We start from the raw sequence: 57,671 nt of genomic DNA, 5'->3' as shown, positions 1-57,671 counted from the left end.
CTGATATCACTCCCGTAAAACCATACTTTTCTACTGTGTATCAATCATCCTGTCTGGCATTGTATGAAAAAACCTCGATGGGTGATGTGAGATTTACCAAGTTTCCTTTTACTGTTGATCAGTAAATGGTATTTTAGATCTGAATTTTTATTTTACGATGTAAAGAGACTATAGTGACAAAAAACAGAACCAGGCTATCGGTGCCGGAATATGTAGCCGGAGTCCTGAGCGGGAACAGGATGGTCCTTAGTAGAGCGATCACCTTAGTAGAAAGCACATTATCATCTGATCAGGATCTTGCAGAGCAGGTAGTCAACGGAATCATGGGTGCTACAGGTAAGGCTATCCGTATCGGAATTACAGGAGTGCCCGGAGTAGGTAAAAGCACTTTTATAGAAAGCTTTGGTCAATTAATCGTCCAAAAGGGACACAGACTCGCGGTGTTGGCAGTGGATCCCAGTAGCCAGCGGACCAAAGGAAGCATATTGGGGGATAAGACCAGGATGGAGACCTTGGCTTCAGACCAAAGGGCCTATATCCGTCCTTCTCCTGCAGGCAGTACCTTGGGTGGAGTGGGGGCAAAGACGCGGGAGGCCATGTTACTCTGTGAAGCAGCTGGCTTTGATGTGATATTTATAGAAACGGTGGGAGTAGGCCAGTCTGAAGTAATGGTAAAAGGTATGGTAGATTTTTTTTTACTTTTAATGCTCGCGGGAGCAGGTGATGAGCTTCAGGGCATTAAAAAAGGTATCATAGAAATAGCAGATGCTATTGCCATAAACAAAGCGGACGGTGATAATATCAGTATGGCCCATAAAGCTAAAAGAGAATACAGCAATGCCCTGCATTTATTTCCCCTGAACAAAAATGGATGGATGCCACAGGTGAAGATATGTTCTGCAGTTGATAAAACCGGCTTGGATGAAATATGGGACATGATCCTTTCTTTTAAAGAAAAAATGGAAGACAATGGATCTTTTGCCGAGAACAGGTCAGATCAGCGCATTACATGGCTTCACGAACATATTGCTTATTTACTTGAACACAGATTTTATAATAACAGTACCGTTAAAAAATCTTTGTCAGAGCACCTATCGGATGTAAGGTCAGGTAATCTTAGCTCAATTTCTGTGGCAAGATCCTTGGTAGATGTTTTTATTAAAGACATTGAGAATGGGTAGAGGTACACTTCTTTTACTTTATTTACCTTATATTTTAATACAGATGGCTTGTCAGGCACCAAAAGAAACCGATTTTCCGAGAATGGGGTTTAATTTGGCTGTGTTTGAGAAGAATAATTGCTATGGGGAAAGATGCGCCAATGTATCCTTTTCTTACCCAGAATTTGATAGCTCACATCCCTATTCTCAGCAGATAAATACCCACATAGAAGAGCAGTTGAAAATGTATCTCCAGTTTGGAGTTTTTCATGATTATGAAACATTGGATGCAGCAGTAGATGATTTTTTTGAGGTATTTGAACTTGAAGAAGATACTGTCTTATGGTCTGTGGATGTAGAAGCTCGGGTTTCCTATATGACTGAAAGGCTAATAAGCATAGAATTCAAAAATTTATCACATACGGGTGGTAATCATCCAAACGAGCATTTAATGTTCTTAAATTTTGATCTGGATCAGCAAAGCCTCATGGTCAGAGAAGACGTGGTATTAGACCATGGTAAATTGATAGAAAAGGCAGACCGAGCATTTAAAAATTATCACCAAGTCAGCATGACTAAAAGTTTGCAAGAAGATGGCAGGTTTTTTTTGGAAGAAGGGACCATATTCCTGCCATTCTCTATAGGGTATAGGGGGAGTAATCTGGTGCTGTATTATAATCATTATGAAATCTCTCCATATGATATGGGTCCTACAGAACTTTTATTTCCTCTATCTGAGCTAAAGAATATCGTCCTGATAAAATGAACTAATAAGACCTCATTTTGAATTTCTTGCGCTGTTCATTGACAGCATTTCTAAAAGCCGTGTCGGTTTCCATCAAGTCATTTACCGTCTGCACGGCGTGGATGACTGTACTGTGATCCCGTCCACCAAAGTGATAGCCTATTGACTTCAGAGAATGGTTAGTAAATTCTTTAGAGAAGTACATGGCTACCTGTCTGGCAGTGACTATTTCTTTTTTACGCGTCTTTGCCTTCAGGTCTTCCAGCTTTATGCCATAGTAGTCAGAAACCGTTTTTTGGATAAAATCTATGCCTACTTCAGTTTCAATATCTTTGACGATATTTTTCATGATGTTTTTAGCCAGTCCAAGGTCTATTTCTACCCTGTTTAGGCTAGCATGGGCTATCAGCGAAATCAGCACCCCTTCCAATTCCCTTACATTAGTATCTACTGTATAAGCAAGGTATTCGATCACATCATCAGGGATGTAGATCCCTTCTGTTTGCATCTTACGCCTGATGATCACTACCCTGGTCTCAAAATCAGGCATATGGAGATCAGCAGTAAGTCCCCATTTGAATCTGGATAGCAGACGTTCCTCTAATCCTTTGAGATCCCTAGGCGGGCAATCGGAAGTCATGATGATCTGCTTTTTGCTCTGATGAAGGTGGTTGAATATGTGGAAGAACATTTCCTGTGTCCGATCCTTACCTGCTAAAAATTGAATGTCATCAATGATAAGCACATCTACCTGCATATAAAAGTTGGTAAAACTCTTTACATTCCCATCTTTTATGGAATCCATAAATTGGTTTACAAATTTCTCCGAGGATACATACAGTACGAATTTATCTTCCGGTCCATCTTTGATTTCATTACCTATTGCTTGGACAAGATGTGTTTTTCCTAACCCCACACCACCATATACCATCAGTGGGTTAAAAGAAGTAACGCCTGGCTTAGTAGCTACAGCATAGCCAGCTGATCTGGCCAGTCGGTTACAGTCTCCCTCTATATAGGAATTAAAAGTATAAGTAGGGTTTAGATTAGACTGCAGGAGCTGGTCACTGTTTAGTGACTGCATATCAAAGGGGCTTCGGCTTTCTTTTTCTGCCAGCATTGCAGCTTTTTTCTTAGAAACAGCGGCCGCATTGCCCTGCGGATAACTTACTACATAGGGTTGGTTCTGAGAGTTGCCCCTATCGACCACCACAGCATATTCCAGTTTACCATTAGCCCCCAGGGTGGTTTTAATAGCAAGTTTTAATACTTCTACATAGTTATCTTCCAGCCACTCAAAAAAGAATTGGCTTGGAACTTGGATGGTAAGCGCTGATCCATCCAGCCTTACCGGATTAATAGGCTTAAACCAAGTAGAAAAACTCTGCTCATTGACATGCTCTTCGATGATACGTAAGCATTCATTCCAAACCGCTTTAGCCTCTGAGCTCATTGATGATTTATATTACTAGAAAGTCTTTTAGAAAGTAATCCTCTCCTTGAGGGGGATCAAATTTGAGAAAAATATATTTAAATAAAAAATCAATTTAATCTTGACTTTTCATATTATAGCTAGGGGTTCAGAATTAGCATAACTTATTTCGTTTTTCTTTCCAAATGCAAAATCTATCTTCCCTAATTTTAATCCGGACCATCCTACTTGATTTATTAATGTTTTATGTCCGTCCTTATTTATAATTTCTTCGGGATGATCCAGGAAGGTATGGGTGTGCCCCCCTATGATCAAATCAATTCCATTTACCTGGGCGGCCAGCTTGCGGTCGTCTATTTTTTGAGATTGGTAGGAATAGCCCAGGTGAGATAAGCATATGATCAGGTCACATTTCTTGTTTTTTAATTGCTGCACCATTTCTCTGGAGACGGCTATTGGGTCTAAGTATTTGGTATTTCCGTAATTTTCTTTGGCTACCAATCCTTCCAATTCTATGCCTAACCCAAATACTCCAATTTTGATCCCGCCCTTATTGAAGATTTTATAGGCGGAAAATTGATTATGCAATAATGTATCTGAGAAATCGTAGTTGGAGGAAATAAAGTTAAAAGATGCATTGGGGAGTTGCCCCAAAAGTCCGTCCATCCCATTGTCAAAGTCATGGTTTCCCAGCGTAGCAGCATCGTATTTCATTTTGCTCATCAGTTTAAACTCCAGTTCACCTCCATAAAAATTAAAATAAGGTGTCCCCTGGAATATATCACCTGCATCCAATAGTAATACATTTGGCTCTTTTGCCCTGATTTCAGAAATAAGTGTAGCCCGACGGGCCATGCCCCCCATATTGGCAAAAGTGCCGCCGTCATCAGGAAATGGTTCTATTCTCGAATGCATATCATTTGTATGTAGAATAGTTATTTTCTTAGACGACGCTGCTAATAGCGACTGAGGCATTAAGCTGCCGCTCAAAGCCATTCCTGTACCTGAAATTAAGGTTTTCTTTAAAAATGCTCTTCTGCTGTCCATGCTCATTTATATATTTGCCTGCCTTCTATAGCCGCATCCACTTTTTTGCCCTCTGTCGTTAGCGCTTTGATTTTGTCCAAAAGCATTTCTCTCATGAGGATATTGGACGATTTTACCCGTGGTAAGTCTACCAGAAAGTCCATCCTATCTCCTCCATTGGCTAGATAATCATTTATAGCGACCAGATACTTCCTACTGTGATCCAGTGCCTCACCGTTTACGGTCAATATATTAAGGTTATTTTCTTTTGCTTCAAGGTGTAAACCTGTAAGCCCAAGGTTTTTGCCCTTTACAGCATATTCCCCCAGTCTTTTGACATCCTCGGCATTTAATTCAAGGATATAGATGAAATTTTCGAATGGTGCCAATTCAAATATATTGCCTACAGTAATATCTCCTTTTGGCAGAGAATTTCTCAGCCCTCCATTATTGACTACCGATATGTCAACAGGCAAATTAAATTTTTCCTGGGAAAATTCTTTTTGAAGATCAGCCACTAAATTTCCCAATGCGGTTTCTCCTTTGCCACCCTTAGTAAGTTCTTTTTCGGATCTGGCGATGACTTTATTCATTTCAGCGTCCAACCTTACTTTATAGGGAGCTATGATTTCCTCAAAATCTTTATCGATAGTGGTAAGGGGATCAATGGAAAGTAATTCAAAACTACTACTTTTATGTAATTGTGGGGAGCATGCTGAGAATAATATTATGGCTATCCCCCATATAGCCATTTTTATTTTTGGGACCTTTCTCGAATGGTTCTTCATCTGTTGTAATATTGATTGCAATATAATGGTTTTTGACCCACCAAAAGCTTATTTTTGACCTAAGGGCTTTATTTACAAATATGGGCAATAATTCTCTTTTGATGATAATTAATCCAAAATGACAGAAAATTTATTTAATGAATTTCCGCACGCTTCCAAGCAAGAATGGATTGAACTGGCCACAAAAGATCTTAATGGTCAGGATTTTGAGCGGAGGCTGATTACAAAAAACGTGGAAGGATTTTCTGATTATCCTTTCTATACAGCAGAGGACATTGCTGCTTTTTCTTGGTTACAGTCATATAACAACATGTCTAGCAAGCCTTCAGATCTACCGGGCATGCCTCCCCGTATATGGCACAATGCCGTCATTATTTCCGTCACTGATCTAAAAACTGCTGTAGAGGAAATCCAGTTTGTATTGGATAACGGGGCTGATGCCATAGTATTGGAATTAGAGGGTAAAGTAGATTTTCACGCTTTACTTAAAAATGTGCTACCCCAATATATCCAGATTTGGATAAAACCTACCCGATATGAACCAACGGTTTTAGAAGATTTTTTCTCATGGTATCGCCATAAAGACATAAAAAACACGGCGCTTTATGGCGGATTTCTATGGGATTTTTTCTCCCAGGCTTTAACTTATCCGTTAGAGTATGAAGCTATTATTCATGATATCCATCATATACACGACATTTCCAGGATTTATCCCAATTTTAAGGGACTCTGCCTAGATGCTTCAGTATATCACCATGCAGGTGGACATGCTGTGCAGGATGTGGGATATAGCTTGGCCTTGGCAGTGGATATATTGGACAGCATGACTGCCAGGGGTATAGCCGCTGTAGATTTTTTCAAAAACTTTTTTGTAAAATCTGCTGTAGGGACGCATTATTTTATGGAATTGGCTAAAATAAAAACGCTGAGGATAGCCTTCCATCAGTTATCAAAGATATATGAAGTAGATATAGCACCAGCGGATATTTTCATTTTCGCTGAGACCAGTATGTGGTCTAAATCTGCCCTGGATCCTTATAATAACATCATCCGGAATACCTCTGAAGCTATGGCAGCGATCATAGGAGGATGCAATACCCTTCTTGTACATCCCCATGATAGTGCCTACCATCAGCCGGATACTTTTTCTAAAAGGATGGCGAGAAATGTCAGCAGCATATTAAAAGAGGAAAGCTATTTTGATAAAGTCATAGATCCAAGTGCAGGCTCTTATTATGTTTCATCCCTGATAAACAACCTTTATCAGGACGCTTTGCAACTATTGAAAGACACTGAGACCTTGGGTGGATGGTGGGCTGCTTACCAGAAACACATCTTACAGGAAACTATTAGGCAAGTAAGGAAAACAAAGCATGGCTATCTCTCTACCCGCAAAATAATACAGGTAGGCGTAAACCAATATGTAAATGCCTCCGAGGATACAGCGCTGGAATTTATAATGCCCAAAGAAGAGGAATACCAATTATATCCCCACACCTTGAGTGATCCTTATATTGAAATGAAAATTAATATGGAAGTTTTTTTTAGAAACTTTCCACAGTATAAACAAATAAGATTACTGGCTTTAAGTCCAGGGGCAAGACCAAGAACTGAATTTGCTAAAAATTTCTTTGAAACGGCAGGCTTTGTTGTAAATGAATCAAAGGGAGATTTCAATGTTTTAGGTAAAACAGCCCTATCTATAGGGGAACACATCTTGGTTCTATGTGGTACTGATGAAGACTATGAAAAACAAGCTGTCCAAGTGACCAAAACCATGCAAAATAGTGGGAAATTACTGATACTGGCCGGCTATCCAGATGATTTGGTTACTGCTTTGATAGAATCCGGACTTAGGACTTTTATTCATTTAAAAACAAATGTGACCGAAACTATCTTACAGCTCACAGAAGATTTAAAATGCCTATGAGACCAGATATAGATAAGCTTTTTTCACCAAGTGTATCCACGTATACCCCACCTTCGGTAGAGGGCAATTGGGCTACAGGGGAAAAAATAGATGTAAAACCTATATATAGCCAGAAGGATATCCAGGATATCGGCCATATAGGATATATTGCGGGTAAAGCTCCCTTTCTCAGAGGGCCTTATAGCACCATGTATGTCATGAGGCCATGGACGATCAGGCAGTATGCAGGTTTTTCTACCGCTGAGGAATCCAATGCCTTTTATAGAAGAAACCTGGCTGCAGGTCAGAAGGGATTATCGGTAGCTTTTGACCTGGCCACACATAGGGGCTACGATTCCGATCACCCCAGGGTACAGGGGGATGTAGGCAAGGCTGGTGTGGCCATAGACTCCGTACTAGACATGAAGATACTCTTTGACCAGATCCCGCTGGATAAGATGTCCGTTTCTATGACGATGAACGGTGCGGTGATCCCTATCCTGGCTTTTTATATAGTAGCTGCAGAAGAGCAGGGAGTGAAGCCTGAAGCGCTCAGCGGCACTATCCAGAATGATATCCTCAAGGAGTTTATGGTGCGGAACACTTATATCTATCCACCTCTTCCTTCTATGCGGATAATAGCGGATATATTCGAATACACTTCTAAGCACATGCCTAAGTTCAATTCCATATCTATATCTGGGTATCATATGCAGGAGGCTGGAGCTACAGCAGATCTGGAACTGGCCTATACACTTGCTGATGGTCTGGAATATCTTAAAGCCGGGATTGAGGCCGGTCTGGATATAGATGACTTTGCTCCACGGCTTTCTTTTTTTTGGGCCATAGGGATGAACCACTTTATGGAGATAGCCAAAATGCGGGCTGGAAGATTGCTATGGGCAAAACTGGTCAGGCAATTCAACCCGAAGAGTGAAAAATCATTGGCTCTTAGGACTCACTGTCAGACATCCGGTTGGTCTCTTACAGAGCAGGATGCGTTTAATAATGTGGCCAGGACCACAGTGGAAGCTATGGCAGCTGTGCTAGGCCATACCCAGTCCCTGCATACAAATTCATTTGACGAGGCCATAGCATTGCCGACAGATTTTTCTGCCCGTATAGCACGAAACACCCAGCTCTATCTGCAGGATGAGACTAACATCACCAAAGTGGTGGATCCATGGGGAGGGTCATATTATGTGGAATATCTGACCGACCGGTTAGTGAAACGTGCCTGGGAGCTGATAGAAGAAGTGGAAGAGCTAGGTGGGATGGCCAAAGCTATAGAGGCGGGGGTTCCTAAGATGAGGATAGAAGAGGCAGCTGCCCGTAAGCAGGCCAGAATAGATAGTGGCAAAGATGTCATTGTGGGCGTAAACCGCTATCAGGCAGTCAAAGATAATGATTTCGATATACTGGAGGTGGACAATGACTCTGTAAGAAAATCACAGATAGAACGTTTGGAAAAACTTAAGGCAGATAGAAATCAGGAAAATGTAAATCAAGCTCTCGACAGAATCACAGAGGCCGCGAAAAAAGGCAAAGGCAATCTTTTGGAACTGGCCGTAATGGCGGCAAGAAAAAGGGCTACTTTGGGTGAAATCTCTATTGCTATGGAAAAAGAATTTGGTAGGCACAAAGCTACAGTAAAAAGTATCACCGGCATATATTCCGGAGAGGCAAAAGATGATCTGTTTTTTAAAGAGGCCCAGGAACTGGCCAATAAATTTGCCGAACTGGAAGGCCGGCGTCCCAGAATCATGGTTGCCAAGATGGGTCAGGATGGTCATGACAGAGGGGCCAAAGTGATCGCTACCGGTTTTGCTGATGTGGGCTTTGATGTGGATATAGGTCCGCTCTTCCAGACTCCGGAAGAAGTCGCCCAGCAGGCGGCAGAAAATGATGTACACATCGTGGGCGCATCATCTTTGGCCGCAGGACATAAAACGTTGGTGCCACAGCTCATCCAGGCATTAAGGGATTTGGGCAGAGCCGATATAATGGTTATAGCTGGAGGGGTCATTCCTCCCAAAGATTATGATTATTTATATGCTGCCGGTGTAACATCAGTATTTGGTCCGGGCACTATCCTTCCGAAAGCCGCTATAGAGATCCTTCAAAAGTTACTGGGGGAAGATTAGATAGGACCTAGGCCGGTATTATTAAAAAAATGCCGGCCTTTTCTAACTTTTTAACTTTAAAATGGTAGTGATATTAAATTTTTTATATTAAAAATAATTATCTTAATATTTATAGTGAATTAACTCCCAATATGATAGCAATAACTTTATTATATGACGAACTTGAAAAGAATACAGTAGATGATAAAATAGCTCCAGAGTTCGGTCATAACCTTAAGATGTTGCTTGCATTTAAAACTGACCTGAAATTTGAGTTGGGAGATGCTGAACTTATCATCACTTACCTTTCTGATGAGCAGCTAAAGGAGTTTTTACCCATTGCTGTGGAAAAAGGTTGGAAAGTAGGCTTTTTGCCTCATCCCAAAATGATACATGCTTTATCGGGTTTTGGTATAGAATCTAAATTAACCTCTGCGATCACCACAATCCTAAACTGTAAAGACACGGTAAAGGTAGATTTATTAATGGCCAATGGTTTACCTATTTTTAATACCATGGTACTAGGGGATTCCATCAGTTTGGTGTCAGGAGCGATGGAGAAATCAGAGTGGCGGGTCCAAATGGCCAAAGTGAAAAACTTTTTCAGACTTTTTAAATATTTGAGAGCACAGCAGTATTCTGTCATCCTAAACAAAGAAGGGAAAGAGAATAGGGAGGACATAGTTACTGCCGCATTGGGCATGATCATCGTGCTGCATAAAAAAAGTTCTCTGCTTACCCGAAGGATTCTTACTGAATCATATATTAATGACGGGTTCTTTCATCTTTTGATTTTGGCACCCAGAAGTATATTTGGTTTGGTCCATTTTGGAGTCAAAAGTTTTTTAAGGTCTAATGAGACTACGGTATTACCCCCCCATGTCTCCCATATCAAGACCCGGAAGTTAAAAATAACCAGTCAATCGCCTATAAATTATTCAGCAGATGAAAAATTAATGAGCGCTAAAGAAATTGAACTAGAAGTACTACCAAAAATCATTGGAATCGTGCCCGGTCCTAACCTTCAATTTGCAGAAAAGGTCAAAACCAAAGAAATTTTTAAGATACACGAGCTGCCTAAGGACGAGATTAAAGAAGAGCTGATAAAAAATCCGCTTCCGCTCATAGATCACGCCAGTACTGAAGAGTTTAAATGGCTTTTCACCATACTGCGTGAAAATGCCAAGACCAGCTCCAGTTACATGGTTCTAATGGTGCTGTCAACTCTGATCGCCACCTTTGGTCTGTTCGGAAATTCATCACCAGTCATTATCGGAGCTATGATTCTAGCGCCACTGATGTCTCCCATAATTTCTTTGGCTATGGGGGTACTTAGGCAAAATGAGTCCCTGATCAGGGAAAGTTTAAGATCAGTATTGACAGGGTTACTGTTAGGGTATTTATGTGCGTTGGTGATTACTTGGATTACACCGCTGGATTCTTATAATAATGAAATACTGGCTAGAATAAGACCCAATCTGCTCGATCTAGGTGTGGCGGTCGGGTCAGGGGTGGCCGGAGCTTATGCGCACGCTAAGAAAGAAATAGCCAAAACCCTGGCAGGTGTAGCGATTGCAGTAGCTTTGGTGCCACCGCTGGCAGTATCGGGTATAGGATTGGGATGGATGGACCTTTCTGTGTTTATAGGGGCATTTCTATTATTGATAACCAACTTGGCAGGAATGGTTTTGGCAGCTGCTCTGACATTTTTGTTTTTAGGATATAGCCCTATCAATCTGGCCAAAAAAGGATTATTGATTTCTTCATTACTGGTGGTCAGCATAAGTGCTCCCTTGGCTTTCGGATTTTCAAAAATGGTAAGGGAGAATAATATAATACAAAGCCTCAGTGGTGTAGAGGTAGACAATAAAGTATTAAGGGAAGTAAATGTCCGCCAACTTTCACCCCTTAGGATTAGCTTGCGGGTAGTGTCTGAAAGTCCTATGGATGAGATAGAGCTGCAGCGTTTAAAGAAGGAAATAGAAGCAGTGGTGGGAGAGGAACTGGAGCTAGAAGTAGCTGTAGGAATAATTCTGAGGTAATATAGGTCTGGTCGAATACAAGTACAGCAATAAAGTGCTTATCTTGACCATTATTTTAAAACACATGAAGCATAAAATTATCATATTTCTGACTTCTCTGATAGGCATAGTAGGTATTAATAGTAGCTTATTGGGACAAGAGGTCCTTTTGGAATATAAGCTTAAAAAAGACCAGCTGTTTACCCTGTCTGTACGTACCCAGCAGGTTATAGAGCAGGATTTGGGAGGATTTACCCAGACGGTCCAAAATTTAATAGATAGTGAGATTTATTTTAAGGTGATAGAAGTAAAAAATGATAGTACCAAGTTGGAGGTCGCCTATAAAAGTCTTTATTTCTCAATGGATGGACCGATGGGCGAAGGTATGGTCATGAGTAGTGAGGGGGATAAAAAGGACCCTATTAATATGATCGTCCGGGCCATGGTGAATAACCCTTTTTATGTATCCCTTAGTAAGTCAGGTAAAATTTACTCCGTAGAAGGAATGGAGACTGTAATGTCCAAAATAAACGAGACCCTTGATCTTATAGATGATGATATTAAAGAAAGTATACAGGCCAGCATAAACAACCAATTTGGAGAGGAGTCTTTTAAGTCATCATTTATGACCGGATTTATCCTATATCCTGATCATCCTGTTACTGTAGGGGATACATGGAGCAGTGCCACCATGGATTATTCTACTGTGCCCTTAAACATGAGCACTACATGGAAACTCAATAACGTACGAAAACAAACGGCTTCACTGGAAGGCACTGCCACCTTACAATCCCAGGAAATAACCAATAAAAAAGCAGGCGAAAAAGTAGCTAAAAATGCTAAACAGACCGGTGGGAAAGCATCTTCTGAAAAAGCCAATGTTGAAATGGCCGGTACGAATGTAATTAAAGCAATAGTCAATTTGTCTACCGGATGGCTACAAGAATCGACTCAGACATCAGAAGTTGCTGGAATCATGGTCTTACCCCCTGACAAATATTTCAGTGAATCGGTAGAAATACCACTCAAAATAAAGACAGTAACCAGAACATTCTTAAAATAAAAAAAGAGGCTTGAAAGCCTCTTTTTTTATTTTAATTTGATTCCCCCTTAAGTCTGAAGACAGCTCCATCTAGGTCGTCACTTATTCTTATCTGACATGCCAGCCTACTGGTAGGAGTAGGGTTGGGCAAATTATCTATTTGATCCAGCTCAATGTCCGAGGCATCTCCCAGCCCATCTTTACCCTCTACTACCTCTACATGACAGGTTGCGCAAAGCGCCATTCCGCCACATGTGGCCAGTACAGGGTAGTCAGAAGCTTTTAAAATCTCCATCAAACTTAAGCCCATATCTCCCGGAGCTTCTATAGACTGACGCTCTCCGTCTTCGTCTTCCACGTAAAATGTAACCATATCCATATTCCAAAAATAACATTAAAATGCGTTAACACCATTTACTGTAGTGTATTTAAAACTTAATTTTTGGTCAGGATAGACATGTTTAAATGCACTGTGCATCATGATGGCTGCTTCATGAAATCCACATAGGATCAATTTAAGCTTTCCTTCATAGGTATTGATATCGCCGATGGCATATATTCTGTCTACTCCGGTAGAGTAATCTCTCGTATCTACTTCTATGGCATTCTTATCTATACTCAGCCCCCAATCCGCTATAGGTCCCAGTTTTGGGCTCAATCCGAATAGAGGTATAAGATAGTCAGCGTCTATTATAATTTCTTCTTTGGCTTTATTTTCTAAGGTAACAGAATTTAACTTACCATTTCCTCCAAGGCTCTTCAGGTTAGCGCTTAGGATGAGATCGATTTTACCGTTATTGGCCAGATCAAATACTTTGGCTGCCGAGTCAGGTGCACCTCTGAACGTTTCATTTCTGTGGACCAAAGTAACTCTTTCTGCGATATTTGACAGGAATATGGCCCAGTCCAGAGCAGAATCTCCACCTCCGGCCAAAATTACTTTTTTGTCTCTGAAAGTTTCAGGATTTTTAACCATATAGGTAATGCCTTTTCCTTCAAAGCTCTCAAGATTTTCCAAAACTGGCTTTCTTGGCTCAAAACAACCCAATCCCCCGGCTATCACGATCACCTGCGCGTGTACCTTCGTTTTGTCACTGGTGGTCAAAATATAGGATCCGTCCGTCTGTTTGGCAATGTGGTCTACTCTTTCACCTAAACTGAAAGTCGGGTTGAAAGGCTTGATCTGATCCATTAGGTTATCTACCAGTTCCTGAGCTTTGACTTCAGGATAGCCAGGTATATCATAAATTGGCTTTTGGGGATAGATCTCTGAAAGTTGACCGCCCACCTGTGGCAAAGCATCAATTAAATGACAACGCATCTTTAACAATCCTGCTTCAAAAACAGCAAAAAGACCAACTGGTCCAGCTCCGATTATGCAAATGTCAGTAGTAATCATAAGAGTGATATTTTATGGATTTAACCTTTTCGGGAAAAGGTTGTTCGTACAAATATAGTTAGTACAACAACTAATTCCTCGATATTCATTAATTATCTATTCGAGGTTTTGATAAATGGTGTTAAGAATTCTTTTAAATTCTTCAAAATCTTTTTCGTTCAGATTTTCCCATGCCTTTTCTCGAATGCTTACAATCTGTGGACGAAGTTCAGCTACCTTTTTGGTACCAGTATCCGTAAGCAAAAGTTGGAAGCTCCGACGGTCATTTGGGTGTGGCATCCGTTCGACATATCCTTTTTTACATAGGATGTCGATTATCCTAGTCATCGTAGGATGGTCTTTAAAGACCAGCTGGGCCAATTCAGTCTGACTCAATACCCCGTTTTCAGAAAGATGCTTTATGACCAGCCACTGATCTACCGTCACATCAAAATCTCCGAGCTTAAATTTTTGCTGGGCATATTGCTTGACTTTGCGTGCCGTCCTGTCCAAAAGGAAAGAATATTTATTGAATTGCTCGTATGTCATACTAATAGTTAGTATGACAAATATATTAATTTTTATCTAAGTTTCAAGAACATAAGTATCATGAAGTGGGAATATTCCCTTTCACTCCATTAATAGCGGGATCGGTGCCCACCTCGATCTAGGTGATCACTAAGTAATAAGGTCTAGAATTTTAAACGATGATTTATCTGATATAGCCTTCTATTTTTACTATCCCTCTTTATTCTTCCGGATAAGGGATGTAAACAAACTTCGTAAAATCCTGATCGATTACAAACAGACAGCAGAATTCATCAGGATCTTTATAGGCATTTTGGAATCCTTCTAACATTTCTTCACCTATTAATTTTCGCTGCAGAAATTCATCCAAGTAGGTGATGTAGTAATGCCAGTCCAGATCCTTCTCTTCTTTTCTTAGGAAGATCTGGCCTATGGGCTGCTCATCTTTAGATATAGGAAAGATTGGGTATTTTGAAAATTTTCTAGATCGGACCTGATAGGAGGCTTCTTTTAAAGTATCAGCTACTTTTATAAAATCTTTGGTAATCGTGCCTAAATATTTTCCGTTAAGTTCTGGATCGTTTGCGTCTGAAATCATGGTTTTAGAGTTAATAAGACTACGTTTTCTACATGGTAGGTCTGTGGAAACATATCTACCGGCTGGATGATGTCCACCGCATATTTTTCTCCCAGTAACGCTACATCACGCGCCTGAGTGGCAGGGTTGCAACTAACATATACGATTTTAGGTGCGGCTAACTTTAAGAGCATATTCACTACATCTTCGTGCATTCCTGCACGCGGAGGATCAGTGATGATAACATCAGGAGCTGAATGGTTCGCTATGAACTCATCGTTCAGCATATCCTTCATATCGCCGGCATAAAATAGGGTGTTCTCTATCCCGTTTACCTGGGCATTAAGTTTAGCATCTTCTATCGCGGCCTCTACATATTCTATACCGATCACCTCTTTCGCCAGTTTAGCTACAAAGTTGGCAATAGTCCCTGTACCTGTATAAAGATCATAAACGACCTCATCACCCTTTAGTCCGGCAAATTCCCTGGCCACTTTATAGAGTTGGTATGCTTGGTCTGAGTTGGTCTGGTAGAAGGACTTAGGTCCTATCCTAAACTTCAGCCCCTCCATTTCCTCTTCTATATAATCTTGGCCTGCATACGTGATCACTTCTTGGTCACTGAAGGTTTCATTTTTTTTGAGGTTGATAATATAGAGCAGTGAAGTGATCTGCGGGAAAGTGTCATAAAGGAATGCCATTACCTTTTCTACAGCATCTTTATCATCCTCTCCAAACTGGACGATCACCATACTCTCACCAGTGCTGGTGGTCCTGATGATAAGGTTTCTGAGCACACCTACCTGCTTGATCATATCAAAAAAAGTGATGCCATTGGCCAAAGCAAAGACTCTCAGACTGTTTCTAACATCATTGGAGATATTGCCTTGCAGATAGCAATGCTCGATATCCACGATTTTATCAAATCTTTTTGGGATATGAAAACCCAGGGCATTTCTTTCAAACTCTTTGGCTGAATCAATTTCCTGACGCGTCAGCCAGCGGTTGTTCGAAAAGGTAAAATCAAGCTTGTTTCTGTAGTATCTGGTGTTTTCTGAACCGATTATCGGCATCACTTCGGGCATAGGTACTTTTGCTATGCGCTGAAATTGGTCTATTACCTGTTGTCTTTTATAAGATAGCTGAAGTTCATAATTGATATGTTGCCATTTGCAGCCACCGCACACGCCGAAATGTTCACAGAATGGCTCCACTCTGTCTTTGGAATATTCATGGATCTTTATGGCTTCTCCTTCCATAAAGCTGCTTTTTCCTTTGGTCACCCTTACATCAACCACATCACCTGGTGCCACATTTGAAACGAAAACTACCTTTCCCTCATAATGCGCCACACTCTTGCCCTCAGAGGCTATTCTTTCTATAGTAAGGTTTTCCAGGACCTTATTTTTCATTTTTCTCGACATAGGCTGCAAAATTAAGCAAAATTATGTGGAAACGAAGGAAATTGAACCTGGAAGAAGTAACTATGGGAAAGTTGGATGAATGATGAAATAGGAAGCTTTTATTTTAAACGTACAAGTTTGAAAGAGACTGGTCAAGAGTAGTGCGGGTATGTTACCATCATGGTATAAAGGTTTAAATTAATGTTCATCTTCGTCAAAAAGGGTAACCTGATAGAACGAGATAATTCTTTTAAAGCCTATGCTGTAAAAAACGATGATTGACTACTTTTTTTCATTGTTAGGAATTTAAACCCTTAGGTAAACTTCATCCCAATTGCACTATTATTGCTATCTTTACCTTACAAACTTTTATAAAATGGATATAAAAAACAAGGTAGTGGTCATTACGGGTGCCACATCAGGCATAGGAGAGGCCTGTGCGCTTGCCTTTGGAAAAGAAGGTGCGAAGGTAGTCATTACCGGCCGCAATCAACTTAAGCTGGACAATACACTGGTAAATCTCCAAAAGGAAGGTGTGGAATGTATAGGTATACTAGCTGATGCAGGAGTAGAGGGAGACAATAAAAAAATAGCAGAGCAAACGGTCAATAAATGGGGGAAAATAGATATATTAATAAATAATGCAGGGATTTCTATGAGGGCACTCTTTCAGGACCTTGATATGGATGTCTTTAGGAAAGTGATGGACACTAATTTCTGGGGAACTGTCTACGCCACAAAATATTGTTTACCTGAAATACTTAAAAGCAAAGGATCGATTATTGGTGTTTCTTCCATTAACGGTTTCCGAGGCACACCTGCCCGCACAGCCTATACAGCAAGTAAATTTGCGATGAACGGATTTTTTGAATCTTTACGCACTGAAGTGATGAAGAGAGGAGTCCATGTGCTAGTGGTCTGTCCGGGTTTTACAGCTTCTAATATCCGTAATATAGCCCTTACTGCCGATGGTTCCTCCCAAGGAGAGTCTCCACGTGAGGAAGATAAGATGATGAGTGCCGAGGAAGTGGCTTTAGAAATAATTAAAGCCACCAAGAAAAAGAAAAGGGATCTGATACTGACCAGGCAAGGCAAACTGGCGTCTTTTTTGAATAAATGGATGCCAGGAATGATGGATAACATCGTCTACAATACTATGGCAAAAGAAAAAGATTCTCCCTTTAAATAATTATATGCTTAAAGATACATTTCAGGTTTACCTTAACAGGCTGATCGATCTATCTGCTAAGAATAGGTCTATTTACCTTCCTAAGCTGATCAAAAGCCAAATGGTAGATCTGAGAAGATTTAATTTTTTACATGACAAAGATGCTATCTCTTATATCCATGACTTAATAGCAGGTAAAAAAAGTATTCCACTCATCAAAGTCATTCATGCCAGAGACAAAAATTCAAATAGTCTGTCCGCAGTACTGGGCAGGATGCAGCAGTCAGTAAAGCTGGCAGAAGAAGAGACAGGCGAAAAGAATCTTTTCTTGGGTTGGCCATTTGTGGAAGGTAAACTGATCAATGAGCAGCTGGTCAAATGCCCGTTAATATGCTTCCCTGTAGCATTGGCAAAGGAAAATGAAATCTGGTGTCTTCATCTTAAAGAAAATGAACCTCCTATATTAAATTACACTTTCCTGCTGGCTTATACTCATGCTTCAGGGATAGCTTTGGATAAAGAATGGTTGGAGACTCCTTTAGAAGATTTTCCAAAAGACCCCATTGCATTCACTACAGCCCTCTATCGCCATATAAATGAAGGGTTGAATCTTCATTTTAACCAAACACTTTTTGAGCAAAGGTTGGAGCCTTTCCCAGAGACAAACAAAGAAGAGGATGATGATTGTTTCCAAACCGGTATGCTAAAATTGATGCCTTATGCTGTATTAGGGCAATTCAGTCAGAAAGGCTCCTACATGATCGATGATTACGAAGAATTGACAGAGAAGGAAGGGGATAAAACTTTAGAAGAACTCTTTACCGATAAATTTGCCATAGATCCTGCGGGGTTAACGGAAGGAATGGAGGACAGTTTATATAATGTTTTCCCCATAGATGCCAGTCAGGAAGAGGTATTAAAGTCGGTAAGATCAGGGAAATCCGTGGTAGTGGAAGGCCCCCCTGGAACCGGCAAAAGCCAATTGATCTGCAATTTAGTCACTGATTATACTTCAAGGGGCAAAAGTGTTTTAGTAGTGTCCCACAAACGAGCAGCATTGGATGTAGTTTATGAAAGACTTGCGTCCAAAGGATTTTCTTCCTTTTTGGGTCTTGTACATGATTTTAGGACGGACAGGAACATGCTATACCAGAAAATATCCGATCAGATCAACGCGTTGGATCAATACAGGGAGCTGAATATGAGCCTGGATGCCATACAATTAGAAAGAAGTTTTTTAAAGATTACCCGATCCATCTCCTCACTTTCTGAATACTTGGAGGAGTACCGCTCGGCACTGTATAATACAGAAGAATGTGGATTACCTATAAAGGAGCTTTATATATCAGGCACAGCCAAACATACAGGTTTTGATTTGACCCAATATTATAGAGAATTTTCTTGGGATAGAATTGATGGTTTTTTTTCAGAATTCAAGCTTTATAGGGAATATGCTTTAACCTACCAGAGCAATCATTCCTTTTGGCTGCACAGGCAGGATTTTTCTGCATTTGAAATGGGGGCATTGGACCGAATGAGGGAAACCATAGAAGAAACCATACACTTAAAAAATTCTGCAGAAAAAACATTACTGTCCCTGATGGGCAAAAGTTTTAATTACCTGTTTATCTATGAATGTTATGACCGTAAGACTTCATTTGAAAAACTAAAAGGGTTGATCCAAAATGAAGAAGAATACCATCAATTTAATTTTCTTTTAGAATATGAGGCCGGTGAATTTGATCTACTTTGGTTCAGCGGAAAGATAGATACATTCAAAAAGCTGCTACGGGATGAAATCGAATGGACCCTCACTGATGAAGAGGTGGAACTATTCTATAGCAAGGCAATTAAAATTAAAGAGGCCAGATCTACCTGGTTAGGTAAAATTGGATTAATTTTCGAAAGAAAGGATGAAAGGGCGATCCATCAATTGCTAAAGGCCAATGGATTGGATGATGATCAATCAGGACTCGAAAGATTGATGACCAGGCTTGAAAACAGGTTGAATGTAAACCATCAATTTACTTTATTGGATAGTAAGGAATGGCTGAAGATGCCCAAGAAACCATTTGATAGAGATGAATTTGACAGGAAAATCAGCTCATTGAAAGACAGGATTTCCGCTAGGCTTCTGATCGAAGAAATTGGGCCTCTCAGGCCATTTCTGGCCAATTCCTCTATTGATTTCAAATCATTTCACCAGACTTTAGAAGAACTGACAGGTATCACTCATCTACTTGATTATAAAATAAATGTGTGGTCACAGTACCTAACTAAAATTCAGATCCGGCATCTCCTTACTTTTCCTGATCTATCTATGGTGGAGGGTGTACTCCATCGGCTTCCTCAAAGTTTTACAGATCTGGTACTGTTTGACCGAATGAAGCGTAATATGAGATCCATAGATCTGGCACTTATGACTAAGCTAGTACAGCAGTACCAAGAGTGGACATTTGAAGAAATCAAAGAAGGATTTATAGATGGTCTGAGACAAAGCTGGATTGATCATATAGAAGCTAAATACCCTATTCTCAGAGAAGTGTCCTCTCCAAAATTTGCACATGTAATAGATCAACTTACTGCAGATATATCGGATAAAGAAGATATAAGTACTTTTATTACAGAATTAAAGTTAAGAGAGAAGGTTATAGATAAGCTGGAGTATAACAGATTGAATAACCTGGTTACCTATAGAGAGCTTGGCCATCAAGTGAGAAAGAAGAAAAAATTATGGCCGATAAAAAAACTATTGGGACATCATCACCAAGAGGTATTCAAATTACTGCCCTGTTGGCTAGCTTCTCCGGATACGGTATCTGCTATTTTTCCTTTAATGCAATCATTTGATTTGGTGGTTTTTGATGAATCGTCCCAGTGTTTTGTAGAAAAAGGGTTACCGGCCATGTTAAGGGGGAAACAGGTAGTGATTGCCGGTGACAGCCAGCAACTCCAGCCTTCGGATCTTTATCGGGTGAGGTTTGATACAGAAGAGGAAGGGATGGAAATAGAAGTGGATTCTCTCTTGGAATTAACAGCAAAGTATTTTCAGAAATTTTATCTGGAGGGGCACTACAGAAGTGAATCATTATCTCTTGTCCATTTTTCCAATCAGCATTTTTATAATAACAGGCTGTCAATGATACCAGATATAGAATTGGTTAATACTGATTTTTGTGCCTTTAAACTTATCAAAGTGGACGGGGTATGGGAGCATCAAACCAATCAGAAAGAAGCAGATGAAGTGATCAGGCAGGTACAGCTCTGTCTCTCCAAATATCCTGGAGAGACCATCGGCGTGATTACTTTTAATTATTATCAGATGGAATTGATCCAAGAGATGCTTGCTGATGTTCTCCATGTCACGTCCCTTCCGATTAAAGTTAGAAATATAGAAAATGTACAGGGAGATGAATTTGACCAGGTTATATTTTCTATTGGGTACGCCAGAAATAAAGCTGGGAAATTTACCGCAAATTTTGGTTTATTGTCCAGAAAGGACGGCGGTAACCGATTGAATGTAGCCATAACAAGAGCCCGCAAACGGATTACGATAGTGACCAGTATGCTTGCGGAAGATTTCATCGTAGATCACCTGAAGCATGACGGGGTCAAACTGCTAAACGCTTACCTTCATTATGTAGCTCAGATAGTGGAAGGACAAAAGGTAGAAGTGCATCCTGCTTCCGTACAGGGTTTTCAAAATTCTTGGCAGCTATCAGATGTCATAAGCGGTGAAGAAATAGAAGGTTATCGATTATCAGGTGCCCTGCTGTCCAAACTATATGATCTAACTGTTTACAAAGACGACCGTTACTATGGTGCCATATTGACTGATGATCGCCGACTATACGACTCCCATAATGCCAAGGCAGTTTTTGTTTACCATCAAAATTTACTTAAATCAAAAGGTTGGAAAACACACCAAGTAAATAGCCGAGAATTCTGGCTAAAAGGGAAGGAGTTATTAAAAGATTATTTTGCTAAGATTAAAATAGAGAAAGACTAAGTTCAGTCTTTCTCTATTTTTAATCCTACAGCTTCTATACCGGGTAATTCCGGCTGACGCATATATTGGATAAAACGAAAATGATCACCCCATCTTTTGATAGGAAGGGGATGATAAAGGGTATATGTATTTCCAAAGCCATCCCCTAGAGGTCTTCCGGATTTAGGGTCAAAGAGCTGTAAATTGATCAGCCTTTCTTCTCTAATGTTACCGATACTATCCAGCACCTGGTATTTTACATAAAGATTATGGTAATCATATCCGTCATTATACCTAATAGCTAAAAAAGCAGCTGGACTTCTCACTGTAGGTTCATAAACAAATGCCACGGTATCTGTCTCAGACCACTGAGTCATTTGCAGATGGTTATATTCTTCATATAACCTGTTCTGATCGCAAGATGTAAATCCTAATAACCCTGTAAGGATAACTACTACAAGGAGAAGTTTATTCATTATTTTTGCTATTAGAATTATCTCCTTTGTTATTTCCTCCTTTTTTCCGTGAGGGGAATCTTTTCTTCTTTCCTTCTTTAGGTTTGTCAGTAGGGGAGTTTCCCTCCGGTTTTTTATTTGAGACTGGTTTCACCTTATCATTGGTTCCAGCATTGGTTTTTTTGTTTTCTGGTTTGCGTCTGCCAGGTTTGTTGGATTTCGGAGTAGAAGGAGTGGTGGCATTTGCCGCCGTGTTATCTGCCGGTGCAGCCGCATTTGTCTTTTGCTTAGGTTTTTTCTTTTTCTTCTTTTTAGTAGTGGCAAACTTCTTGTCCAGCATCTCGAGGTCTTTATTCGCCTTGGTGTAATCATCTTCACCTCCATCAAAGGCAGTATCCTGCTGTAGATTAAATGGTTTTTTTCCCTCTTTGTTTAATGCAATGATCTCGTATACACGGTCACAGTCTATCGAATGCCAATTATTATCATTGCCATAACTGAACCACATCAGCCTACGAAAAATATCTGTTTTCTGAAGCTTTGCTATACCCGCATCAGTAAGCAATGGTTTTTCTACATTAGGAATGTCCTTTAATGCAGACATGTAGGTTTCCAGCTCGTAGTTAAGACAGCATTTTAATCTTCCGCACTGGCCACTGAGTTTGGATGGATTTAGAGAAAGGTTTTGATACCGTGCCGCCGAGGTGCTGACGCTTTTAAAGTCATGGATCCAGGTGGAGCAACATAGTTCTCTTCCACACACGCCCACGCCTCCCAATCGGCCTGCTTCCTGCCGTAAACTGATCTGACGCATTTCTACCCGGATCTTAAATTCACCGGCCAGTGATTTAATCAGTTCCCTGAAATCTACACGGTCATCTGCTGAGTAATAAAAGGTAGCTTTAGAGTTATCAGCCTGATATTCTACATCTGAAAGCTTCATTTTAAGATTATATTCATCTATAATCTGCTTAGCCCGGTATAAAGTAGGTACCTCTCTATTTTTGGCTTCCTCCCATTTTTCCAAGTCTTTTTGCGTGGCTATTCGGTATATTCGCAGGATGTTGTCATCGTTCTTCACTTTGCGTTTTTGCATCTGAAGTCTTACGAGTTCTCCCTGCAGGGATACATAGCCTATATGGTAGCCATTTTGCACGTCCACTACTATAGGGTCTCCTGTAGTAAGGTTTATATGGTCCACATTGCGGAAATATTCTTTTCTTCCTCCTTTAAATTTTACTTCTACGATATCAAATTTGTCAATCTCTGGGATGCCCATGTGGGACAGCCAGTCGAAAGAATTCATTTTATTACAATCACTCGTACCGCACGTGCCGTTATTCTGGCATCCTCCGGATGATCCGGTGCTGGTCGAGCAGCTACTGCATCCTGCCATATATATATTATTTAGGGAGGTTTACCTCCTCGTTAGTATGGTAAATTCTATTTACCGAAATTCAGGATATCCTGGCCGATGTCCTTACGGAAGTAAGCATCTTCCCAGGTGATCCTGTTTGCTGTCAAATAGGCGTTATCTATTGCCTCCTGTAGGGTTTTACCCATACCGGTAATGCCAAGAACCCTTCCCCCATTGGTCTGTATCGAGCCATCATGGTCGATAGTGCCGGCATGAAAGACTTTGGCAGCTGTATCTGCCGTTTGGTCAAGGCCTTTTATAGTTTTGCCTTTCTGGTATCCTTCAGGATATCCTCCCGCTACCATCACGATAGTAGTGGTAGCAATATTATCTATCTCCAGACTATAGTGTGACAAACTCATGGTTCCAATACTGTAAAGCATATCCAGAAAATCACTTTTTATCCTAGGCAATACGGCTTGGGTTTCTGGATCTCCCATTCTTACATTGTATTCTATGACCTTCGGCTCACCGTTCACATTCATTAAGCCTATAAATAAGAACCCTTTATATTTTATGCCTTCTTCTTTTAGACCATTGATGGTAGGCTGGACGATCTGCTTTTCTACCTTTGCCATGAATGAATCATTGGCAAAGGGCACTGGACTTACAGCACCCATTCCGCCGGTGTTTAAACCGGTATCCTGATCACCTATCCTTTTATAATCTTTGGCTGCAGGTAATATCTTATAGCTGGTGCCATCAGTGACCACAAAGACCGAAAGCTCTATCCCTTCCATAAATTCTTCAACTACCACTTTGGAAGAAGCATCGCCGAATTTTTGATTCAATAGCATTTCTTTTAACTCATTTTCAGCGTCTTCATGGCTTTGGCAGATCAATACTCCTTTACCGGCTGCCAATCCATCTGCTTTTAATACAATGGGAGGCTTCTGATTTCTGATGAATTCGAATCCTTTTTCAAGATCTTTTGTGGTAAAAGTATCATATGCGGCTGTAGGTATGGAATGGCGGGACATGAATTTTTTAGAAAAATCCTTACTCCCTTCCAAGGCAGCCCCCATTTTGCTGGGCCCTATTACCGGAATACTTTTTAAGTCTATATGTTCAGCAAAATAATCCACAATACCCCTCACCAATGGTTCTTCTGGACCTACGATTACCATGCTGACATGGTGGGTCAGCACAAATTCGCGTATGCCTTCAAAATCATTGACTGAAAGGGATACATTCTCTGCTATCTCCGCAGTCCCAGCATTGCCTGGGGCTACATATAATTTTTTAAATTTATCACTCATAGCCAATTTCCACGCAAAAGCATGTTCTCGGCCACCGCTTCCTAACAATAGTATGTTCATAATGTATATCTAATTGGCATGTTCAGAGATGAATTTAATCCGGTAAACCCTGATTTCTTCTTCTCCAAAGTCCTCTTGCTCCAATTCGGCAAGTGCTGATTTAATATTGTCTGTTTCTGCTGTCATGAAATAATCGTAAAGTGCATCTTCCCGATCTTCATCCATGATGTTTTCTATGTAATAATTGATGTTCAGTTTAGTACCGCTATAGATGATCTGCTCTATTTCGTGAAGTAGTTCGGTCAGTGACAATTTAAGGTTAACGGCTATTTCATCTAGATCAATTTTCCGGTCAACCTGTTGGATGATAGAAATTTTTACTTTGGATCTAGTGCCGGAAGTTTTAACGACGACATCTGCTGCGGTTACTATATCGTTAGCATCTACATAGTTTTCAATAAGCTTAAGAAATGGCGCTCCAAATTTAACTACTTTACCCATACCCACGCCATTAATCTGGGCCAGTTCCTCTTTGGTGGTGGGGTATATCGTAGCCATTTCTTCTAAGGATGGATCCTGGAAGATTACATAGGGAGGTAGGTTTTTGCTTTTTGCTACCTTTTTTCTTTCAGCTTTGAGTAATTCAAATAGTTTTTCATCATAGGCTTTACCTATGCTGTTCAGTTCATTGGCCGTATTCTCTTCCGCGATCTGTTCAAAGTCATGATCTTTACTCATGGTGACAGGGTAAGGGCTTTCTGCAAACGCTTTGCTTTTCTTACTCAGTTTAATGACGCCATAATTTTCTATATCTTTATCCAGATATCCAAATATCATGGCCTGACGTAAGGCCGTTTTCCACTTCTTTTCTTCATGGTCGATACCTTTCCCAAATACTTTAAGCTGATCATGCTTATAGCTCACCATATACTCATTTTGTACTCCTCTGAGTATATTGACTATATGGTCTAAATTAAACCGCTGTTTGGTTTCTTCCACTGCTTCTATGGCTTGTAAAATCATCTGTTCGCCATTGAATATTTCTTTGGTTTTCTTACAGTTATCACAGAAACCGCAATCTGTATCTAGTCTTTCACCGAAATAATGAAGCAATACCCTGCGTCTACAAACACTGCTTTCTGCATATGCCGCCATTTCCTGAAGGAGGACTTTAGCATTCTCCCTTTCATTTACAGGCTTGTCTTTATTGAACTTTTCCAGTTTGATGATGTCATCGTATCTGTAGAACATCAAGCAGTGCCCATCTAATCCGTCTCTGCCCGCTCTTCCCGTTTCCTGGTAGTATCCTTCTAGCGATTTAGGTACATCATAATGGATCACATACCTTACATCAGGTTTATCTATGCCCATTCCAAAAGCTATAGTCGCTACAATTACGTCCAGTTCTTCATTGAGAAAATTGTCCTGTGTTTTAATCCGGATGTTGGAATCCAGGCCTGCATGGTATGGGGCAGCATTTATACCGTTTACCTTCAGTAGCTCCGCTATTTCTTCCACTTTTTTACGGCTTAGGCAATAGATGATGCCAGACTTACCCTTCTGAGACTTAATGTACTTGATTAGGTGCTTTTTAGTCTCGTTTTTTACTTTAGGCCTCACTTCATAAAAAAGGTTGGTCCTGTTAAAGGAAGATTTGAAGAGATCGGCTTCCTCCATTTGAAGATTCTTCTGAATATCCTGCTGTACTTTTGGAGTAGCTGTAGCGGTAAGTGCTATGATGGGTAAATGAGATCCCAGTTCGGCTATGATAGATTTGATCTTACGGTATTCGGGACGGAAATCATGGCCCCATTCTGAGATACAGTGTGCCTCATCTATTGCCACAAAGCTAAGCTGTGCCTGTTTCAGGAAATTGATGTTTTCTTCTTTGGTAAGAGATTCTGGCGCCACATATAGTAGTTTAGTGTTTCCGGCTAAGGTCTCTTTCTTTACCTTATTGCTCTCTGATTTGCTTAAAGTTGAGTTTAAGAAATAGGCACTTATGCCGAAAGCATTTAACTGATCTACCTGGTTTTTCATCAGTGCGATCAGAGGGGATATGACTATGGCAGTCCCTTCCTTTATTACAGCTGGTAGCTGATAACACAATGATTTACCGGCTCCGGTAGGCATGATCACAAATGTGTTTTTACCTGCCAGAATATTATCTACTATACTTTCTTGGTTTCCTCTGAATTGATTAAAACCGAAGATTTTCTTTAAATTTTCTTTTACTGTTTTATCCACGCCACATTTATTTTTTAATGATGTGCACTGCCACGTTCATTAAATTATAAAGGATTTCTTTTTTACCTTTGATACAAATTTAACAATTAACCGCGGTAAAATTGAAGTTAACAAAAAATATTAAAAGTAGCGCTATCAAGGTACTCCAAACCGAGGCAGATGCTATTCAAAACTTAATAAATTATATAAATGACGATTTTGAGGCCTGTGTGGAAGCTATATTGGCATCTAAGGGACGGGTGGTGATAACTGGGGTAGGCAAAAGTGCTATTATAGCCACTAAAATAGTGGCCACTTTAAATTCGACCGGTACACCGGCGCTTTTTATGCATGGTGCAGATGCCATTCATGGCGATCTGGGTATGATCCAAAGTGATGATTTTGTAATTTGCATATCAAAAAGCGGGAATACACCGGAGATAAAAGTACTCGTACCTTTATTGAAAAGACTGGGGTCCAAACTTATTGCACTGGTAAGCAATACCCAAAGTTATTTGGCCCAGAATGCAGATTTTGTATTGAATGCCACTATCTCAGAGGAAGCTTGCCCTAACAATCTTGCTCCTACTACCAGTACCACTGCCCATATGGCTATGGGAGATGCACTGGCAGTTTGCCTGTTAGAAGCTAGGGGTTTTGGAAGTGAAGATTTTGCCAAATACCACCCAGGAGGCGCTTTGGGTAAGCAGCTATACCTGACTGTAGAAGACGTGGTGCCTAAAGATATGATCCCTGTGGTGTATGACAAGTCCCAGCTTACGGAGATCATAGTGGAAATATCCAGCAAACGGTTAGGAGCTACCGCTGTAGTAAATGAAGCAGGAGAGTTATTGGGGATCATTACAGATGGGGACCTGAGAAGAATGCTTCAGCGTCAGACAGACCTCAAAAATGTAAGGGCGGTGGATATTATGACCAAAGATCCAAAAACCATCTCTACAGAGGAATTTGCCATCAGAGCTTTAAATAAAATGAAAGAATATAATATTACCCAATTAGTTGCGCTAAAAGATGGAAAAATCGCAGGTTTTGTCCATATTCATGATTTAATGAAAGAAGGCATTGTATAAAAGAAGAATATGAAGGAAAAACCTTATATTATCATTATGGCAGGAGGTATAGGCTCCCGGTTTTGGCCATATAGCAGGAACAATCATCCTAAGCAGTTTTTAGATATTTTGGGCACCGGGAGATCTCTCTTACAGATGACGTATGACCGGTTTGTGGAAATTTCTGATCCTGATAAGTTTTTTGTGGTCACCAACAATAATTATTTTGATCTGGTAAAAAGTCAGCTTCCCGAGGTATCCGAAGACCATATCCTGACAGAGCCAATGAGAAGAAACACCGCAGCATGCATAGCCTTTGCGAGCTATAAAATCAAGAAAAAGGACCCTAAGGCTAAAGTCATCGTTTCTCCTGCAGATCATCTTGTCCTGAAAGAGGATTCCTTTAAAAGAAGGATACAGGATGCTCTTTCAGCAGCAGAGGAAGACAATAGGTTAGTCACCATAGGTATTAAACCCAATAGGCCAGAAACCGGATATGGATATATCCAGTACAATGAGACCAATGGGGTAGCCAAAAAAGTCAAAACTTTTACTGAAAAGCCCAATTTAAAACTGGCCACTACTTTTTTGGAAAGCGGAGACTTCGTATGGAATTCTGGCATGTTTGTCTGGAAAAATGAAAGTATCATACATGCCTTTGAATGCTGTATGCCTGAAATGGCAGAAGTATTTGAGGAAGGAGACCGTTTCTTTTATACTGAAGAAGAATCGGAATTTATTAATAAAGCCTATACTCTGGTGAAAAACATTTCCATAGATTATGGGGTGATGGAGAAATCTGATGATGTATATGTGGTTTTGGGTGACTTTGGATGGTCCGATTTGGGATCCTGGATGAGTTTACACGAAATTCAGCCCCATGATGAACAAAATAATGTCGTAGAAGCCAATGCTTTGCTTTATGATACCTCTAACTGTTATGTCAAAGTGTCCCCTGAAAAACTAGTGGTAGTCCAGGGTTTGGAAAATTATCTTATCAATGAATCTGATAATGTATTATTGATCTGTAGACTGGATGCTGAAAATAAATTTAGGGAGTTTGTAAATGATGCTAAAAATAAAGGAGAAGATTTCGTCTAGGTTCAGTTTATGCCTATAAATAAGACCGCTATATTTGTTACAGGTATTATTTTTTTATTATCAGAAAGCATATAATTATAAAAGTTAAAAGGGAAGCTGTTTAAATAACGGCTTCCCTTTTAACTATCTATATCCGATTACTTGCTGGTTTTCCGCTGTCTTAGTGCTTCATAAATCATGACTCCGGAAGCTACAGAAACATTTAAGCTTTCTATATTTCCAAACATAGGGATAGAAACAAATTCATCGCTGATACCCATGATTTCACTGGATATGCCATCTTCCTCTGAGCCCATGACAATCACAGTCGGGCCAGTATAGTCCGCATCATACATAACCCTTTCGGTCTTTTCAGTACAGCTGATTACCGTAAGACCCATCTTTTTTAAGTCTTTTATGGTATAGTAAAGGTTTTTCACTCTGCATACCGGTAAGAAATTCAGAGCTCCGGCTGAGGTTTTTACAGCATCTGAATTGATCTGGGCACTGCCTTTTTCTGGTAAAACGATGGCATGTACACCGGCACAATCTGCAGTTCTGGCTATGGCTCCAAAGTTTCTGACATCAGTGATCCGGTCCAATACCAAAATGAGAGGCGCTACGCCTTTAGAAAAACATTCTTCGATCACATTGTCCAATGATGCATATTGAATAGCAGAAATGTGCGCCACTACACCCTGATGGTTTTTACGGGTAATCCTGTTCAGTTTTGCTTCAGGCACCCTTACCACTGGTACTCTTTCAGCTTTGGCAAGCGAAAGCAGTTCCTTTGTCAGTTCATTGTTTTGTTCTTTATTGATAAGGATCTTATCGATATCCTTTTGGGCATTCAGTGCTTCAATGACGGCTCTGGTACCAAATATAAAATCTTTATCATGCTCTCCTTTGTCTATTAGAAAGCCATCTTTCCGCTTCTCCATAAAGTTATTCTTTTAAACCACTCTGGTTGATAGGCCCTTGACCTATTGAGTTGGTAATAATGTGGGGTCAATACATTCTTTACCCGCGCAAAGGTAAAGGTAATTTTTGAATTGGTATCTATCCCTGCATAAATCCAAACTTCCCTGTCCAGGTTAAAGTATACTTCTTCCGGTGGCCCCATGACGGTGTAAATCATTCCGCGGTCTGTTTTCCATCCCTCTCTGAAATCCGTAAACAAGATGTTGGCAAATTCAATTTGTCTAAAATATTCACGGATCAGGTTTTTGGAAATTTCTTCATCCTTGGTCATGTTGATCCAGTATTGGTCAAGGGCTTTTTTCTTGTCCTGCGCACTGAGCAAGGATTCATGCTCACGCCTGGTAGATATATATACTACCATGTCCACCATTTTGTCCCAGTCTTCTACACGTGGGAATGCATTTGGTACTGTCTTTACCAATACACCCGCCGGTGCAGTAGTATCTGATTGGATGAAATAATACCCGTTTTGGTTAAAAGTTTTTGGTACGTTCTGTAAAAATGTACCATCATCCTGCACATCTATTTCTTTTGGCACAGCAGCAGGTTTGGTCTCCATAGGAGGCAGCGGTACGGTGAACTGCTGGGGATAAAAGTAGCTGTAAAGGTTTATTCCAGCATGTCCTTTAAAAAGTAATGCTTCTTCTACATTTAAAAAAGTTTGATCAAAGGGAATGTTATTTCCATAATAGGCACTAAAGGTAGGCGTTTCGAATATATACGGTCCTTTTAAATCTATATGGTAGATGTATTCGTCTCCTTGCCTGGAATCCTTAGCCCAGAATACAGCGTATGCTTCTGTCTGATTCTCAGGTATTGTAACAGATTCTTCAAAATAAAAATGCCGTTCACTTTCACTTTTTAATTTGTCTCTAGTCAACCTAGTGATTTGCCCATCTGCTATTTCCTCGGTAAAGCTGCCTACTATGGCATAGGAAAAAAGATAGTCTTCAAAGTCAATGTTGTCCTCAATTTTTTCTACCGGCATCTGTAGCAAAAAGGTATTATTAGTCTCTTTTTGAGGGATAATTTTTACAGATAATCTGGAATATCGGCTATATCTTAGGTTCTGATTTAGATTTTCTAGAGTAGATTGAGCTTGTAGACTCAGGGATAAAGTAAACAGCATGATAAATACTGCCATTTTTTGGTTTGGTTTTTGCAAATTTTTTACCTTCATATGATTTTAAAGACAATCTAATTTTTGACTAAATTAATAAAATTTTCTATGGCTACCTATACAACGGAAATTGCATCCGATAAGTTGATTAGTGACAACCCAATTCATCAACGATTATTAAAAGCTTATATGGGCGCTATTTCGCAGGTAAAAGGTCATTTGCTGGAAATAGGCTGTGGGGAAGGCCGTGGTATAGAGGTACTGCAGGATCAGATAAAGTCATATCATGGGATAGATCAGCACCATGAATTGATTCATATGCTTCAGGAGAAATACCCGTCGTATACCTTTGAGCAAGCCAATATCCCACCCTTGGCATCTATCAAAAGTAATGAATATGATTCTGTAGTGAGTTTTCAGGTAATAGAACATATAGAAAATGATCTATTGTTTTTAAAAGAGTTGTATAGGGTGCTGAAACCCGGAGGGAAGGCCATTATTTCTACCCCTAATATAAAGCATACCCTTACCCGAAATCCCTGGCATATCAGAGAGTATACCAGTCAGCAGTTAACGGAACTTTGCCAGAGGGTGTTTGATCATGTAGAAACCAAAGGGATAGGAGGTAATGATAAGGTATGGACTTATCATGAAGCCAATAGGGCATCAGTAAGAAGAATCACCAAATTTGATATTTTTGGTCTGCAATATAAACTGCCTGCTTCATTGCTCAAAAGGCCTTATGAATTTCTGAACAGAAGAAACAGGAACCAACTACACAAGCAGCAAGGGGATGCGGTGGCAACCCTATCCCATAAGGATTATAAAATAGTGGATAATCCAGAGGTCGCACTTGATCTATATTATGTTTTGCATAAAAAAGAATAAAGCACAAACTTGGAATGAACGATTAATCGCTTCTTTAGTTTTCTTATATGTCTCTCCCGAGAATCAAGAAAGATGAAAGCCTAAATGCAAAAAAGCCTTCCCTTTATGGAAGGCTTTTTTGCATTACATTCAGTAGGGTGCATTATCGTCGCTGTGATTTTTTGCCAGAGGAGGGTATTTCCTATTTTCTCCTTAAAGGAAGGTTTTCAGTTCTACCGAATATCCTATCCAATTCATTTTGAAGTCTGGTAGCGCGTTCATCATATCCCCGTTCCCTTAATAAGGGTACAAAGTATTTCATCATTTCACCGGAGATCATGGCTTCTCTGTCCAATGGTCTTTCACGCTGAGAATAGAAATTTAGCATCTCAATGGCGCGGTGGGAAATTTCATCTATGATGTGGAGTGCATGTTCTTCCTCTCCGATTTCGAAGAGCAGGGGAACAGATTGTCCACTGGCGACATCATACGGTATGGCCTCATGAGGGAATGCTTCTAAGCTTAACATTTGGATATCTCTGGCCCTTTCTATATCTTCTTCATCCAGCAGCGCAATGGTGATGCTGTTCAGTGCACTTCTATGATTAGATGTAAATCTTCTGAACTCATCGTCAAAATAATTGTCAGGATTATCCATTCCTCTAAAAGCAAACCGTTCCATGGCATTTCTATAGGAGGTTTCTGTGTCTACCAATTCTTCCAGATTTTGGGGCTTTTGGACGGGCAGCAGTCTATAGGTAAGCCCTTCCATCACTACATGATTGGTTAAGTCGAACCCTATAGTTGCCAAGGATGTGTTATTAAAATAAATAGGTCGTTCCCAGTTATTGGTGACAATCATATCCATCAGCATCATGCTGCCCTTAGTCATGTAGTTTCCTTTTACCCGTAGGTTCATTTGGTCTATCATCAGGTCTTCCATTCCTTCGGGTATGATGCCTTTGCGCAGAACATCATCCGTGTCTATCTCCATGATGAGGTTTCTGGAAGGGACTAGGTTCAGCTGAGTTCTAAAGCCTGAACTCAGTTTTAAAAGATCACTTTCATTTTTGATCAGTTTAAGGTATTCCCTGGCTGATACTGCATCCAGCCCCTGCCTTTCACTTACATAGAGGACATCATTGGTGCCTTTACGATAGTTTCTTCTATCGAGCGTAAAATCTATAGGAGGTGAATCATAAACCTGGCGCTGCATTTGGTCTATATACCAGTCTGTGTCGAAGTAGCTAAGCACGATTACACGTACGTCTGTTCTAAAACCTTCTACTTCCTGTACATACCAAAGTGGGAAGGTATCATTATCTCCACCGGTAAAGAGTATCGCATTTGGAGCGCAGGAAGCTAGGAAGTTTCTGGCTGAATCTACAGAGAAGTATCTGTCACTTCTGTCATGGTCATCCCAGTTTTGGAATGCCATGATAACCGGAGCAGGAAAGGCTATAAGTGTAGCCACCACAGCACCTACAGCCAGGTTTTTGTTTATTTTACCTATCCAATGAGAAAGTGCCAATACACTCAGTCCTATCCAAATGGCAAAGGCATAAAATGAGCCTACATAAATATAATCTCTTTCTCTTGGCTCTACCGGAGGGGAATTCAGGTAGAGTACCAGAACCACCCCCATCATCAGGAATAGCATCATGGTGATATAAAACGACTTGGGGTCATATTTGGCCTGAAAGATCAAACCGATTATCCCCAGGATAAGTGGCAGCATCAGGTAGTTGTTATGCGCCTTATTATCAGTGATATAGTCAGGATAGCTGTTGTCTACGGCGTCCCATATCCCCAGCCATGGTGCATCAGAGAAGTCACTTTCCCTACCGGAGAAATTCCACATAAAATATCGCCAGTACATATGCCCCAGCTGGTGTGAAAACATAAAATATATGTTGTCAGAAAAAGATGGTTTTTCGCCTTCCCTCAATCCTAACTTAGCCCTGTATATCTGTCTGTGACGTTCTTGGGTACTATGGATTCTTGGCAGGATAGTGGTATGAGCGGGGTCATATTCATTGACAATATTGTAATCCACTATTTCATATCTGTCAGGCCCTTTTACATATACGGGTTCCCCTTCTTTTTGATCGATCACATCTGCGGTGAAATACCTGCCATGTAATAAGGGCCTGTCACCATACTGCTCCCTTTTTAGATAGCTTACAAAGCTGAGGACATCCTTCGGGTTGTTCTCGTTGATAACAGTGTCCGCATTAGCCCTGATCACGATCATAGCATAGGATCCATATCCTATCAAGATAAAAGTAAGCGATAATAGCGCTGTGTTAAGCAGTATTTTCTGGTTTTTAATAGAATAAAGAATGGCATACACCAACGCTCCTATAAATAGGGCACTGAAAAATATAATGCCGGACCCAAATGGTAATCCTATGCTGTTTACAAAGAATATCTCTACAGAACCCGCTAAGCTGGGAAGGCCTGGAATGATAATGTTATTAATAATGATAAGGGCAATGCCCCCAGCAACCAAAGCTAAAACTCCTCCTTTTAGGGTAGGATTTTCGTATTTTTTAAAATAATAAATTAGTGCTAGGGCAGGCAATGTCACCAAATTCAATAAGTGGACACCTATGGAAAGGCCTACCAGATAAGCTATGAATATCATCCATCTGTTCTCCTCCCTTGGATCTTTTATCACATCCCACTTCAGAAATGCCCAGATGACAATAGCCGTAAAAAACGAAGACATGGCATAAACCTCGGCTTCCACTGCCGAAAACCAAAAACTGTCTGAGAATGTATAGGCCAAAGACCCGATAATACCTGCCCCCATGATAGCGATCGTATGACCTTTACTCTCTCCCCCCAATGGTAATCTGAAAAGCTTTCTGCCTAACAGCGTAATAGACCAGAAAAGGAATAAGATGGTAAATCCCGAAAACAGAGCGCTTCCAAAATTCATCCAATAAGCTACTTGATGCACATCTCCGAATGCAAGGAAACCAAACATCCGATAGATCAACAGAAAAAATGGAGCCCCGGGAGGATGTGGCACCTGAAGTTTATAGGCTACTGCTATAAATTCCCCCGGATCCCAAAAACTAGCCGTTTCCTCTATCGTTAATATGTATATGACCGTGGCAAAAAGAAATACGACCCAGCCGGTTAGGTTATTGACCTTTCTATAATCTAACATTTGTATTATATAAATTTTGAAAGGCGAAAATAAAAAATTAATGGGGAAAAAAAGGGTATTTAACAGATTTTAAATAGACAGCGCTCTGATCGAGTTTTATAGCTACATGAAATTAGTTCTCTTCACATACGTAACTACACAACTTTTCAGAGCATCCCTGCAATTTTTTGTATATAATACATGGTTTGTTTTAGGCTAATGGCTATAAGCAAAATTGAGTCTACCCTTTATATACCATAGCATAGTAAAACAGCCAAACTATAAAACCTATACCGTAGCTACAGATCACCAATATAAACGATTGCTCCAAAGATCTTCTGCTCAACATATGGATGCCCACTGATAATATCACACAATAAAGGAGTTCAAATAGATTGATTGCCTGTAAAGGGTAGTGGTACCGCGGGTGGATATGGCCTGAATTGACTAATGAATAAAGTGAAAGGGGATGAAAATCTTTGATTTCCAAATAAGACATAGGAGGTTCGACTAAAAACCACAGCAGCCGTATGAGCTCAGGAAAGATAAAAATGAGCTCCGCTACCAGTACAAACTTCCAAAGGTCCCTGAAGGATATCTTATGGCCAAAGATAAACGCTCCGACCCAAAGCAGAAATGCAGATAAGGTAAACTTCCAAAGAAGTGCAAAGGGAGTCCAGAGGTAATTGAATGTATTAAAGATATAAAAGAAGGTAAGGCTGCCATCTCTTTCCAACTGTTCATGACCGGGGATAGCCTGTAGGATTATCTGATTGGTGAGGTACCTGATCAAAATGAACGTAGCAACCAAAAAAATAAAAAATATCCTTTTGTCGAAATTAATTAGTTCTTCTGTTCGTTCTGATAACTTGGTAGTGACTTTACTCATTCCAGGTAATAAATTATATCTTCCCAAATGTATGCTATTGTTTTAATTAGCCTCTACTTTTGCGGAAAAAAAGATAGTAAATATGCGTAAAATATATTGCTTAATCTTGTGTTTCTTTATTTATGTACAATTTGGTGCTCATGGCCAGATGGTAGATAGCATAGATGGACCTACAGGACCCCATTACCTTTTGCTGGATAAAGGACTTCAGTTTAGGATCACTGAAGCGGTGAACAGTATGTATAATTTTGATTTTAAGACAGCAGAAAGAGGTTTTTTGGTTATGAAACACTCTTATCCAGAGCATCCGTTACCGGACTTTCTCATAGGCTTGAGCCAATGGTGGAAAATAGCTCCCAATATGGACGATACACGTTATGATAAGCGATTTTTAGCTTATATGGATTCGGCTATATATAAAGCTGAAAAAATATTGAAGAAAGAACCAGAAAACAAAGAAGCGGCTTTTTTCCTGGCAGGATCCCATGGATTCAAGGGAAGATTGTATAGTGAAAGAAAAAGTTGGACCAAAGCTACATTTTCCGGTAGAAATGCACTTAAATATTTGGAAATGAGTAGAGGCGATGAGGAATTGAACCCGGAATTAATTTTAGGAGATGCATTATTTAATTACTTCTCAGTATGGATTCCAGAAAATTACCCTCTTTTAAAACCTGTCTTGGCCTTGTTTCCCAAAGGAAATAAGCAACTTGGCTTGAAGCAGCTCGAAGAAGTTTCTGCCAATGCATTCTATGCTAGGGTGGAGGCGCAATATTTTTTGTTTAGACTATATTCTGGAGAAGAAAAGAAGCCTTATGAAGCGCTGAATATCACCACTTATCTGCACGACAAGTATCCTAACAATGCCTATTTTCACCGTTTTTATGCCCGTCAGCTTTATGCTGTAGGGAGAGGTGCAGAGGCAAAAGATGAAAGTCTGGAAATATTAAAAAGAATAGATGAAAATCAGACAGGTTATGAATCTAACAGTGGTAGGTATGCAGCCTTTTTTGTAGGCCAATATTATGAGCGGGTAAATGATACCGCCAATGCTAAGCGGTATTATGAGAAAGCAGTGGCGTATGGTGAAGAGACAGAAAGTCAAGAAAGTGGTTATTATCTGTATTCGTTACTTCATTTAGGTAAAATAGCTACTAAAGAAAACAATAAACCTAAGGCCAAAAGGTATTTCAAAGAAGTAAAGAAATATGCCAAAAGAAAGCATCCGGTACATCAGGAAGCCAGGGATTTCATAAAAAAGAATAATATATAAAAAAGTAGAATTTAGTTTAAAATTGTAAATTCAAGAGATAATTTGAATTTTTTCAAGATGAGCTTATATATCGATTGGTTTATTTTAAAGTTCCTTTATAATGATTAACAATATTTTGTAAGAATGGACGTTTTTTGTTATAAATCCTTTTAAAACAAATTGAAATTATCTTACCTTTGTACCACATAAAATTTTGTAAAATCTTTGTATCATGGATAATAACATAAAAGTGAAATTCGACAAAATAGACAGAAAGATATTAGAAATCCTTCAAGCAAACGCTAAAATAACAAATGCTCAACTTTCCAAAGACATAGGATTATCTCCTGCCCCTACCTTGGAGAGGGTGAAAAAACTTGAGCAGTCCGGTATTATAAAAAGTTATCATGCCAAACTGGATCCAGAGAAAATTGGCTTGGGTGTCAGTACTTTTGTTTTAGTAGGGTTAGTGGGCCATAATAAAGGTAATATAGATGCTTTTATGAAAGAGATTGATCTGATACAAGAGGTTATTGAATGTCACCATATCACCGGTACCGGGGATTTTATACTTAAAATTATATCTAAGGATATTACTGCTTATCAAAAATTAATGTTGGAAAGAGTAAGTGAGATCAAGGAAGTAGATTCTATGCAATCCATGGTTATCCTATCTACCTTCAAAGACAGTAAAGTTCTTCCTATCCCTGCATAATTGTAACTGGTTACAAAAGGGAGGGTGGCTTTATAGTCACCCTCTTTTTTTTGAATTTGTGCTATTGAATCGGGCCTTCCGCCCCGGGCGCCCACTGGGCTAATGATCTCATGCAGGATCTCCCTACCCTAGGACCGGGAGAGGCCATCCCTACTTTCGGTGACATGTTATAACCTTTAAAAAAAATATAAACTGATGAAAGAAGATAACCCTTGGGAAACAGTAAGAATTAAACCTGTGTATCAGAATCCCTGGATAATAGTTGAAGAGCATGATGTGATAACACCTGCAGGCAGGGAGGGGATATATGGGAAGGTGTCTTTTAAGAACAAAGCACTGGGCATCATACCTCTTGATCAGGATAATAACACATGGCTGGTAGGCCAGTATAGGTATACACTGGATACCTACTCTTGGGAAATTCCCATGGGGGGAGGACCTTTGGGAGAAGACTTTATAGAAAATGCCAAAAGAGAATTGAAGGAAGAAACTGGTATAATAGCTGCTCATTGGCAGCAGCTGTTGAAATTACATACTTCCAATAGCGTCACAGATGAGGAAGGTTTTGTCTATTTGGCCCAAGAACTTACATTTGGTGAAACTGCCTTTGAGGAGACGGAAAAATTAATTATAAAAAAGCTTCCTTTTACCGAAGCTCTGGATATGGTTATAGAAGGGGAGATTACGGATGCTATCAGCGTAGCAGGATTGCTCATGGCTGATAAATTTATTAATAAGACTAAAAAATAATAACATTAATGAGCCAGCTTACCTATAAGGAGCATTTTAACCGGACTTTTAATCTTGCTTATCCTGTGATGCTGAGTCAGCTTGGTCAGGTATTGGTAGGAGTGGCAGATAGTATGATGGTGGGGCGTTTGGGGGCTATTCCTCTTGCAGCTGCATCTCTGGCCAATAGTATTTTTTTTGTAGTGTTGATGTTTGGTATAGGGGTTTCTATGGCTATTACACCCCTAGTGGCTGCTGCTGATGGGCAGGGAAAAGGTAAAAGAATTGCCAAATTGTTTAAGCATGGTTTTGTAATTAACATGTTTGCCGGGCTGGTGCTTTTACTCATTATATTAATGGCGGCCCCATCATTACATTATATGAACCAGCCAGAAGAAGTCGTCCGGTTGGCGATCCCTTATTTGGCAATTATTACTCTATCATTGGTGCCTTTTATGTTTTTCCAAACTTTTAAACAGTTTGCAGAAGGACTCTCTCAGACCAAGCAGGCTATGGTTATTACCATCATATGTAACCTGATAAATGTGTTTTTAAACTGGGTCATGATCTATGGCGAACTTGGATTTCCAGCTTTGGGACTAAATGGAGCTGGTTGGGCTACTTTAATCTCCAGAGTGCTGATGGGTATTATCATGTTTTATTATGTATGGAACTCTCGTAGGTATTCCATTTATAAAATCGGGTTTGGGTTTAAAAAATTAAGTTTCCCCATGATGTCCAAAATGCTGAAAATAGGTATTCCTACGGGATTTCAGTTTATCTTTGAAGTAGGAGCTTTCAGTGCAGCTGCCATTATGATGGGGTGGATAGGAGTGCATGCATTAGCTGCACATCAGATAGCTATCAATCTGGCCTCGATAAGCTATATGATGGCTTCGGGATTATCTGCAGCAGCTATGGTAAGGGTAGGCAATCAATTAGGTAGAAACGACATCAAAACATTGAGGGAGGCTGGTTTTACTATCTTTGGAATGGTGGCGCTATTTATGTTTTGCTTTGCTGTCATATTTATAGTGTTCAGGAATTATCTTCCCACACTTTACATTCAAGACATACCGGTGATCGAAATGACCGCTTCATTATTGATCATCGCTGGTTTTTTTCAATTATCAGACGGCATTCAGGTGGTGGGGTTGGGCGCTTTGCGCGGAATGTCAGATGTAAAGGTGCCTACATTGGTGACTTTGGTAGCGTACTGGGTATTGGGGCTTCCATTGGGGTACTTTTTTGCCTTTTATTTAGATATGGGAGAGCAGGGGATTTGGTATGGATTGTTGATAGGCCTTACTGCTACTGGTGTGATGCTGTTATACCGTTTTCATAGGTTGAGCAAAAGGTTGTGGTTGAAGCAAGATGCTCTGGCTGCTGCCGAGTAGTGATTATCATTGATGCATCGGGTATAGGGTTTTACTGCGATAATTTTATTAAGGCTGAAGCTTCTCGGTATAGGGTACAGTTTCCGACTTAATAAATATTGTTTTTAACCAGTATATGATCATTTTGAAATGCATGGGCCCTATAGTCAGTGAGCAGTATCTGAATTATATTAATGTAGAGACATTCTTTAAGTCACTTAATTAAGGGTGGAGGTCATACGCACATTAGGGGTGGTTTATTTTAATTTTGCTGCCTGACCCTATTAATCTGTGATATATTTCCTATTTTACCTTTTGAAATAAGAAAATATATGATCTCCCCAGTAGAAGCACGCTCCATAGATTTCAGTCGTACGACCATTACAGAACTTATGATTCCCAGTTATGCCAACTTTGGAGGAAAGATCCATGGAGGCATTTTGTTATCGCTGATGGATAAAGTAGCCTATGCATGTGCCAGTAGGCATAGCGGGGCTTACTGCGTGACAGTGTCTGTGGACACGGTTGACTTTCTTAAACCCGTAGCGGTAGGAGAACTGGTATCATTGAAAGCCTCGATAAACTATGTAGGAAACAGTTCGATGGTCATCGGAATAAAAGTTATTTCGGAAGATGTGAAATCAGGCAAATATAACCATACCAATACGAGTTATTTTACTATGGTGGCCAAAGATGAAAGTGACCGTCCGGTAGCTGTTCCTAAGCTTATATTGGAATCAGTCACAGACTTAAGGAGGTTTGTAGAAGCTATTTACCGTCGTAAACTAAAGGATAATTATGGCTCTAACCTTAAAAATGTAAAAAGTCACTGGGAAGAAGAAAACATCCATGAGCTGCTAAAAGATCACAGGTGCATAAATAAGGTGAGCTTATAAAATCGAGCATACCGGAAAGCGTCATTCACTAAAAGGATTAAAAAATTATCCGAGATTCTGTCCCGCTCTTTGGAACGTGACAGGGTATGACCGTTGAAAAACAAATTATAAACAGATGAAAAAACTGCTACTGCTTATAGTCCTTACACCGCTATTTTATCCCTTGAGGGCCCAAAACTATCATATCCTTACTCAGAAGGAGCAGGCTGAGGTGATAGATCTTTGGTTAAATGATAAAATAGATCATGTCTTGCCCGCCCTGATGAGAAGGGAAGGTATAGATATGTGGCTGATCATATCCAGAGAATACAATGAGGATCCGGTATTGAAGACTTTTCTTCCTGCCACCTGGCTGGCTGCCCGTCGCAGGACGATGTTGATCCTTTTCGATAGAGGGGAAGGGAAAGGTATAGAAAAGCTGGCGGTGGCACGGTATGATGTAGGAGAGGCCTTTAAAAAATCCTGGGATCCTGAAATGGAACCGGATCAGTGGAGTCAGTTGGCAAAGTTAATCCAAGAGAGAGCGCCTGAAAAAATAGGTATCAATAAAGCACTTGATTATGGACATGCTGATGGGTTGAATGCTACAGAATATGATCTGCTAATGTCCTACTTGCCGACTGAGTTGCACCCAAAAGTGGTGAGTGCACAGAGCCTTGCAGTGGGATGGCTGGAGACTAGGACCGATGCTGAGATGGCTACTTATAGACATATAGTAGGGATAGCGCATGATATCATAGCGGAAGGACTTTCAGAAAGTGTCATCACACCAGGCGTCACTACCACCGACGATGTAGTATGGTGGTATAGGGAGCGGGTCAGAGAATTAAAACTTGATACCTGGTTTCATCCTACGGTAGATATACAGCGGGCACAGGGAGCGTCTACCATCCGGACATTTTCCAGCAGGCCAGGAAGTCAGGTGATCATGCCCGGTGACCTTTTGCATATGGATTTCGGAATTACTTACCTTAGATTAAACACTGATACGCAGCAATTAGCTTATGTGCTGAAGGAGGGAGAAATAGAGGCTCCTGATTACCTGATGGAAGCTTTGAAAATAGGAAATAGACTCCAGGACATTCTAACAGATCAATTTCAATCAGGTCGGACAGGGAATGAAATATTAAAAAAAGCGAGGGAACAGAGTGCTTTAGAAGGAATAAAAGGCACTATTTATACTCATCCAATCGGCTATCATGGCCATGCCGCCGGGCCTACTATAGGAATGTGGGATAATCAGGGTGCTACAGCTGGAAGTGGGGATTATCCTTTGTACCCAAATACAGCTTTCTCCATAGAGCTTAATGCTGAAGTGCCTATAGCTGAATGGGGGCAGATGGTAAGGGTAATGTTAGAAGAAGAGGCATATTTTGATGGAGAAAAAGTGTCGTACATAAATGGGAGGCAGAAAAAAATCCTGACAGTACCGAGGCGGCAGAGCCATCTGGAATAATAGCGTCAGGCATGAATGTTTTTCATCAAGATCTTTTCATGATGAAGTTCGTCCTTAAATTGAACAGTCATACCTTTTATGATAAAATAATGGCCTAATGTGAAAAAGACGAGGATAAGAGAATCATGTATAGAATGGTTGTAAAACACCCCTAAAGCATGTAATATGTCTGAAGTAAATAAAAATGTCGTGCCCAAAAATACTGTCCAATACGTTTTTTTACGAAGATATTTTCTTCTTCTGGTCATGGCGCATAGAGTAAAACTAGAAAAAACGGTATAAATAACTGCCGGGATCTGATACATACCAAAATAAGGAAGCAATAACGACAAAGTAACTGTAATGAAAACCAACCAAATTATCTCTGGAATGAAATAGCTATCCCTTCTTAATTTCTGTTTTTTCTGATAGGAAAAATAGAACATTAACCCGTAGCCTACATTTGCCACAATGAAAGTACATATGGCAAACAAATTAAATAAGTTTTCTTCCATTTCTACCATAAAAAATATATCTCCGATGTATTTGAAAAATGTAGCTGTAATCAGCAATGGAATCAATGCGTGTTCAAATTTTTTAAAATCCTTAATGAAAAAATACATTAAAAATGGCACTAATATAATTCTTAAACCATAATGAAGGACAGGCCATTCAAATATACATGCCGTTACTGCAATAGTGAGTAAAAGGATGAAAGCATAAATGAATGTAGGTTTTTGGAGTACTATTGGCATCTTTTTCGTAATGAATATACGAAGCTAATAAATCAAAGGTGATTTTCTTGTATTTAGTTATAATAATATCCAATTAATATTTTTGAGAAAAATACTAAATATGGGTTCGTGCCCAATAAACTTTCTTATTCTCATACGTATTCGTATTTCCTAATGGATTTTGCGTAGAAATTTAATAGGAAGTATATGCAGGTAAATAAATGCTATCATGGCACTTATTGCACCGAGTAAAAAAACACTTTTAAAATTAGAGGCCTGATTGGCAAAAATCCATCCTGAAATCAGTGCTCCCAAACCGATACCGGCTTCCAGTGCAATGTACATAGTGGCCAGTGCCCTCCCCCTAAAGGCCTCTAAGGAGAGGTCGATCGTCCAAGCGGTAACGGTAGGGTTATTCATTCCCACAGAACATCCAAATAATACTCCACCGATCATCAGCATGGTCATGCCATCTGCATATGCAATGACGGTCATGGCTACTATCATGCAAAATGAGGCTACTTTCATCACGGGTATTCGGCCATATTTATCTGATGTTCTGCCTGCTATTATCCTGATGGCAAGGGAAGCCAAGGTGAAAACCGCAAAGAAGAGTCCTTTATTTCTTATGCCTAGATATTCTGAATAATCAGGTATAATTGTTAATATAATACCAAAAGAAAAAACAGTAAAAAAAAGTACTATGGAAGGGCTTAAAACTCGCTTTTCAATTATTTCTTGCCTATTAAGTTTTATATGGCTGAGATTGAATTTCTCAGTAGGGTTAACCGTTTCTTTAAGTCTGAGTAAGATAAGGATGGATAGTATAGCTACTACACCAGATACATAAAACAATATGTTGATAGGATAGATGGAAGCTAAGTATCCGCCCAAAGCAGGCCCTGCTGCCATCCCCAGAGATCCAAATAAGGACTGTATACCCATGGCCTCACCTCTTCTGTTGAAGGGGACTATATCCGCAACATACGCCGAGGTGCCAGTAGGGGTAAAGCCTGTGGAAAAGCCATGAACAAATCTTAAGAACAGAAAACCTGCCACTGAAGTCATAACAGGGTATAGGAGGCTTACTAGGCAGCAAACTGATGCACCAAATACCATTACGGGTATTCGGCCTATTTTATCAGCAAGTTTACCACTGAAGGGCCTGGAAAAGCCAGCTGTAAGTGTAAAAAGGGAAATGATTAGTCCTTTATAATCTTCTCCACCCAAGGAAGTCAGGTAAGAGGGAAGTTCAGGCACTATCATATTAAAACTTGCAAAAAACAAGAATGAACTGACACATAGTAAAAAATAATTGATGGTAAAGAAAGGTGGCAAAATTTTCATTCCACTTATAAGGATAGGCATGAAAGAAGGCACTGCCTTTTACTGGCAGTGCCTTATTATAAAAACTTTAAATAACTTTAATTGTCATCTTTTACTTCTTCTTCACTCTGGGCTAGTAGGAAGGCTTTCATAAAACCATTTAAATCACCATCCAATACAGCCTGTATGTCAGAAGTCTCATATCCTGTCCTTGCATCTTTTGCTAGCTTATAGGGGTGGAGAACATAGTTTCGGATCTGAGATCCAAAGTCTATACGCATTTTGCCTGATTCTATCTTGGCTCTTTCTGCATTACGTTTTTCCATCTCCAGCTGATAAAGCCTAGATTTCAGCATCTGCATGGCCTTTTCCCTATTGGCAAGCTGAGACCTTTCTATCTGACAGACCACCACTATCCCTGTAGGCTTGTGGGTAAGTTGCACCTTGGTTTCCACCTTGTTTACATTTTGGCCTCCTGCACCACCTGACCTGGAAGTATGAAGCTCAATATCGGAAGGATTGATCTCTATCTCTATGGTATCATCTACTACAGGATAAGCATATACTGAGGCAAAGGACGTGTGTCTCCTGCCACCACTGTCAAATGGTGATATCCTTACCAGGCGATGGACGCCTATTTCTGATTTAAGAAATCCATAGGCCAAAGGCCCGTCAAATTCCAAAGTTACCGATTTTACTCCTGCTACTTCTCCTTCTTGGAGATCTACTTCACGGACTTTATATCCGTTTTTCTCTCCCCACATGATGTACATCCTCATCAGAATAGAAGCCCAATCATTACTTTCAGTACCTCCTGCACCTGGATTGATCTCTAACATGGCACTGAGCTGATCCTCATCGCTGCTCAGCATTTTCTTCAGCTCTAAATCTTCTACATGAGAGAGGCATTTTTTAAAGTCGCTTTTCAGCTCTTCTTCTTCTACATCTCCTGCTGTGTAGAATTCATACAGTACTTCCAGGTCCTGTACCATGGTATCTACTTTTTCAAATGCAGAGGTCCATGTTTTTTTAGACTGGATTATTTTCATTGTTTTTTCAGCCTCTACTGGATCGTTCCAGAATTCCGGCTGGGCAGAAACTGCCACTAAGTCTTCTATCTCTACTATCTTACGATCGTAGTCAAAGATACCTCCTCAAGGCCGATACTCGGGCCTTCAAGTCTTTCAACTGGTCTAATGTCATAATTTATTTATTTTTATTGAAATTCAAATTTCTGAATTTTTAATGGTTTTACCTAATCGTACCTTTATCTATGAAACCTTCCCTGTAAAGCAATCAACTTATCATGGTGTTATACGATAAGGGTCAATAATGCTAACCAATAGGTAATCAATTAGTAGTGATGTAGATTTGATGATCGGATATACATTTCAGCGAATAAAAAAAATCTTAATCCTCTAATTGGATAAGCTGAATCTTATTACGCCCGCCTGGCCGAAAATACCTGTACTTAGATAACGAAATTATCGCGCTGCCGCCAAATAGGGATCCGGCTAAGATCAGCCCACCTGTACTGTATCTAAGGGATCCGTCCATATAAAGGCTGTTGATGGTTTCAGCAGTAAGGACCAGTGCTCCGGCCGAAAATGCCAGCGCACTGATATTTCTGATGGTATGGTTTCTTTCATCCTTTGCCCTGATGTCTATTATTTCTATCTCTTCAGGTTTAATGATGTTTTCTGCAAGCACGATAAAGTCAGCATGAATTTCACGAATTACATCTTCATAAAAATAATCCATCCCTTTTTGCCTATAAACAAGTTGTTCCCCTTCTTCATAGATGATTCGGGTTTTTTGATTACTACCTCGTTGCAAAAGCATAAGTTTCTGAGCATTACATTCACATATGCAGAAAATGATAAGGATAAAGGAAATGGTAAGTTTTGCCACTTTACTAGTTTGATAATCGTATCTTAAAATAAATTTTTATACCTCGATAAAGGCATTGTTTTTTCAGAGTGGTTTATTCTCCTGCTATGATTGTCAAAATGAGGGGCTTATCCATCACCTTTTATTCCTATTGCAGCTTCATAATCCAACCATGGGTATCCTCTTTTTTACCATATTTGATGGCGTCAAGTTCTTCTAATATTTTATAAGAAAAACTGTCTTTAGGTTTCTCAGGTAAATGATAATCCTCTTCATTTACATTGATGAGGGAAATATGTGCTATAGTAGCAGCTGTTCCTGTACCAAATGCTTCTTTAAGCTGTCCTGAATGAAGTGCATCTTCAAGTTCGGTCACCGTTACGAATCTTTCCTCTACGTTCATGCCCATCTCTCTTGCCAGTGTCAATACACTGTCTCGCGTGATCCCAGCTAAAATGGTACTGGTAGTCAATGGTGCTGTAAATAGGGTGTCATTTATCACGAACATGATGTTCATTGTACCGCTTTCCTCTATGTTTTGATGGGACTTTGAGTCTGTCCAAAGGAGTTGGTCATAACCTTGTTTTTGAACCAATGATGCCGGGTACAATGACCCTGCATAATTACCTGCTGCTTTGGCAAAACCCGTACCGCCTTCACATGCTCTAGAATATGCCGTTTCTACCTTGACTGTTACAGGTTTGGCATAATAGTGCCCAACAGGGCAGGTGAATATGATAAATTTATATTTGTTGGAAGGTCGGATGCCCAAATAGTCATCTGTAGCAAATACAAATGGCCGTATGTAAAGGGAATATCCTGCTCTATTTGGAATCCATTCATTATCTATTTCCAACAATTTTTTAAGGCCTTCCATAAATAGGTCTTCAGGCACTTCAGGAATACATAACCTTTTGGCAGAATTATTCAGTCTTTTTTGATTTGCATCTGCCCTGAATATGAGTGTTTCTCCGGCTTTGCTTTTATAGGCTTTCATGCCTTCAAATACAGACTGTCCATAATGCAGGGTAGCATTGGCTGGATTTAACATCAAAGGGGCGTATGGTTCTACTCTGAAATCAGTCCACTCCCCATCTTTAAAATCAGCAATGAACATATGGTCACTGATGGTCTGCCCAAATTGTAGGTTGTCAAAATCTGTAGTGCTTAGCTTAGAAGTAGATGTTTGTGTGATTTTTATATCTATGGTAGTATTCATGATTGTTTATTTCTTGGTTCCCAAAGGACTTCTTCAATATTTAATTCTTGGGCAATTTTTCTCCCCAACACAAAAAGGTAATCTGAAAGCCTATTTAAGTAAGCGATCAATATAGGGTCTACCGGTTCACTTTGATCCAGCAGTATGGTACACCTTTCCGCTCTTCTGCAGACAGTCCGGGCAAGGTGTGAGAAGGATATAACTTGGTGTCCTCCCGGAAGTACAAAATTTTTTAGAGGGGTCAGGCTTTCTTCCATCTTATCTATCTGTATCTCTAGTTTCTCTACGTCCTGTAGATGAATGTCTGGTCTTTGTATATTTTCTTTTCCCGGAGTGGAGGCCAATGCTGCCCCCAAAGTAAATAACCTATCCTGAATTTCTTTCAGAAATCCCTGGCGGACATTGTTTACTTCCTGATCCCTAAGCAAACCTATATATGCGTTTAATTCATCTACAGTGCCATATGCATCTATGCGGAGATTGGCTTTAGATACTCGGGTACCTCCTAGTAGGGCAGTGGTTCCCTGATCTCCGGTCTTAGTATAGATTTTCATTTTGGTAAGAAACAATTTATAATAATATTATTCAAATGACGAAGAGGTAAATTGTTTATGGGCTTGGCTTGGGTTAGCATTAATAGCGTCAGTTTCTACCAGTCCGTCTCTCAGTCTTACAATCCTGTGGGCATAATGAGCGATATCATCTTCGTGGGTTACCATGATGATGGTATTGCCTTTTTGGTGCAGTTCATCAAATAAACCCATGATATCATAGGAGGTTTTAGTATCGAGGTTTCCTGTCGGTTCATCGGCCAGTATGATACTGGGGCTATTGACCAATGCCCTGGCAATGGCCACCCGCTGCCGCTGTCCGCCGGAAAGTTCATTGGGTTTATGATGCACCCTGTCTCCCAACCCTACACTTTTCAATGTTTCATAAGCTTTCTCTTCTCGGTCAGATTTGCCAAAGCCCGCATAGATCAGTGGAAGGGCGACATTCTCTAAACAACTGGCCCTAGGCAGAAGATTAAAAGTCTGAAATACGAAACCTATCTCCTTGTTACGGATTTCAGCCAGTTCATTTTCTGTCATATCACTTACATCTTTATTATTTAAGATGTAAGTCCCGGCAGTAGGAGTGTCCAGACATCCGATGATATTCATAAGGGTAGATTTGCCTGATCCTGAAGGTCCCATAAAAGCTACATATTCCCCCTTATTTACGGAGATCGAAACGGACTTAAGTGCCCTCACTTCTTCATTGCCCATTCTGTAGGTTTTCTGAATGTCGCGGGTTTCTATTATTTTAGCCATCGGAGATTTATAATTTATTTTCCAATATACGGGATAACTTACAAAAAATATACATCAACCTAAGGTTTTATATCATGACCTTTTACAAATGCTCTATCTGCAAGGCTTCCAGTGTAGCATCATCCACCCATCCGCGCAAAGTATTAAGGGCTTCGCCGGCATATTGATCCAGTCCTGCGAGCCTACTTTGTCTGACTAAATGTATCCATAAAAGGGGGTCTCTGTTATAATCAGTCGCTTCTTGCAATATATTATATTGTGCTATCGGATCAGTTACCTGATCTACTGCCATAAATATAAATGGCGTCCGGTAGGCATTTTGATCTAACTTATTTAGTGTAATCATATGCAGAAGACGATCATGCTTTACCTGACTGGCATCCATAGAATCCATCAGATCCACTAGGTCATCAATGAAGGCACGTTCATGTACATAGGCCTCATTTTTCATAAGGATGGCCTTTAAAGATTCCATAGCTGCTCTGTCTAGCCAGTGAGATTTTTTCCAAATTATTTCATAGGCATATCTGGCCTTTAGGTCCTCTCTACGGATTGAGGCCAGATGCTCCAAAAATTCATTTTTTGTGGATTCGTTTAAAGTCGACAAGGCGTTAAGAAACACTACCTCCTCATTCAGCACCAGTCTATTATCATGAAAAACCATCCACTTGGGCCATGCTACTTCATGTTTTATCGCATATAGTTCTGCCCTATCCATCTGCTGGCCAAAATAAAGGATCAATAAATGCTCAGGTCTAAAATTTCTAAATCCTTTTTCCTCGGCTCTTACCAGTTCTCTGGCAGCTTTTTCAAAGTCCAGTTGACTAGTATAGACCATTGCTGCCATATGGTGATAGAATCCTGAGGAGCCTGGATAATTAAATGCCAGTCCATTGATATAGGTCAAAGCCTGATTGATATGGTTTCCCTGCAAGCTCCTTAATATCCGGATCTGCCTATAGTCCTCTTCTTCGCCCGAAGAGATATCCTGAGCTAATATACGGTCTATCATAGCCAAATCTTCCGATGTACTACGAATAGTCTTATTGCTCCACTGGTTGGCCAAAAGGGCTTTAGTAGTGATAGTGGGTTCCATTTCATGCTCATCACTTAGAAGCATAATATCAGAATAGTTGCCTTTCAGATTTTCTAAAGCCAGTCGGTTGATCGAGGCCAAAAGGTTATCTTTATCGGTAGCTACTTGTTCTGTTTTGATTAAATGTTTGGTTTGGATGCCGATTTTATTTGCTATGGCCGCTTCATGGCTGATTCCATTCAATAGCTCATAGGCCATCTCTCCCTGGTTGATTTTACTTTGCAGTAAAGCGAGATTATTCTTCAGGTAACTGTTTTCCGGAAAGAGGTCCAATCCTTTTTCTAAGAAGAATATAGCATCGAAGATTTTATCCTGCCGGTGTAAAACGGAGGACAGGAATATGATGTCATTTACTGAAGGAGATAGTTCAAAACTTTCTTCTAGCTCTCTTATCGCTAGGGTCGGTTGGTTCTGCACCATTTTTAAATGGGCTGAAGCATTTTTTGATTTTTTGTTTTTCCTGTATCTGGCCCAGGAATTTTCATACAAAATGCCTGCCTCTAGAGGGCGCTCTGTGGCATAGTAATAATCTGCTGTCACATTAGTGGAGGAAGCACCGAACTGGAGGGCTAAGACACCATCAGCAAAAAGTACCAAACTGATCATGGCAATAAGGGAGCCTATCCTCATGTGAAAATAGGCAAAAAAATTCGGTTCGAATATGACCCTCTCTATAGATTGTCCTGAATTCATCAGATCCGAGAAATTAGCCATCAGATAGCCAAAGAACAGAAGGCTAAATGCCAGTTGGGTATAGATAAAACTATGCTTCAGGAAGTCTGCCATAGGTTCATTCACAGAAAATTCTGCCTTCCAAAAGGTAAAAAGAGCTATGGCAAAGCCGATTAAATAGACCATTTGGCCTATGATTTTATAGCTATAAGGCTGCCGGATCTGATCGATTTTAAGATTTACCTCTATAAATCCCAAAGCACCCACTATGATCACCATAAGTGGTATGGGTGGGGTAGGCATACCAAAAATCATATTGCCTGTCAAATCCAAAAATGTGAATATCAACATGACTAGATAAATCAAAAACAGCACTGTAAGGTGCCAGGTGATTTTGATACCCACACCTTTATTCATTTTGATAAGCATATAAAAAATGGCTGTTATTACGCTATGACCTATATAAGCAAAAAACAGGACAGTTATGATCATATTCACCAGACTGATATTTTCTGAAAACATCAGATAAGGATCAGTAACTTGACTAAGGGCAGTAAGGATCGGCAGAGTAATTGCCGCTATTGTAAAAATGGTCAAGCCTCTTACGATAAGAGAAGTCTGATTAAAAAATGTATTAATGATGACGGAAGGTGCCATTAAACCTAATATAAGTATGATAAAAGCATAGTTACTATTGATAGCTCCTATGTTTAGTCCGTTTACCCCTGATAGGAGCATTAAGACAATTACCGCCACACTACTGATGATAAAATATGACCTGGTAAAAGTAGAGATATAGACCATCGCCAGCGATATCAAAAACCAAGTTATGATCCCAAAAGAAAGCGTATTGAATCTTTGTACAATAGGAGGTAGCGATTCAAAATTCTGAAAAACCAGGTAATTTTCAACTTCAAGTGGAAATTGGGTTAATCCTATGTTAATAAACTGAAGCGGTATTTTAATTTTTTCTGAAAAAAGTCCAGGCTCGATAGGCATTCCCGAAGAAGGGTTGAAAAATGAAACCCATATTAAAAGAATACTACCTGCCAGACATAGAATGGCAAGTAGTATGGTACTGAGATTCATATTGGTTTTCAATGGCATTATTCAATAACCTTAGGCACTCTAAAATAATCCGAATCTTTTTGTGGTGCGTTTTTTAAGGCATCTTCATGTGGAAGATGGATACCCCTCTTGTCTTCCCTTAATACATTGATTTCAGAGGACATGGTGGTGATCGGCTCTACACCTTCTGTGTCTACTTCATTTAATTTTTCTACCCAATCCAAGATCTGACTCATATCAGCGGTCATTTTCTCAGCTCCTTTTTCGTCAAATTCCAATCTGGCCAAATGTGCAATTTTCTTTAGAGTATTGGTATCTATTTTCATCTGTATATAATTTGTTTTTCAAAGGTCATAACTTGTCCCGTGACGTAGGAAACGGGAGAGGATCTCGCTTAGGCAGATAATCATGCCGCTTTGTGAGATTTTCCTCATGCTCGATTTCATCTGTTTATTTATATTTCGTTTCAATGGTAACACCTGACTGCTCTCTGGAAGGAAGTGTCTTGGATGTCTAGTCCATATTACCCTATATTTAAAGAGCAGCAATCCGGGGATGCCGCTTATATAATCAGTCCATATTGATGGATTTTATTATTATTATATTTTATTGAAAGCCCATAGAATGCTGAATTACTGCATCGGCATTGTCTTCATTTAATTGGTCCTGAATAATATTGAAGCATATATCTTTTAGCTCAAAGGGCGTATAGACTTCCAATTGCTCCAGGGAGATAGGTTTGTGAAATACTACCTTAGGAGATTTAAAGTTAAGCAATAGTTTGCCGTCATCCGGCAAAATTAAATGATTAAAAGATAAAGTGACCGGTATGATAGGGATTTTCTTTTCTTTTGCTGTTTTAAACGCTCCATCTTTAAATTTCCCCATCAGGGGAGGTTCTGTGGCGATTATTCCGCCCTCAGGGAAAATTACTACACTGCTGCCCCTATCAAGGGCTTCTCTCGTTCTGAGTATAGTTTCCCCTCTGCTTTTCATACTGTTTCTATCCACTGCTATATGTAGGTTCCTAAACATATATCCGAAAATAGGGAGTTTGCCAAGAGAACTTTTACCAATAAATACCGCATCGGTAGGGATTAATCCCAATGTGGGAATATCCATATAGGAAAAGTGGTTAGCCACTATGATATATTGCTTACTGGTTTTTAGATGATGCCTGTTTTCATATTTTACTTTCATGAAGAGAAATATAAAAAAAGCCTTAGCCCATATTCTATTCAGCATTCTTCCATATTTTTTTAATGAAGGAATTTCTATAGTCAGTACGAAAAAAGGCAATAATGCCAAAAAGGTAAGACCAAATACCACCATGCCATAGATGGAATATATTCTTCTCAATATCTTCATCACTTACTGATGGTTTATCATATGGTTAGCGGCTTTGACGAAATAGTCCTGCATGATTCCTTTTGCATTTTGCTCTATTCCTAATTTATCTATGGCTTTCAGCATACAGTTAAGCCAGACGTTTCTCAAATGGGAGTCTATTTTCCAGTTTAAGTGCCTCATTCTGAGACGGGGGTGTCCCCTGCTTTCACTATATGTGGTAGGTCCGCCAAAAACCTGTAGCAAAAATAGAAAAAGCCTTTCTTCAGCACCTTCCAGGTCTTCAGGATATAAAGCACGCAGGTCAGACTGTAATCCTACCTCTTGGTAAAAATACTTAGATAAAAGCAAAATTTTCTCTTCTTTTATTTGCTGATAAATAGTCTGAAATTCATTCATATCCCTCACGTTCGGGCACAAACATAATTAAAAAATGATACAATCACCCATATATATTCTTAACATATATTAAACCGTTTTTTTAACCCTAAGAGATGTGCCTTCTGCACTGATGACCAATATAGGTTCACCACGGTCTATAAATTCCCCCCGGCTGTAAGCATCATACATTTCCCCATCAATGATTATTTTACCACTGGGCATCAAGCGGGTATGGGCCACACCTTCCTTACCTACCATGGCGTCACTGTAAAAAGAAGAAGTATACCCCTCCTCACGCGTGAAGGTAGTAGCTAATGATACGCTTTTAAAGGCTCCCCATTCGTTAACCTTCGGAGCAAGATAAAATATGAGCATGATCGCAATCACCGCCGAAAGTATAACGGTAAGCAGTGCTGTGAACAGATCACCTGAAGGTACAAAAGTAAAATCAAATGCTTCATTGGGCAGCATGCCAAGGGTAAGCCCGGTCAGTATACCTAAAATGCCTAATATGCCAAAAACCCCAAAGCCAGGAAAAACAAATATTTCTACAGCCAAAAACACTATTCCTAACACGAATATCAATATTTCCAGATTCCCAGCTAATCCTGTAAGATAATAGGGGATGAAATAAAGCATCATAGCGATAACCGATGCCGCTATCGGAAATCCCACTCCCGGAGTCTGAATTTCAAAATAGATACCTGCAAAAATAATCAGAATAAGAAAGCCACTGACAGCAGGGTTTAAGAAGAACGAAATGACCTGTTCCACATTGGAGGTTTCATATTTTACAATATCAAAGTCCGTAATTCCCTGTCTAGCTACTATTTCGTTGATATCATTCACTTGTGCTTCTGCGAAGCCATTAGCTATGGCCTCCGATACTGAGAAGGTAATGACAGATCCTGCTGCTGAGATACCTTCTATTTCAAGGTTTTCATCTACCATGGCTTCTGATATCTTTGGGTCCCTTCCTTTAGCCTCTGCAGTACTTCGCATCATGGACCTCATATAGGACTGATATTTATCTGGAGCAGCTTCTCCGCCTCCGCCCATTACTACAGTGGCTGCACCAATGCTGGCGCCCGGGGCCATGTATATGCTGTCACATGCTATAGATATCAGTGCACCAGCTGAAGCTGCATCTTTGTCTATAAATACATGGATAGGTATGCTTGTCTCCAATACCATCGTTCGTATATCATCAGCATCATTCACAGCGCCACCATAAGTGTCCATATGGATGATGACCATATCAGCCTGCTGCTGCTCTGCTTCCTGCAATGCCAGTGTTACCTGCCGGTTCATTCTCGGGTCTATATCAGCCTTTATGTCAAAAACAAATACTTTCTTTCTCACAAGGGAGTCCTGTACCGTAATCCCTAAAGAAATTTCTGGTAAGCATATCAATATCCAGAGAATAAATAAATGGCTGTATTTCATGTGTAATGTGCTGTTTGTTCTGTTTGTTGAAATTGCATAACGTGTTCCGAACCAAAGTCCCGGAGGGGGAAATCCATAATAGGAGCTTCACCTCCCTATGGGAAGTTCTTCGTCTAGCTTGATTTCAGGTAGATTAAAATTATTTCAATATACTTATTTTATTTATTTATCCATCACTAGGTTTAGTGTCGTTATTAAACAGCAATTTTCTATATTTAGTTAATTATTATTAAAAATAAATAAGTTCTTCTTCATTCATCGTTCCAAGGTTATAGGCCGGATAGAATTCCTTAAAAAAGTACAAATGAACCGCTCGTAAAATTGTATATATAGAAATAAATATGAAATTTGCAGCCAAGATAGCAGTTGGAAAGATCAGGCTGTTGGGAGTTTAATCAATGTTTCGGTTCCGTGGCGCCGTTCTGTTTTTATTGGAGTAAATTAGTGCATGCTAATAAATAAAAAATAATACCTAGAAATGAAGAAATGTTTAATGATTTTAGGACTGCTAACCTTTAGTGGGATATCATATGCAAGTGAAATATCCCTTATGGATTCAGTGGGTGTAGAAAGAGTAGGGGGAAAGACATTCATCATCCATCAGGTTAATGAAAAAGAAACCCTTTTTGGGATAGCAAGGCGATATGAAGCACCTATGAATGAAATCATAGGAAGCAATCCCGCCTTGGGTGAAGGATTAAGGGCAGGGCAACGAATCAGGATCCCTTACACAGAAAAGGCTGCATTACCTGCAGGATCACATCTCCATAAAGTTAATCCGGGTGAAACCCTCTTTTCCATCGCTAAAACCTATCAGGTCAGTGTACAGGATATGATGGCCTGGAATGATCTAAAAGGGAATGATCTCAGTGTGGGGCAGTCATTGATCATCAAAGGAGTTTCATCTCCTGTAGCTGAAAACAAGCCAGCTACTCCAGTGGCATCTACACAGCCTCCCACAGCTCCTTCAGAAAATAGAAAAGCAGAAGAAAACCGCCCTTCCACAAGACCGCCCTCAGTTCCGGCATCTAACCGGAATTCAGAAACTGTTACGTCTCCTGCTACGGGAGAATGGATTAATCATCAGGTGGAACAGGGTCAGACCCTTTTCGCCATAGCTAAGCAATATGATGCCAAAGTGGATGATTTAATAAATTGGAATGGATTGACCTCTACTAACCTGACGTTAGGCCAGAGTCTTAAAGTGGGTAGAAGGGGTATGGCTTCAGGTACACCTACTGCTTCTGAGCCAAGGACAGCTCCTACAGCTCCAGCTTCCGATCGGACAACTCCTACATCAAGTGACAGACCTATAGTGGAGACACGTCCTTCACAGCCCAATGCAAGTCCTACTTCCACTGAACCAAAAAACATAAAAGAAACAGGCCAGGCCGAAGTCATAGACGGTACCGGGAATCATAAGAAATACCTGGTGCTTCACAGAACAGCTCCGGTGGGCACGATTATGAGAATTAGAAATGAGGAAAACGATGTGACTATATTTGCCAGAGTGGTAGGCAAACTTCCTGAGACAGGAGATAATAACCGATTGTTGGTAAAAGTCTCTAAAGCAGCATTTGATCAACTAAGAGCAGTTAATAATAGGTTTCCGGTAGAGATTTCTTATTGATATTGGTAAATAAAATTATTTTATATTGGGACTTAAAAGATAAGGCTATTTCTATATGTAGAAATAGCCTTATTGGTTAAATGTTTTATAATCAACATTATACCCTTTGAGGATTCCTTTGGATAGGGTTAAAAAATTGGTTTTCTGAATTTTATCTTATATTTTTGTTTCTGATTATCTCATCGGAATGAATAAAATACAGCTCTTTTTTCACCATTTCTTCAGGTACATTTGGAATTTTATTTTCATTGTTTCCTATCCTGTATTAGCCTCATTTGGAATATTGTTTATTGGCATAACTTATTGTTTCTCTGCTTTATCTAAAGTTTTGACCAAAATAAGAGGAGGTAATGAAGTAGACCAGGAGATGGAAAAATCCGAGTGGGAAAAAATAAGTCCCCAGGTGGACTTAATAGAGGGTAAGGTATATAAACAGATCATGTTCGGGCCAGCATGTTATTCTTTTAGGAGAAATGACGGTGTGCCTTCAGTGTTAGAAGAACATTATTTTGGGAAAAAGATCAATTTGATAGATGAGGGGTATCTATTGGAAAGATGGAATTCCACAGAACCCAAAAATCTGCCGGACTTTGATATCTGTCTTTACAGACCTGATGATGACAGTCTGGTATCACTGACTAATATTAAATGCTTTGACTGGCATTTGGCAGAGAAAGAAGAAAACCTGCTTAACTTTAAATGGTTTGACGGGACACAGGGGGGAGAGGTGAAAATAGCCCTATGATAGAAAATCTAAAAGCGTTTTTAGAAGAGAAGGTAGCTTTTTATAATAACCCGGATTTTATTCTCCTAGATCCGGTTTCTATTCCCCATAGATTTTCTAAAAAACAGGATATCGAGATAGCCGGATTTTTTTCTGCAATTCTGGCTTGGGGACAGCGTAAAACAATTATCAATAAATGTCTGGAGCTTATGGAAATGATGGATAATGCTCCCCATGATTTCATCTTGAACCATGCAGAGAATGATCTAAAACCATTTTTAAAATTCAAACACAGAACTTTTAATGATATAGACACCCTATATTTTCTTCATTTTCTTTCTGCTTTTTATAAGAAAAACGAAAGTCTAGAAATAGCATTCACTAAGGGTTATTCCGAGGATAAGAATGTTATGTATGACCTTCTTATTAATTTCCGGCAATTTTTTTTTAATGACCCCTTAGCACCCCGGCGTACTACCAAACATATAGCGACACCTGCACGTAAAGCAGCCTGCAAAAGGATCAATATGTTCCTTAGGTGGATGGTAAGAAATGACGACAATGGGGTAGATTTCGGAATATGGAAGACCATAAATCCTTCCCAATTAATATG

General features: G+C 39.9%; 49 protein-coding genes (2 of these 49 running past the window's edge). 21 read left to right on the top strand and 28 right to left on the bottom strand.

The window, feature by feature from the left end; genetic code table 11:
* The 3 genes in view from EL17_RS05090 to EL17_RS05080 are tightly spaced (at most 48 nt apart) and all read left to right on the top strand, a layout consistent with a single transcriptional unit that may run on beyond the window.
* A protein-coding gene (locus EL17_RS05090; RefSeq protein WP_035071056.1) for a hypothetical protein crosses the window boundary here: on the top strand, positions 1–125 show its 3' portion. It extends 289 nt beyond the left edge of the window; the window shows 125 of its 414 coding nt (coding positions 290–414); the start codon falls outside the window, past its left edge; the stop codon is at positions 123–125.
* 48 nt (positions 126–173) lie between these two features.
* Positions 174–1,181, top strand: a complete 1,008-nt coding sequence (meaB, locus tag EL17_RS05085; RefSeq protein ID WP_035071054.1) for a methylmalonyl Co-A mutase-associated GTPase MeaB — start codon at positions 174–176, stop codon at positions 1,179–1,181.
* On the top strand, positions 1,150–1,926 hold the full coding sequence (locus EL17_RS05080) for a DUF3298 and DUF4163 domain-containing protein (protein ID WP_084166118.1): 777 nt from the start codon (positions 1,150–1,152) through the stop codon (positions 1,924–1,926). The genes meaB and EL17_RS05080 overlap by 32 nt, the downstream gene beginning before the upstream one ends.
* Before the next feature lies 1 nt (position 1,927).
* Here the strand turns inward: EL17_RS05080 and dnaA are convergent, their stop codons facing one another.
* The 3 genes from dnaA to EL17_RS05065 form a co-directional block, all read right to left on the bottom strand.
* Complete coding sequence (dnaA, locus tag EL17_RS05075) at positions 1,928–3,358, bottom strand: chromosomal replication initiator protein DnaA (protein ID WP_035071051.1); 1,431 nt, start codon at positions 3,356–3,358, stop codon at positions 1,928–1,930.
* A gap of 108 nt (positions 3,359–3,466) precedes the next feature.
* Entirely contained in the window at positions 3,467–4,384 is a 918-nt protein-coding gene (locus EL17_RS05070) for a bifunctional metallophosphatase/5'-nucleotidase (protein WP_035072081.1), read from the bottom strand.
* Positions 4,385–4,386: 2 nt separating this feature from the next.
* Entirely contained in the window at positions 4,387–5,151 is a 765-nt protein-coding gene (locus EL17_RS05065; RefSeq protein WP_035071049.1) for a 5'-nucleotidase C-terminal domain-containing protein, read from the bottom strand.
* Between the two features lie 118 nt (positions 5,152–5,269).
* On the opposite strand from EL17_RS05065, the gene EL17_RS05060 reads away from it, so the two are divergent.
* From EL17_RS05060 to EL17_RS05045, 4 genes are all read left to right on the top strand, one after another.
* Positions 5,270–7,081 carry a methylmalonyl-CoA mutase family protein gene (locus tag EL17_RS05060; protein WP_035071047.1) on the top strand — a complete coding sequence of 604 codons (1,812 nt, stop codon included), beginning with the start codon at positions 5,270–5,272 and terminating at the stop codon, positions 7,079–7,081.
* Entirely contained in the window at positions 7,078–9,204 is a 2,127-nt protein-coding gene (gene scpA, locus EL17_RS05055; RefSeq protein WP_035071045.1) for a methylmalonyl-CoA mutase, read from the top strand. Before EL17_RS05060 ends, scpA begins: the two co-directional genes overlap by 4 nt.
* A gap of 131 nt (positions 9,205–9,335) precedes the next feature.
* Positions 9,336–11,225, top strand: coding sequence for a TIGR00341 family protein (locus tag EL17_RS05050; RefSeq protein WP_035071043.1), 1,890 nt, complete (start codon positions 9,336–9,338; stop codon positions 11,223–11,225).
* 64 nt (positions 11,226–11,289) lie between these two features.
* On the top strand, positions 11,290–12,267 hold the full coding sequence (locus EL17_RS05045; RefSeq protein ID WP_035071041.1) for a DUF6263 family protein: 978 nt from the start codon (positions 11,290–11,292) through the stop codon (positions 12,265–12,267).
* 31 nt (positions 12,268–12,298) lie between these two features.
* On the opposite strand, the gene EL17_RS05040 is transcribed toward EL17_RS05045, so the two are convergent.
* The 5 genes from EL17_RS05040 to rlmD all read right to left on the bottom strand — a co-directional run bounded on the left by EL17_RS05040 (position 12,299) and on the right by rlmD (position 16,153).
* Entirely contained in the window at positions 12,299–12,619 is a 321-nt protein-coding gene (locus EL17_RS05040; RefSeq protein ID WP_035072079.1) for a 2Fe-2S iron-sulfur cluster-binding protein, read from the bottom strand.
* 21 nt (positions 12,620–12,640) lie between these two features.
* The gene (locus EL17_RS05035) at positions 12,641–13,645 is read right to left on the bottom strand and encodes an NAD(P)/FAD-dependent oxidoreductase (RefSeq protein ID WP_035071039.1); all 1,005 of its coding nucleotides are present in this window, start codon (positions 13,643–13,645) and stop codon (positions 12,641–12,643) included.
* Positions 13,646–13,741: 96 nt separating this feature from the next.
* Entirely contained in the window at positions 13,742–14,173 is a 432-nt protein-coding gene (locus tag EL17_RS05030; RefSeq protein ID WP_035071037.1) for a MarR family winged helix-turn-helix transcriptional regulator, read from the bottom strand.
* Between the two features lie 199 nt (positions 14,174–14,372).
* Positions 14,373–14,750: a hypothetical protein gene (locus tag EL17_RS05025; protein ID WP_035071035.1), complete on the bottom strand. Its 378-nt coding sequence runs from the start codon at positions 14,748–14,750 to the stop codon at positions 14,373–14,375.
* A complete protein-coding gene (gene rlmD, locus EL17_RS05020; RefSeq protein WP_035071033.1) occupies positions 14,747–16,153 on the bottom strand; it encodes a 23S rRNA (uracil(1939)-C(5))-methyltransferase RlmD in 1,407 nt (468 codons plus the stop codon). The genes EL17_RS05025 and rlmD overlap by 4 nt, the downstream gene beginning before the upstream one ends.
* Before the next feature lie 355 nt (positions 16,154–16,508).
* Here rlmD and EL17_RS05015 point away from each other — a divergent pair, with 355 nt between their 5' ends.
* Entirely contained in the window at positions 16,509–17,321 is an 813-nt protein-coding gene (locus EL17_RS05015; RefSeq protein WP_035071032.1) for an SDR family oxidoreductase, read from the top strand.
* 4 nt (positions 17,322–17,325) lie between these two features.
* Positions 17,326–21,309, top strand: a complete 3,984-nt coding sequence (locus EL17_RS05010) for an AAA domain-containing protein (protein WP_035071030.1) — start codon at positions 17,326–17,328, stop codon at positions 21,307–21,309.
* 2 nt (positions 21,310–21,311) lie between these two features.
* Here the strand turns inward: EL17_RS05010 and EL17_RS05005 are convergent, their stop codons facing one another.
* The 4 genes from EL17_RS05005 to recQ are packed head-to-tail and all read right to left on the bottom strand — an operon-like array spanning position 21,312 to position 26,666.
* Complete coding sequence (locus tag EL17_RS05005) at positions 21,312–21,764, bottom strand: gliding motility lipoprotein GldH (RefSeq protein WP_035071028.1); 453 nt, start codon at positions 21,762–21,764, stop codon at positions 21,312–21,314.
* Positions 21,757–23,139 carry a PSP1 domain-containing protein gene (locus EL17_RS05000; RefSeq protein ID WP_084166117.1) on the bottom strand — a complete coding sequence of 461 codons (1,383 nt, stop codon included), beginning with the start codon at positions 23,137–23,139 and terminating at the stop codon, positions 21,757–21,759. Before EL17_RS05000 ends, EL17_RS05005 begins: the two co-directional genes overlap by 8 nt.
* Positions 23,140–23,186: 47 nt before the next feature.
* Positions 23,187–24,479: a phosphoribosylamine--glycine ligase gene (purD, locus tag EL17_RS04995; protein ID WP_035071024.1), complete on the bottom strand. Its 1,293-nt coding sequence runs from the start codon at positions 24,477–24,479 to the stop codon at positions 23,187–23,189.
* 9 nt (positions 24,480–24,488) lie between these two features.
* On the bottom strand, positions 24,489–26,666 hold the full coding sequence (gene recQ / locus EL17_RS04990) for a DNA helicase RecQ (protein ID WP_035071022.1): 2,178 nt from the start codon (positions 26,664–26,666) through the stop codon (positions 24,489–24,491).
* Between the two features lie 101 nt (positions 26,667–26,767).
* Between recQ and EL17_RS04985 the strand changes: the two genes are divergently transcribed.
* Complete coding sequence (locus tag EL17_RS04985) at positions 26,768–27,736, top strand: KpsF/GutQ family sugar-phosphate isomerase (protein ID WP_035071018.1); 969 nt, start codon at positions 26,768–26,770, stop codon at positions 27,734–27,736.
* Positions 27,737–27,745: 9 nt separating this feature from the next.
* Complete coding sequence (locus tag EL17_RS04980; RefSeq protein WP_035071015.1) at positions 27,746–28,816, top strand: mannose-1-phosphate guanylyltransferase; 1,071 nt, start codon at positions 27,746–27,748, stop codon at positions 28,814–28,816.
* Between the two features lie 137 nt (positions 28,817–28,953).
* On the opposite strand, the gene rlmB is transcribed toward EL17_RS04980, so the two are convergent.
* Positions 28,954–29,736, bottom strand: a complete 783-nt coding sequence (gene rlmB / locus EL17_RS04975; protein WP_035071011.1) for a 23S rRNA (guanosine(2251)-2'-O)-methyltransferase RlmB — start codon at positions 29,734–29,736, stop codon at positions 28,954–28,956.
* Complete coding sequence (locus EL17_RS04970; RefSeq protein ID WP_240485938.1) at positions 29,709–30,920, bottom strand: GWxTD domain-containing protein; 1,212 nt, start codon at positions 30,918–30,920, stop codon at positions 29,709–29,711. Before EL17_RS04970 ends, rlmB begins: the two co-directional genes overlap by 28 nt.
* Before the next feature lie 84 nt (positions 30,921–31,004).
* Between EL17_RS04970 and EL17_RS04965 the strand changes: the two genes are divergently transcribed.
* Positions 31,005–31,784, top strand: a complete 780-nt coding sequence (locus EL17_RS04965) for a class I SAM-dependent methyltransferase (RefSeq protein ID WP_035071007.1) — start codon at positions 31,005–31,007, stop codon at positions 31,782–31,784.
* Positions 31,785–31,965: 181 nt separating this feature from the next.
* Here the strand turns inward: EL17_RS04965 and EL17_RS04960 are convergent, their stop codons facing one another.
* Together EL17_RS04960 and EL17_RS04955 are read right to left on the bottom strand one after the other, a co-directional pair.
* On the bottom strand, positions 31,966–34,941 hold the full coding sequence (locus EL17_RS04960; RefSeq protein ID WP_035071004.1) for a glycosyltransferase family 117 protein: 2,976 nt from the start codon (positions 34,939–34,941) through the stop codon (positions 31,966–31,968).
* Positions 34,942–35,161: 220 nt separating this feature from the next.
* A complete protein-coding gene (locus EL17_RS04955) occupies positions 35,162–35,809 on the bottom strand; it encodes a hypothetical protein (RefSeq protein WP_035071001.1) in 648 nt (215 codons plus the stop codon).
* Between the two features lie 148 nt (positions 35,810–35,957).
* Between EL17_RS04955 and EL17_RS04950 the strand changes: the two genes are divergently transcribed.
* The 6 genes from EL17_RS04950 to EL17_RS04925 all read left to right on the top strand — a co-directional run bounded on the left by EL17_RS04950 (position 35,958) and on the right by EL17_RS04925 (position 42,233).
* Positions 35,958–37,082 carry a tetratricopeptide repeat protein gene (locus EL17_RS04950; protein WP_394332157.1) on the top strand — a complete coding sequence of 375 codons (1,125 nt, stop codon included), beginning with the start codon at positions 35,958–35,960 and terminating at the stop codon, positions 37,080–37,082.
* 211 nt (positions 37,083–37,293) lie between these two features.
* Positions 37,294–37,776, top strand: a complete 483-nt coding sequence (locus EL17_RS04945) for an Lrp/AsnC family transcriptional regulator (protein WP_035070994.1) — start codon at positions 37,294–37,296, stop codon at positions 37,774–37,776.
* A 195-nt stretch (positions 37,777–37,971) separates the two neighbouring features.
* Positions 37,972–38,526, top strand: a complete 555-nt coding sequence (locus EL17_RS04940; protein WP_035070992.1) for an NUDIX domain-containing protein — start codon at positions 37,972–37,974, stop codon at positions 38,524–38,526.
* A gap of 8 nt (positions 38,527–38,534) precedes the next feature.
* Positions 38,535–39,902 (top strand): MATE family efflux transporter, encoded by a 1,368-nt coding sequence (locus EL17_RS04935; protein ID WP_035070990.1) that lies wholly within the window; start codon positions 38,535–38,537, stop codon positions 39,900–39,902.
* Between the two features lie 311 nt (positions 39,903–40,213).
* A complete protein-coding gene (locus EL17_RS04930; protein ID WP_035070988.1) occupies positions 40,214–40,777 on the top strand; it encodes an acyl-CoA thioesterase in 564 nt (187 codons plus the stop codon).
* A 115-nt stretch (positions 40,778–40,892) separates the two neighbouring features.
* Positions 40,893–42,233 carry a M24 family metallopeptidase gene (locus EL17_RS04925; RefSeq protein ID WP_035070986.1) on the top strand — a complete coding sequence of 447 codons (1,341 nt, stop codon included), beginning with the start codon at positions 40,893–40,895 and terminating at the stop codon, positions 42,231–42,233.
* 5 nt (positions 42,234–42,238) lie between these two features.
* Here EL17_RS04925 and EL17_RS04920 read toward each other — a convergent pair whose 3' ends face one another.
* The 12 genes from EL17_RS04920 to EL17_RS04865 all read right to left on the bottom strand — a co-directional run bounded on the left by EL17_RS04920 (position 42,239) and on the right by EL17_RS04865 (position 54,704).
* Entirely contained in the window at positions 42,239–42,967 is a 729-nt protein-coding gene (locus EL17_RS04920) for a lysoplasmalogenase family protein (RefSeq protein ID WP_035070985.1), read from the bottom strand.
* A 150-nt stretch (positions 42,968–43,117) separates the two neighbouring features.
* Entirely contained in the window at positions 43,118–44,293 is a 1,176-nt protein-coding gene (locus EL17_RS04915) for an MFS transporter (RefSeq protein ID WP_035072075.1), read from the bottom strand.
* A gap of 77 nt (positions 44,294–44,370) precedes the next feature.
* A protein-coding gene (gene prfB / locus EL17_RS04910) for a peptide chain release factor 2 (RefSeq protein ID WP_164674961.1) occupies positions 44,371–45,475 on the bottom strand; the annotation gives its coding sequence in 2 pieces (ribosomal slippage) (positions 44,371–45,414 and positions 45,416–45,475; 1,104 coding nt in all).
* 207 nt (positions 45,476–45,682) lie between these two features.
* Complete coding sequence (locus EL17_RS04905) at positions 45,683–46,183, bottom strand: hypothetical protein (RefSeq protein WP_035070982.1); 501 nt, start codon at positions 46,181–46,183, stop codon at positions 45,683–45,685.
* A 127-nt stretch (positions 46,184–46,310) separates the two neighbouring features.
* Positions 46,311–47,381 carry a branched-chain amino acid aminotransferase gene (locus EL17_RS04900; protein ID WP_035070980.1) on the bottom strand — a complete coding sequence of 357 codons (1,071 nt, stop codon included), beginning with the start codon at positions 47,379–47,381 and terminating at the stop codon, positions 46,311–46,313.
* Positions 47,378–47,935 (bottom strand): cob(I)yrinic acid a,c-diamide adenosyltransferase, encoded by a 558-nt coding sequence (locus EL17_RS04895; RefSeq protein ID WP_035070978.1) that lies wholly within the window; start codon positions 47,933–47,935, stop codon positions 47,378–47,380. The genes EL17_RS04900 and EL17_RS04895 overlap by 4 nt, the downstream gene beginning before the upstream one ends.
* A 27-nt stretch (positions 47,936–47,962) precedes the next feature.
* Complete coding sequence (locus tag EL17_RS04890) at positions 47,963–48,694, bottom strand: ABC transporter ATP-binding protein (RefSeq protein ID WP_035070976.1); 732 nt, start codon at positions 48,692–48,694, stop codon at positions 47,963–47,965.
* Between the two features lie 82 nt (positions 48,695–48,776).
* Positions 48,777–51,551: a tetratricopeptide repeat protein gene (locus EL17_RS04885; protein ID WP_035072071.1), complete on the bottom strand. Its 2,775-nt coding sequence runs from the start codon at positions 51,549–51,551 to the stop codon at positions 48,777–48,779.
* Between the two features lie 17 nt (positions 51,552–51,568).
* Positions 51,569–51,856: an Asp-tRNA(Asn)/Glu-tRNA(Gln) amidotransferase subunit GatC gene (gene gatC / locus EL17_RS04880; protein WP_035070974.1), complete on the bottom strand. Its 288-nt coding sequence runs from the start codon at positions 51,854–51,856 to the stop codon at positions 51,569–51,571.
* 280 nt (positions 51,857–52,136) lie between these two features.
* Complete coding sequence (locus EL17_RS04875) at positions 52,137–52,898, bottom strand: lysophospholipid acyltransferase family protein (protein WP_035070973.1); 762 nt, start codon at positions 52,896–52,898, stop codon at positions 52,137–52,139.
* A gap of 3 nt (positions 52,899–52,901) precedes the next feature.
* Complete coding sequence (locus EL17_RS04870; RefSeq protein WP_035070968.1) at positions 52,902–53,276, bottom strand: globin domain-containing protein; 375 nt, start codon at positions 53,274–53,276, stop codon at positions 52,902–52,904.
* Positions 53,277–53,345: 69 nt separating this feature from the next.
* Positions 53,346–54,704, bottom strand: a complete 1,359-nt coding sequence (locus tag EL17_RS04865; protein WP_035070965.1) for an NfeD family protein — start codon at positions 54,702–54,704, stop codon at positions 53,346–53,348.
* Positions 54,705–55,182: 478 nt separating this feature from the next.
* Between EL17_RS04865 and EL17_RS04860 the strand changes: the two genes are divergently transcribed.
* The 3 genes from EL17_RS04860 to EL17_RS04850 form a co-directional block, all read left to right on the top strand.
* Entirely contained in the window at positions 55,183–56,334 is a 1,152-nt protein-coding gene (locus tag EL17_RS04860; RefSeq protein ID WP_035070961.1) for a LysM peptidoglycan-binding domain-containing protein, read from the top strand.
* 187 nt (positions 56,335–56,521) lie between these two features.
* Positions 56,522–57,079, top strand: coding sequence for a hypothetical protein (locus EL17_RS04855; RefSeq protein ID WP_035070957.1), 558 nt, complete (start codon positions 56,522–56,524; stop codon positions 57,077–57,079).
* On the top strand, positions 57,076–57,671 hold the 5' portion of the coding sequence (locus EL17_RS04850) for a TIGR02757 family protein (protein ID WP_035070953.1). The gene runs 175 nt beyond the window's last position; 596 of the gene's 771 nt are visible here — the first part of the coding sequence; the start codon lies at positions 57,076–57,078; its stop codon lies off the right edge, out of view. The genes EL17_RS04855 and EL17_RS04850 overlap by 4 nt, the downstream gene beginning before the upstream one ends.

It is taken from the genome of Anditalea andensis (genome assembly GCF_000714815.1).
Taxonomy (GTDB): Bacteria; Bacteroidota; Bacteroidia; order Cytophagales; family Cyclobacteriaceae; genus Anditalea; species Anditalea andensis.
Note: the sequence above shows the minus strand (reverse complement) of the source record. Positions and strands in the feature narration are given on the sequence as shown.

Excerpts from the sequence above, each read along its gene's own strand:
- rlmD (WP_035071033.1), bottom strand. The coding sequence starts at position 16,153 with ATGTCGAGAAAAATGAAAAATAAGGTCCTGGAAAACCTTACTATAGAA.
- EL17_RS04970 (WP_240485938.1), bottom strand. The coding sequence starts at position 30,920 with ATGGCAGTATTTATCATGCTGTTTACTTTATCCCTGAGTCTACAAGCT.
- EL17_RS05080 (WP_084166118.1), top strand. The coding sequence starts at position 1,150 with ATGTTTTTATTAAAGACATTGAGAATGGGTAGAGGTACACTTCTTTTA.
- EL17_RS05045 (WP_035071041.1), top strand. The coding sequence starts at position 11,290 with ATGAAGCATAAAATTATCATATTTCTGACTTCTCTGATAGGCATAGTA.
- EL17_RS04925 (WP_035070986.1), top strand. The coding sequence starts at position 40,893 with ATGAAAAAACTGCTACTGCTTATAGTCCTTACACCGCTATTTTATCCC.
- EL17_RS05040 (WP_035072079.1), bottom strand. The coding sequence starts at position 12,619 with ATGGTTACATTTTACGTGGAAGACGAAGACGGAGAGCGTCAGTCTATA.
- EL17_RS04900 (WP_035070980.1), bottom strand. The coding sequence starts at position 47,381 with ATGAATACTACCATAGATATAAAAATCACACAAACATCTACTTCTAAG.
- EL17_RS05060 (WP_035071047.1), top strand. The coding sequence starts at position 5,270 with ATGACAGAAAATTTATTTAATGAATTTCCGCACGCTTCCAAGCAAGAA.
- gatC (WP_035070974.1), bottom strand. The coding sequence starts at position 51,856 with ATGAAAATAGATACCAATACTCTAAAGAAAATTGCACATTTGGCCAGA.
- EL17_RS04935 (WP_035070990.1), top strand. The coding sequence starts at position 38,535 with ATGAGCCAGCTTACCTATAAGGAGCATTTTAACCGGACTTTTAATCTT.
- dnaA (WP_035071051.1), bottom strand. The coding sequence starts at position 3,358 with ATGAGCTCAGAGGCTAAAGCGGTTTGGAATGAATGCTTACGTATCATC.
- rlmB (WP_035071011.1), bottom strand. The coding sequence starts at position 29,736 with ATGGAGAAGCGGAAAGATGGCTTTCTAATAGACAAAGGAGAGCATGAT.
- EL17_RS04940 (WP_035070992.1), top strand. The coding sequence starts at position 37,972 with ATGAAAGAAGATAACCCTTGGGAAACAGTAAGAATTAAACCTGTGTAT.
- EL17_RS04945 (WP_035070994.1), top strand. The coding sequence starts at position 37,294 with ATGGATAATAACATAAAAGTGAAATTCGACAAAATAGACAGAAAGATA.
- EL17_RS04950 (WP_394332157.1), top strand. The coding sequence starts at position 35,958 with ATGGTAGATAGCATAGATGGACCTACAGGACCCCATTACCTTTTGCTG.
- EL17_RS04960 (WP_035071004.1), bottom strand. The coding sequence starts at position 34,941 with ATGTTAGATTATAGAAAGGTCAATAACCTAACCGGCTGGGTCGTATTT.
- EL17_RS05070 (WP_035072081.1), bottom strand. The coding sequence starts at position 4,384 with ATGGACAGCAGAAGAGCATTTTTAAAGAAAACCTTAATTTCAGGTACA.
- EL17_RS04895 (WP_035070978.1), bottom strand. The coding sequence starts at position 47,935 with ATGAAAATCTATACTAAGACCGGAGATCAGGGAACCACTGCCCTACTA.
- EL17_RS05035 (WP_035071039.1), bottom strand. The coding sequence starts at position 13,645 with ATGATTACTACTGACATTTGCATAATCGGAGCTGGACCAGTTGGTCTT.
- EL17_RS04865 (WP_035070965.1), bottom strand. The coding sequence starts at position 54,704 with ATGAAATACAGCCATTTATTTATTCTCTGGATATTGATATGCTTACCA.
- EL17_RS04860 (WP_035070961.1), top strand. The coding sequence starts at position 55,183 with ATGAAGAAATGTTTAATGATTTTAGGACTGCTAACCTTTAGTGGGATA.
- scpA (WP_035071045.1), top strand. The coding sequence starts at position 7,078 with ATGAGACCAGATATAGATAAGCTTTTTTCACCAAGTGTATCCACGTAT.
- EL17_RS05030 (WP_035071037.1), bottom strand. The coding sequence starts at position 14,173 with ATGACATACGAGCAATTCAATAAATATTCTTTCCTTTTGGACAGGACG.
- EL17_RS05005 (WP_035071028.1), bottom strand. The coding sequence starts at position 21,764 with ATGAATAAACTTCTCCTTGTAGTAGTTATCCTTACAGGGTTATTAGGA.
- EL17_RS04915 (WP_035072075.1), bottom strand. The coding sequence starts at position 44,293 with ATGAAAATTTTGCCACCTTTCTTTACCATCAATTATTTTTTACTATGT.
- EL17_RS05050 (WP_035071043.1), top strand. The coding sequence starts at position 9,336 with ATGATAGCAATAACTTTATTATATGACGAACTTGAAAAGAATACAGTA.
- EL17_RS05000 (WP_084166117.1), bottom strand. The coding sequence starts at position 23,139 with ATGGCAGGATGCAGTAGCTGCTCGACCAGCACCGGATCATCCGGAGGA.
- EL17_RS04885 (WP_035072071.1), bottom strand. The coding sequence starts at position 51,551 with ATGAATCTCAGTACCATACTACTTGCCATTCTATGTCTGGCAGGTAGT.
- EL17_RS05010 (WP_035071030.1), top strand. The coding sequence starts at position 17,326 with ATGCTTAAAGATACATTTCAGGTTTACCTTAACAGGCTGATCGATCTA.
- EL17_RS04890 (WP_035070976.1), bottom strand. The coding sequence starts at position 48,694 with ATGGCTAAAATAATAGAAACCCGCGACATTCAGAAAACCTACAGAATG.
- EL17_RS04855 (WP_035070957.1), top strand. The coding sequence starts at position 56,522 with ATGAATAAAATACAGCTCTTTTTTCACCATTTCTTCAGGTACATTTGG.
- EL17_RS05065 (WP_035071049.1), bottom strand. The coding sequence starts at position 5,151 with ATGAAGAACCATTCGAGAAAGGTCCCAAAAATAAAAATGGCTATATGG.
- EL17_RS05025 (WP_035071035.1), bottom strand. The coding sequence starts at position 14,750 with ATGATTTCAGACGCAAACGATCCAGAACTTAACGGAAAATATTTAGGC.
- EL17_RS04930 (WP_035070988.1), top strand. The coding sequence starts at position 40,214 with ATGATCTCCCCAGTAGAAGCACGCTCCATAGATTTCAGTCGTACGACC.
- purD (WP_035071024.1), bottom strand. The coding sequence starts at position 24,479 with ATGAACATACTATTGTTAGGAAGCGGTGGCCGAGAACATGCTTTTGCG.
- EL17_RS04875 (WP_035070973.1), bottom strand. The coding sequence starts at position 52,898 with ATGAAGATATTGAGAAGAATATATTCCATCTATGGCATGGTGGTATTT.
- EL17_RS04965 (WP_035071007.1), top strand. The coding sequence starts at position 31,005 with ATGGCTACCTATACAACGGAAATTGCATCCGATAAGTTGATTAGTGAC.
- EL17_RS04980 (WP_035071015.1), top strand. The coding sequence starts at position 27,746 with ATGAAGGAAAAACCTTATATTATCATTATGGCAGGAGGTATAGGCTCC.
- EL17_RS05015 (WP_035071032.1), top strand. The coding sequence starts at position 16,509 with ATGGATATAAAAAACAAGGTAGTGGTCATTACGGGTGCCACATCAGGC.
- EL17_RS04955 (WP_035071001.1), bottom strand. The coding sequence starts at position 35,809 with ATGAGTAAAGTCACTACCAAGTTATCAGAACGAACAGAAGAACTAATT.
- EL17_RS04870 (WP_035070968.1), bottom strand. The coding sequence starts at position 53,276 with ATGAATGAATTTCAGACTATTTATCAGCAAATAAAAGAAGAGAAAATT.
- EL17_RS04920 (WP_035070985.1), bottom strand. The coding sequence starts at position 42,967 with ATGCCAATAGTACTCCAAAAACCTACATTCATTTATGCTTTCATCCTT.